The organism is Lacrimispora indolis DSM 755 (assembly GCF_000526995.1).
Taxonomy (GTDB): Bacteria; Bacillota; Clostridia; order Lachnospirales; family Lachnospiraceae; genus Lacrimispora; species Lacrimispora indolis.
The window spans coordinates 4576733-4631909 of record NZ_AZUI01000001.1 but is presented as its reverse complement, the minus strand read 5'-3'; the positions used below and the strand labels follow the sequence as shown (position 1 = coordinate 4631909).

72 protein-coding genes, 3 tRNA genes and 1 pseudogene (1 of these 76 only partly in view) are annotated in these 55177 nt (G+C 40.3%); 8 read left to right on the top strand and 68 right to left on the bottom strand.

What is annotated here, in order from left to right; translation table 11 throughout:
• From K401_RS0122520 to K401_RS34260, 9 genes and pseudogenes are all read right to left on the bottom strand, one after another.
• On the bottom strand, positions 1 to 491 hold the 5' portion of the coding sequence (locus K401_RS0122520) for a flavodoxin family protein (RefSeq protein ID WP_024295067.1). 130 nt of this gene lie to the left of the window's left edge; 491 of the gene's 621 nt are visible here — the first part of the coding sequence; the start codon lies at positions 489 to 491; its stop codon lies off the left edge, out of view.
• Positions 492 to 554: 63 nt separating this feature from the next.
• Positions 555 to 3701, bottom strand: a complete 3147-nt coding sequence (locus K401_RS0122515) for an SNF2 helicase associated domain-containing protein (protein ID WP_024295066.1) — start codon at positions 3699 to 3701, stop codon at positions 555 to 557.
• A gap of 23 nt (positions 3702 to 3724) precedes the next feature.
• Positions 3725 to 5494, bottom strand: coding sequence for an arginine--tRNA ligase (gene argS / locus K401_RS0122510; RefSeq protein WP_024295065.1), 1770 nt, complete (start codon positions 5492 to 5494; stop codon positions 3725 to 3727).
• A 280-nt stretch (positions 5495 to 5774) separates the two neighbouring features.
• Entirely contained in the window at positions 5775 to 6332 is a 558-nt protein-coding gene (gene efp, locus K401_RS0122505) for an elongation factor P (protein WP_013272990.1), read from the bottom strand.
• A gap of 112 nt (positions 6333 to 6444) precedes the next feature.
• Positions 6445 to 6873: a type II 3-dehydroquinate dehydratase gene (aroQ, locus tag K401_RS0122500; RefSeq protein ID WP_024295064.1), complete on the bottom strand. Its 429-nt coding sequence runs from the start codon at positions 6871 to 6873 to the stop codon at positions 6445 to 6447.
• 215 nt (positions 6874 to 7088) lie between these two features.
• Complete coding sequence (locus tag K401_RS0122495; RefSeq protein ID WP_024295063.1) at positions 7089 to 7598, bottom strand: YqeG family HAD IIIA-type phosphatase; 510 nt, start codon at positions 7596 to 7598, stop codon at positions 7089 to 7091.
• 7 nt (positions 7599 to 7605) lie between these two features.
• Positions 7606 to 8058: a transcriptional regulator NrdR gene (gene nrdR, locus K401_RS0122490; protein WP_024295062.1), complete on the bottom strand. Its 453-nt coding sequence runs from the start codon at positions 8056 to 8058 to the stop codon at positions 7606 to 7608.
• 133 nt (positions 8059 to 8191) lie between these two features.
• A pseudogene (locus K401_RS0122485) lies at positions 8192 to 8446 on the bottom strand (PRC-barrel domain-containing protein); the annotation flags it as partial.
• 621 nt (positions 8447 to 9067) lie between these two features.
• Positions 9068 to 9289 carry a DUF4318 domain-containing protein gene (locus K401_RS34260; RefSeq protein ID WP_024295059.1) on the bottom strand — a complete coding sequence of 74 codons (222 nt, stop codon included), beginning with the start codon at positions 9287 to 9289 and terminating at the stop codon, positions 9068 to 9070.
• A 181-nt stretch (positions 9290 to 9470) separates the two neighbouring features.
• On the opposite strand from K401_RS34260, the gene K401_RS0122470 reads away from it, so the two are divergent.
• Positions 9471 to 9821, top strand: a complete 351-nt coding sequence (locus tag K401_RS0122470) for a VOC family protein (RefSeq protein WP_024295058.1) — start codon at positions 9471 to 9473, stop codon at positions 9819 to 9821.
• A 168-nt stretch (positions 9822 to 9989) separates the two neighbouring features.
• On the opposite strand, the gene K401_RS33680 is transcribed toward K401_RS0122470, so the two are convergent.
• From K401_RS33680 to K401_RS33880, 18 genes are all read right to left on the bottom strand, one after another.
• Positions 9990 to 14360, bottom strand: a complete 4371-nt coding sequence (locus K401_RS33680) for a hypothetical protein (protein WP_024295057.1) — start codon at positions 14358 to 14360, stop codon at positions 9990 to 9992.
• A gap of 51 nt (positions 14361 to 14411) precedes the next feature.
• The gene (locus K401_RS0122460) at positions 14412 to 14756 is read right to left on the bottom strand and encodes a hypothetical protein (protein ID WP_242842330.1); all 345 of its coding nucleotides are present in this window, start codon (positions 14754 to 14756) and stop codon (positions 14412 to 14414) included.
• Between the two features lie 14 nt (positions 14757 to 14770).
• Positions 14771 to 15268: a hypothetical protein gene (locus K401_RS0122455; RefSeq protein WP_024295055.1), complete on the bottom strand. Its 498-nt coding sequence runs from the start codon at positions 15266 to 15268 to the stop codon at positions 14771 to 14773.
• A gap of 26 nt (positions 15269 to 15294) precedes the next feature.
• On the bottom strand, positions 15295 to 15786 hold the full coding sequence (locus K401_RS0122450; RefSeq protein WP_024295054.1) for a hypothetical protein: 492 nt from the start codon (positions 15784 to 15786) through the stop codon (positions 15295 to 15297).
• Between the two features lie 73 nt (positions 15787 to 15859).
• Positions 15860 to 16243 (bottom strand): hypothetical protein, encoded by a 384-nt coding sequence (locus tag K401_RS0122445; RefSeq protein ID WP_024295053.1) that lies wholly within the window; start codon positions 16241 to 16243, stop codon positions 15860 to 15862.
• A 15-nt stretch (positions 16244 to 16258) separates the two neighbouring features.
• Positions 16259 to 16720, bottom strand: a complete 462-nt coding sequence (locus K401_RS31460; protein ID WP_024295052.1) for a hypothetical protein — start codon at positions 16718 to 16720, stop codon at positions 16259 to 16261.
• Between the two features lie 97 nt (positions 16721 to 16817).
• Positions 16818 to 17351, bottom strand: a complete 534-nt coding sequence (locus K401_RS0122435) for a hypothetical protein (RefSeq protein WP_024295051.1) — start codon at positions 17349 to 17351, stop codon at positions 16818 to 16820.
• Positions 17352 to 17354: 3 nt separating this feature from the next.
• Entirely contained in the window at positions 17355 to 17654 is a 300-nt protein-coding gene (locus tag K401_RS0122430; protein ID WP_024295050.1) for a hypothetical protein, read from the bottom strand.
• The gene (locus tag K401_RS0122425; protein ID WP_024295049.1) at positions 17647 to 18063 is read right to left on the bottom strand and encodes a hypothetical protein; all 417 of its coding nucleotides are present in this window, start codon (positions 18061 to 18063) and stop codon (positions 17647 to 17649) included. Before K401_RS0122425 ends, K401_RS0122430 begins: the two co-directional genes overlap by 8 nt.
• Before the next feature lie 47 nt (positions 18064 to 18110).
• Positions 18111 to 18740 carry a hypothetical protein gene (locus tag K401_RS0122420; RefSeq protein ID WP_024295048.1) on the bottom strand — a complete coding sequence of 210 codons (630 nt, stop codon included), beginning with the start codon at positions 18738 to 18740 and terminating at the stop codon, positions 18111 to 18113.
• A 175-nt stretch (positions 18741 to 18915) separates the two neighbouring features.
• Positions 18916 to 19137: a hypothetical protein gene (locus K401_RS0122415; RefSeq protein ID WP_027352348.1), complete on the bottom strand. Its 222-nt coding sequence runs from the start codon at positions 19135 to 19137 to the stop codon at positions 18916 to 18918.
• A 47-nt stretch (positions 19138 to 19184) separates the two neighbouring features.
• Positions 19185 to 19505: a phage head-tail connector protein gene (locus K401_RS0122410; protein WP_024295047.1), complete on the bottom strand. Its 321-nt coding sequence runs from the start codon at positions 19503 to 19505 to the stop codon at positions 19185 to 19187.
• Positions 19506 to 19520: 15 nt separating this feature from the next.
• The gene (locus tag K401_RS0122405) at positions 19521 to 19787 is read right to left on the bottom strand and encodes a hypothetical protein (RefSeq protein ID WP_024295046.1); all 267 of its coding nucleotides are present in this window, start codon (positions 19785 to 19787) and stop codon (positions 19521 to 19523) included.
• 15 nt (positions 19788 to 19802) lie between these two features.
• Positions 19803 to 20876 carry a major capsid protein gene (locus K401_RS0122400; protein ID WP_024295045.1) on the bottom strand — a complete coding sequence of 358 codons (1074 nt, stop codon included), beginning with the start codon at positions 20874 to 20876 and terminating at the stop codon, positions 19803 to 19805.
• 14 nt (positions 20877 to 20890) lie between these two features.
• Entirely contained in the window at positions 20891 to 21229 is a 339-nt protein-coding gene (locus tag K401_RS0122395; RefSeq protein ID WP_024295044.1) for a hypothetical protein, read from the bottom strand.
• A 1-nt stretch (position 21230) separates the two neighbouring features.
• Positions 21231 to 21860 carry a hypothetical protein gene (locus K401_RS0122390; protein WP_024295043.1) on the bottom strand — a complete coding sequence of 210 codons (630 nt, stop codon included), beginning with the start codon at positions 21858 to 21860 and terminating at the stop codon, positions 21231 to 21233.
• Between the two features lie 95 nt (positions 21861 to 21955).
• A complete protein-coding gene (locus K401_RS0122385; RefSeq protein WP_024295042.1) occupies positions 21956 to 23407 on the bottom strand; it encodes a phage portal protein in 1452 nt (483 codons plus the stop codon).
• Positions 23404 to 23535 carry a hypothetical protein gene (locus K401_RS33880; protein WP_278246377.1) on the bottom strand — a complete coding sequence of 44 codons (132 nt, stop codon included), beginning with the start codon at positions 23533 to 23535 and terminating at the stop codon, positions 23404 to 23406. The genes K401_RS0122385 and K401_RS33880 overlap by 4 nt, the downstream gene beginning before the upstream one ends.
• Positions 23536 to 23644: 109 nt before the next feature.
• Between K401_RS33880 and K401_RS0122375 the strand changes: the two genes are divergently transcribed.
• Complete coding sequence (locus K401_RS0122375) at positions 23645 to 23986, top strand: hypothetical protein (RefSeq protein ID WP_024295041.1); 342 nt, start codon at positions 23645 to 23647, stop codon at positions 23984 to 23986.
• Positions 23987 to 24308: 322 nt separating this feature from the next.
• Here K401_RS0122375 and K401_RS0122365 read toward each other — a convergent pair whose 3' ends face one another.
• Positions 24309 to 24884, bottom strand: coding sequence for a hypothetical protein (locus K401_RS0122365; protein ID WP_024295039.1), 576 nt, complete (start codon positions 24882 to 24884; stop codon positions 24309 to 24311).
• A 151-nt stretch (positions 24885 to 25035) separates the two neighbouring features.
• Between K401_RS0122365 and K401_RS0122360 the strand changes: the two genes are divergently transcribed.
• The 3 genes from K401_RS0122360 (at position 25036) to K401_RS0122340 (ending at position 27862) form a co-directional block, all read left to right on the top strand.
• Positions 25036 to 25251 (top strand): hypothetical protein, encoded by a 216-nt coding sequence (locus K401_RS0122360; RefSeq protein ID WP_024295038.1) that lies wholly within the window; start codon positions 25036 to 25038, stop codon positions 25249 to 25251.
• Between the two features lie 412 nt (positions 25252 to 25663).
• Positions 25664 to 26926 carry a DNA polymerase Y family protein gene (locus K401_RS0122350; protein ID WP_024295037.1) on the top strand — a complete coding sequence of 421 codons (1263 nt, stop codon included), beginning with the start codon at positions 25664 to 25666 and terminating at the stop codon, positions 26924 to 26926.
• A gap of 378 nt (positions 26927 to 27304) precedes the next feature.
• Complete coding sequence (locus K401_RS0122340; RefSeq protein ID WP_024295035.1) at positions 27305 to 27862, top strand: SOS response-associated peptidase; 558 nt, start codon at positions 27305 to 27307, stop codon at positions 27860 to 27862.
• A 397-nt stretch (positions 27863 to 28259) separates the two neighbouring features.
• Here the strand turns inward: K401_RS0122340 and K401_RS0122335 are convergent, their stop codons facing one another.
• From K401_RS0122335 to K401_RS0122290, 9 genes are all read right to left on the bottom strand, one after another.
• Positions 28260 to 30347, bottom strand: coding sequence for a hypothetical protein (locus K401_RS0122335; RefSeq protein ID WP_024295034.1), 2088 nt, complete (start codon positions 30345 to 30347; stop codon positions 28260 to 28262).
• 78 nt (positions 30348 to 30425) lie between these two features.
• A complete protein-coding gene (locus K401_RS31450) occupies positions 30426 to 31286 on the bottom strand; it encodes a peptidoglycan recognition protein family protein (protein WP_024295033.1) in 861 nt (286 codons plus the stop codon).
• A 70-nt stretch (positions 31287 to 31356) separates the two neighbouring features.
• Positions 31357 to 31560, bottom strand: coding sequence for a holin (locus K401_RS0122325; RefSeq protein WP_027352349.1), 204 nt, complete (start codon positions 31558 to 31560; stop codon positions 31357 to 31359).
• A 4-nt stretch (positions 31561 to 31564) separates the two neighbouring features.
• A complete protein-coding gene (locus K401_RS0122320; protein WP_024295031.1) occupies positions 31565 to 31891 on the bottom strand; it encodes a hypothetical protein in 327 nt (108 codons plus the stop codon).
• Positions 31892 to 31910: 19 nt separating this feature from the next.
• The gene (locus tag K401_RS33020) at positions 31911 to 32039 is read right to left on the bottom strand and encodes an XkdX family protein (RefSeq protein ID WP_156945307.1); all 129 of its coding nucleotides are present in this window, start codon (positions 32037 to 32039) and stop codon (positions 31911 to 31913) included.
• Positions 32040 to 32041: 2 nt separating this feature from the next.
• Positions 32042 to 32452 carry a hypothetical protein gene (locus K401_RS0122310; RefSeq protein WP_024295030.1) on the bottom strand — a complete coding sequence of 137 codons (411 nt, stop codon included), beginning with the start codon at positions 32450 to 32452 and terminating at the stop codon, positions 32042 to 32044.
• Between the two features lie 354 nt (positions 32453 to 32806).
• On the bottom strand, positions 32807 to 33679 hold the full coding sequence (locus K401_RS0122300; RefSeq protein ID WP_024295028.1) for a hypothetical protein: 873 nt from the start codon (positions 33677 to 33679) through the stop codon (positions 32807 to 32809).
• Positions 33679 to 34794 (bottom strand): hypothetical protein, encoded by a 1116-nt coding sequence (locus K401_RS0122295; RefSeq protein WP_024295027.1) that lies wholly within the window; start codon positions 34792 to 34794, stop codon positions 33679 to 33681. Before K401_RS0122295 ends, K401_RS0122300 begins: the two co-directional genes overlap by 1 nt.
• Positions 34794 to 35114 (bottom strand): hypothetical protein, encoded by a 321-nt coding sequence (locus tag K401_RS0122290; RefSeq protein ID WP_024295026.1) that lies wholly within the window; start codon positions 35112 to 35114, stop codon positions 34794 to 34796. Before K401_RS0122290 ends, K401_RS0122295 begins: the two co-directional genes overlap by 1 nt.
• A 102-nt stretch (positions 35115 to 35216) precedes the next feature.
• On the opposite strand from K401_RS0122290, the gene K401_RS0122285 reads away from it, so the two are divergent.
• Positions 35217 to 35399 (top strand): hypothetical protein, encoded by a 183-nt coding sequence (locus K401_RS0122285; protein WP_024295025.1) that lies wholly within the window; start codon positions 35217 to 35219, stop codon positions 35397 to 35399.
• On the opposite strand, the gene K401_RS0122280 is transcribed toward K401_RS0122285, so the two are convergent.
• The 27 genes from K401_RS0122280 to K401_RS0122145 form a co-directional block, all read right to left on the bottom strand.
• The gene (locus K401_RS0122280) at positions 35391 to 35750 is read right to left on the bottom strand and encodes a hypothetical protein (protein ID WP_024295024.1); all 360 of its coding nucleotides are present in this window, start codon (positions 35748 to 35750) and stop codon (positions 35391 to 35393) included. The two genes, K401_RS0122285 and K401_RS0122280, sit on opposite strands and share 9 nt — an antisense overlap.
• Positions 35751 to 35822: 72 nt before the next feature.
• The gene (locus K401_RS0122275) at positions 35823 to 36338 is read right to left on the bottom strand and encodes a hypothetical protein (protein ID WP_024295023.1); all 516 of its coding nucleotides are present in this window, start codon (positions 36336 to 36338) and stop codon (positions 35823 to 35825) included.
• 92 nt (positions 36339 to 36430) lie between these two features.
• Positions 36431 to 38428, bottom strand: a complete 1998-nt coding sequence (locus tag K401_RS0122270) for a hypothetical protein (RefSeq protein WP_024295022.1) — start codon at positions 38426 to 38428, stop codon at positions 36431 to 36433.
• Between the two features lie 13 nt (positions 38429 to 38441).
• On the bottom strand, positions 38442 to 38840 hold the full coding sequence (locus tag K401_RS0122265) for a DUF6711 family protein (protein ID WP_024295021.1): 399 nt from the start codon (positions 38838 to 38840) through the stop codon (positions 38442 to 38444).
• Between the two features lie 115 nt (positions 38841 to 38955).
• On the bottom strand, positions 38956 to 39888 hold the full coding sequence (locus K401_RS0122260) for an FRG domain-containing protein (RefSeq protein ID WP_024295020.1): 933 nt from the start codon (positions 39886 to 39888) through the stop codon (positions 38956 to 38958).
• 125 nt (positions 39889 to 40013) lie between these two features.
• Positions 40014 to 40445 carry a sigma-70 region 4 domain-containing protein gene (locus tag K401_RS0122255; protein ID WP_242842329.1) on the bottom strand — a complete coding sequence of 144 codons (432 nt, stop codon included), beginning with the start codon at positions 40443 to 40445 and terminating at the stop codon, positions 40014 to 40016.
• A 2-nt stretch (positions 40446 to 40447) separates the two neighbouring features.
• Entirely contained in the window at positions 40448 to 41035 is a 588-nt protein-coding gene (locus K401_RS31445) for a hypothetical protein (protein WP_024295019.1), read from the bottom strand.
• Between the two features lie 14 nt (positions 41036 to 41049).
• Positions 41050 to 42717, bottom strand: a complete 1668-nt coding sequence (locus tag K401_RS0122245) for a hypothetical protein (RefSeq protein ID WP_024295018.1) — start codon at positions 42715 to 42717, stop codon at positions 41050 to 41052.
• A gap of 83 nt (positions 42718 to 42800) precedes the next feature.
• Positions 42801 to 43073 carry a hypothetical protein gene (locus K401_RS0122240; RefSeq protein WP_024295017.1) on the bottom strand — a complete coding sequence of 91 codons (273 nt, stop codon included), beginning with the start codon at positions 43071 to 43073 and terminating at the stop codon, positions 42801 to 42803.
• Positions 43066 to 43272 (bottom strand): hypothetical protein, encoded by a 207-nt coding sequence (locus K401_RS0122235; RefSeq protein WP_024295016.1) that lies wholly within the window; start codon positions 43270 to 43272, stop codon positions 43066 to 43068. The genes K401_RS0122240 and K401_RS0122235 overlap by 8 nt, the downstream gene beginning before the upstream one ends.
• Before the next feature lie 24 nt (positions 43273 to 43296).
• Entirely contained in the window at positions 43297 to 43683 is a 387-nt protein-coding gene (locus tag K401_RS0122230) for a hypothetical protein (protein ID WP_024295015.1), read from the bottom strand.
• Positions 43680 to 43934: a hypothetical protein gene (locus tag K401_RS0122225; RefSeq protein WP_166435291.1), complete on the bottom strand. Its 255-nt coding sequence runs from the start codon at positions 43932 to 43934 to the stop codon at positions 43680 to 43682. Before K401_RS0122225 ends, K401_RS0122230 begins: the two co-directional genes overlap by 4 nt.
• Before the next feature lie 232 nt (positions 43935 to 44166).
• Positions 44167 to 44304, bottom strand: a complete 138-nt coding sequence (locus tag K401_RS33015) for a hypothetical protein (RefSeq protein ID WP_156945305.1) — start codon at positions 44302 to 44304, stop codon at positions 44167 to 44169.
• Between the two features lie 63 nt (positions 44305 to 44367).
• Positions 44368 to 45402: a DUF4062 domain-containing protein gene (locus tag K401_RS0122210; RefSeq protein WP_024295012.1), complete on the bottom strand. Its 1035-nt coding sequence runs from the start codon at positions 45400 to 45402 to the stop codon at positions 44368 to 44370.
• Positions 45403 to 45477: 75 nt separating this feature from the next.
• A tRNA-Gln gene (locus tag K401_RS0122205) sits at positions 45478 to 45549 on the bottom strand.
• A 178-nt stretch (positions 45550 to 45727) separates the two neighbouring features.
• A tRNA-Arg gene (locus K401_RS0122200) sits at positions 45728 to 45800 on the bottom strand.
• 275 nt (positions 45801 to 46075) lie between these two features.
• Positions 46076 to 46148: transfer RNA gene (locus tag K401_RS0122195), tRNA-Phe, on the bottom strand.
• 432 nt (positions 46149 to 46580) lie between these two features.
• Positions 46581 to 47321 (bottom strand): hypothetical protein, encoded by a 741-nt coding sequence (locus tag K401_RS0122190; protein WP_024295011.1) that lies wholly within the window; start codon positions 47319 to 47321, stop codon positions 46581 to 46583.
• 12 nt (positions 47322 to 47333) lie between these two features.
• Entirely contained in the window at positions 47334 to 47528 is a 195-nt protein-coding gene (locus K401_RS0122185) for a hypothetical protein (protein WP_024295010.1), read from the bottom strand.
• 11 nt (positions 47529 to 47539) lie between these two features.
• Positions 47540 to 48082 (bottom strand): LemA family protein, encoded by a 543-nt coding sequence (locus K401_RS0122180; protein WP_024295009.1) that lies wholly within the window; start codon positions 48080 to 48082, stop codon positions 47540 to 47542.
• A 14-nt stretch (positions 48083 to 48096) separates the two neighbouring features.
• Positions 48097 to 48402, bottom strand: a complete 306-nt coding sequence (locus K401_RS0122175; RefSeq protein ID WP_024295008.1) for a hypothetical protein — start codon at positions 48400 to 48402, stop codon at positions 48097 to 48099.
• A gap of 5 nt (positions 48403 to 48407) precedes the next feature.
• On the bottom strand, positions 48408 to 48572 hold the full coding sequence (locus K401_RS33010) for a hypothetical protein (RefSeq protein ID WP_156945304.1): 165 nt from the start codon (positions 48570 to 48572) through the stop codon (positions 48408 to 48410).
• Positions 48573 to 48583: 11 nt separating this feature from the next.
• Positions 48584 to 49540, bottom strand: coding sequence for a DNA-directed RNA polymerase subunit alpha C-terminal domain-containing protein (locus K401_RS32565; RefSeq protein ID WP_084492966.1), 957 nt, complete (start codon positions 49538 to 49540; stop codon positions 48584 to 48586).
• Between the two features lie 25 nt (positions 49541 to 49565).
• Positions 49566 to 49868, bottom strand: coding sequence for a hypothetical protein (locus K401_RS0122160; RefSeq protein WP_024295006.1), 303 nt, complete (start codon positions 49866 to 49868; stop codon positions 49566 to 49568).
• A 104-nt stretch (positions 49869 to 49972) separates the two neighbouring features.
• Complete coding sequence (locus K401_RS33875; protein WP_278246376.1) at positions 49973 to 50098, bottom strand: hypothetical protein; 126 nt, start codon at positions 50096 to 50098, stop codon at positions 49973 to 49975.
• Between the two features lie 20 nt (positions 50099 to 50118).
• Complete coding sequence (locus K401_RS0122150; RefSeq protein WP_024295005.1) at positions 50119 to 50565, bottom strand: hypothetical protein; 447 nt, start codon at positions 50563 to 50565, stop codon at positions 50119 to 50121.
• Between the two features lie 60 nt (positions 50566 to 50625).
• Entirely contained in the window at positions 50626 to 51084 is a 459-nt protein-coding gene (locus tag K401_RS0122145) for a hypothetical protein (RefSeq protein ID WP_024295004.1), read from the bottom strand.
• A gap of 277 nt (positions 51085 to 51361) precedes the next feature.
• Between K401_RS0122145 and K401_RS0122140 the strand changes: the two genes are divergently transcribed.
• Positions 51362 to 51940 carry a tyrosine-type recombinase/integrase gene (locus K401_RS0122140; RefSeq protein ID WP_024295003.1) on the top strand — a complete coding sequence of 193 codons (579 nt, stop codon included), beginning with the start codon at positions 51362 to 51364 and terminating at the stop codon, positions 51938 to 51940.
• Positions 51941 to 51978: 38 nt separating this feature from the next.
• Here the strand turns inward: K401_RS0122140 and K401_RS0122135 are convergent, their stop codons facing one another.
• From K401_RS0122135 to K401_RS0122115, 4 genes are all read right to left on the bottom strand, one after another.
• Entirely contained in the window at positions 51979 to 52623 is a 645-nt protein-coding gene (locus K401_RS0122135; RefSeq protein WP_024295002.1) for a hypothetical protein, read from the bottom strand.
• Between the two features lie 814 nt (positions 52624 to 53437).
• Positions 53438 to 54139 (bottom strand): AP2 domain-containing protein, encoded by a 702-nt coding sequence (locus K401_RS0122125; RefSeq protein WP_051464075.1) that lies wholly within the window; start codon positions 54137 to 54139, stop codon positions 53438 to 53440.
• Between the two features lie 33 nt (positions 54140 to 54172).
• Positions 54173 to 54436: a hypothetical protein gene (locus K401_RS0122120; protein ID WP_024295001.1), complete on the bottom strand. Its 264-nt coding sequence runs from the start codon at positions 54434 to 54436 to the stop codon at positions 54173 to 54175.
• An 88-nt stretch (positions 54437 to 54524) separates the two neighbouring features.
• A complete protein-coding gene (locus K401_RS0122115; protein WP_024295000.1) occupies positions 54525 to 54767 on the bottom strand; it encodes a helix-turn-helix domain-containing protein in 243 nt (80 codons plus the stop codon).
• 166 nt (positions 54768 to 54933) lie between these two features.
• Between K401_RS0122115 and K401_RS0122110 the strand changes: the two genes are divergently transcribed.
• Positions 54934 to 55134: a hypothetical protein gene (locus tag K401_RS0122110; protein WP_024294999.1), complete on the top strand. Its 201-nt coding sequence runs from the start codon at positions 54934 to 54936 to the stop codon at positions 55132 to 55134.
• The last annotated feature ends 43 nt before the right edge of the window (positions 55135 to 55177 follow it).

Here is a 55177-nt window from a genome sequence, read left to right as displayed (position 1 = left end):
TCCAAATCCTGCTCCACCTCCTGAGGGGTAAATCCGTGTACCATGTTCCAGTAAGAGGAAGAAACTACCGGCATCTGTGCGATGGTAAAATATTTGTTTAAAACATCAAGAGATGCGGTGGTTCCTGCCCTCCTGGCGGATACAACGGCTGCCCCGGGCTTAAAGGCAAAATTCCTTCCCGCATAAAACAAACGGTCCAGGAAGGAAACCACAGTGCCGTTAGGGGAAGCATAGTGAACCGGGGAGCCTACGACCAGTCCTGCAGCTGTTTCCATTTCCTCCAGCACCTGGTTGACCATATCATAAGTAAATACGCACCTTCCTGTTTCTGAACACTTTTGACAGGCAATGCAGCCATGGACAGACTGGCTCCCTACATGGAAAATTTCTGTCTCAATGCCCTCCTCATTCAACGCCCTTTCCACCTCAAGAAGGGCGCGGTTGGTACAGCCTCTCTCATGAGGGCTTCCGTTTAACATCAGCACTTTCATCACTCATCCATCCTTTCTTTCTTATCATTTATAGAAATGCATTCATTTTTAAATGCAGTTTCTCTAAATATCCAAAAGCCCCAGCAGATCCTCTTTGGTCAGATTGCTTAGAGATACGGTTCCTTCCGTTATAATCTGTTCCGCCAGATCCTTCTTAGATTCCTGAAGCTTTAAAATATTTTCCTCAATGGTGCCTTTTGTGATCAGTTTGAATACGCTCACCTGCTTCTCCTGACCGATCCGGTGAGCCCGGTCCGTTGCCTGGTTCTGAGCCGCCACATTCCACCATGGGTCAAAGTGTATGACCACATCGGCAGCAGTCAGGTTAAGGCCTGTGCCCCCTGCTTTGAGGGAAATGAGAAACAGGGGAACCTTATCATCTTTAAAGGAATTCACCATATGGAGCCTCTCCTCCTTGGGAGTTGACCCTGTCAGCATGTAGTAAGAAAAAGCTTCTTTTTTCAGCCTTTGTTCGATGATATCCAGCATGGAAGTAAACTGGGAAAAGAGCAGGATCTTATGGCCTCCCTCCACACCGTTGCGGATTAAATCCATGCAGGTTTCCAGCTTTGCCGATTCCCCTTTGTAATTCTCATAGCATAAATGGGGATCGCAGCAGATCTGCCTGAGCCTGGTAAGCGCCGAAAGGATCTGAATGTTATCCTTTCCCGATCTGCCTTCCAGACGTTCAAGCTCCTGCTTTAAGCGGAATGCATTTGCCGCATACAGCTCCTTTTGTTCCTTGTCAAAGGCAGAATACACAGTTGTTTCCAGCTTATCCGGCAGCTCTTTTAACACATCCTTCTTAAGCCGCCTTAAAAGGAAGGGACCGATCAGGCGGTGAAGGCTTTCCAGCACCGTTTTTTCCTGATCCCTGACAATGGGCAGCTCATACTCTTTTTTAAATTTCCGGTAGTTGAACAGAAATCCAGGCATAAGGAAATCGAAAATGCTCCACAGCTCGGACAGACGGTTTTCAATGGGAGTACCGGTCAATGCAAACCGGTTCTTTGCATCAATGTTCTTTACCGCTCTGGCGCTCTGAGTGGACGCATTTTTAATGTACTGGGCCTCATCAATGATCTGAAACCGGAAGGACCTGCTTTTGTAAAGATCAACATCCCGTTTCAGAAGATCATAGGAAGTGATCAGCACATCTTGTTCATCCCCATGGTTTAACAGTTCTTCCCGTTCCCCGGCCATGCCGGTGACTGTCACCACTTTAAGGGAAGGGGCAAAGATACGGAACTCATTTTCCCAGTTATACACCAGGGAGGCCGGACAGACGATGAGGGAGGTGGTATGCTCCTTTTTTCCTGCTTCATCAAGAAGCAGGGCAATGACCTGAATAGTCTTTCCAAGTCCCATGTCATCGGCCAGGATTCCTCCAAAACCATAGCTGTCCAGGGTTTTAAGCCAGCGGTATCCCGTCTTTTGATATCCTCTCAGCACATGGCGGAGAGGCTGGGGAATTTCAAAATCGCTGTCCTCAACAGACTTCATTCCTCTGACCACGGCTTTATAAAGCTGGTCTCTGTAAAGGGTTATGCCGTTTCCTTCTTTCAAAAGACTGTCTAAATAAAGGGCTCTGTATTTTGGAAGGCGAAAAGACTTGTTCAGCGCTCCCGGATCTGCGGACAAACCCTCCACCAGTTTTGCAACCGTTAAAAGTCCATTATCGTCAAGACTAATAAACTCCCCGCTTTTTAACCGGTAATACTTTTTTTTCTGGCTGTAAACCTCCAAAAGCCTGGTCAAATCCTCTCCTGACAAACCGTCAGTATCCACACTCAGCTCCAGCCAGTTTCCCGTGCTCCGTACTCCGATGGATACCTTGGGAGGCGGCAGGATCTTTAATTTCTTAAAGGATTCGGAAAAATACACCTCTCCCAATGACATGAACTCACTGATGCCTGAACTTAACAGCCGGTATACCGCTTCCTCATCATCCCGGATGGCAGGATATTCTGATTCATATTCCTTGTATTTAAAATACCTGGTTATTAAGCGGCTGATGCGGAACTCTCCCGGTATATCCCGGCATACGGTACGGGGAAGGCGTTCATCCTCTACCGGCTGGAAAGAATAATCTCCATAAGAAAGGGTCGGCCTTAGAACCAGCTCGTCAGGCCCGTCAGAATCAAAATCAAACCGGGCTTTCAGCTCATCCGGTTTATAGTTCTCCAGATCCACTTCCCTGGAGTCAATGGTGCAATAGGCGGCGATCCTCTTTAAAACCCTCTCGTAAAAAAGAGGCATATCCTTGTTGTTGATTTCCGTTTCATAGGAGGCTTTATACCCTTCCATCATCTGCTTGAGAAACACGGAAAGAGCCTCACTGCAGGACTGGTCACAGCAATATAAGTACTTTGTATCTGCAAGATAGAAACGGTGTTCGCCTTCAAAGGCCAGTAAATCCCGGTCAATGGACACCAATACCCCTTCACGTCCCTGGCGCTTTACCACGACCGTTAAATCAGGATTTCGGTCCACCACCGCAAGCTGCCGCTTCTGTCCCTTGTAATCCTCAATTTCCAGGGTCTTCCCCATCATGATCCTAAAAAAACGGTCCCGGTTTGCCCGGCTTAAATTCAAAAACCGCAGGACAGGTTTTGTGGAAAAAGAACTTTTCTGAAACTGCTCATAATGTTCACAGTAAGAATCCACGATCTCCAGAACGAATTCCAAAAGAGGACGGCTTTCCTTTACAAAGGCAGAAGGACTGTGATGGAATGCCAGATTTTTACCGTACTCCACATATGTGCCGTTCTCCACCGCATTTGCAAAGGAAGCTAAATCCTTGACCATGTAGAGCCGGTCTCTTCCCAGCTTAAACTCCAGCTTCACTTCCCTGCGGCTGACCAGAAGGGACAGGTCAAGCTTTACCTGCTCTTCTTCCCCCTCGCCCATGATGCGGGATACCTCCCTGTTGGTATATTCCCGGATCATGGCTCTTGCCTGCTGGGAGGTGGCTACCGGCCTTCCCTGATTTTCCGATTCCTGCTCTTTATAAGCTTCTAACAGGGCCATGCAATGGGGGCACATGCCCCGGTAGGAATTTCCCTGAGCACAGGAACAAGAGTAGTCAAAAACCTGACTACCCTTGATATGCAGACTTGCCCTATATTCCTTTCCCTGGTCCTCTACCAGGGCCCTGACGCCTGATTCGCCCTTCCAAAAGGTATTTGTCGTCAAGTGTGATACTTTCATAGTTCCTCACATCCGTTCACCATTTACATTCGTTCCGGCGCCTCAATTCCCAATACGCCGATGCAAGCATTCAATACATCCTTGGCAAGCCTGATCAGACGGATCCAGGATGCCTGCCGCTCTTTATTCTCTTCAGATATGATCTTTGTATCATGATAAAAACGGTTAAAGGCATTGGCAAGCTCATAAATGTACTGGCATATCTTATGGGGTGCAAGCTCCCCAAAACTTGTTTCCATAATTTCATTGTATCTGGAAAGCTGAAGCATCAGATCTTTTTCCGCCTCCGTTGCAGCAGCAAGAATCTTCTCTTCTCCCTGGTACTTATCTTCAAGACCCTGGTACTTTGCCAGAATGGACTTGATCCTTACAATGGTATAAAGGATGTAAGGGCCGGTGTTTCCTTCAAAGGATACAAAACGGTCCATATCAAACACATAGTCCTTTGAGGCCTGATTGGATAGATCCCCATACTTTAAGGCCGCCATTCCAACGATCTTTGATGTTTCTTCTGCTTCTGCCTCAGAAACGGTACGGTTCTCCATGATCTTTTCATAAGCAGCCTGGCTGATGTCTGATATGAGGGTTTCCAGACGCATGACGCCCCCATCCCTTGTCTTAAAGGGCTTTCCGTCCTTTCCGTTCATGGTACCGAAGCAAAGATGGGACATCTTCTTATCCTGTGACACAAAGCCGGCCTTTTTCGCCACACGGAATACCTGAATAAAATGAAGTTCCTGGCGCTTATCTGTGATATAGATATACCAGTCAGGCCTTATCTCTTTTTCCCGCTCAATGATGGTTCCAAGATCAGATGTGGAATAAAGGGCCGCACCGTCGGATTTTCTTACGATACAAGGCGGAAGTTCTTTGGAATCTCCCTCTTCTCCAATATCCACTACAAGGGCTCCCTGGCTTTCATAAGCAAGTCCCTTGTCCTCCAGCTCTTTAATCAAATCTGTAATATAGGGTTCCGCATCGCTTTCCCCTTTCCATAAATCAAAGGAAACATTGAGATTTCCATAGTTTTTCTTTAAATCTGTCACAGATACTTCTATAATATGCTGCCAGATGGCGCGGTAAGGCTTAAAACCGTTTTGAAGCTTTAAAGTGGCGTCATGGGCTCTTGTGCTGAATCCCTCATCAGACTTGGCTTTTGCACTGGCCGCCGGATAGATTTCCTCCAGCTCGCTGATGGTAAAGGGCGCTTCCTTTGGATACTCTCCTTCATAGGATTCATCAAAATAGGGAAGCTCCGGCTTTCTGTCCTTAAGCTCCTCAATGATCAGCCCCATTTGGAGGCCCCAGTCGCCAAGATGAACATCTCCGATGACATGATGTCCAAGAAAACGGCCCAGCCTCTTAATGCTTTCCCCGATAATAGCAGAGCGGAGATGGCCTACGTGCAGCGGTTTTGCCACATTGGCGCCGCCGTAATCCACCACGATCGTTTTGGGATCTTCCGTTTTTTCACAACCGCACTGCTCTTCACCGGCCATGCCATTCATATATTCTGCAAGATAATCCGAATCAAGTTTTAAATTGATAAATCCCGGCATCACCGCATCCACTGCGGCAAATATACGGCTGGCCGCAAGCTTTGCCACCACTTCCGTTGCAATATCAAACGGTTTCTTTTTATAAGCCTTGGCAGCTGCCATAGCTCCGTTGCACTGGTATTCGCAAAGATCCGGGCGGTTGGATAAGGTCACCTTTGCATAAGCCTCATCGTATCCGCAGTCCGCAAACGCTGCCTTCATCTCTGCCGTAATCAAATCAAGAATCTTCTTCATCGGTCCCTGGTCTCCTTTTTCTATTCCAGATATTTCTAAGCTAAATACTAATTATATTACAACTGATCTTAAAAATCAAATTCTTTTACTGGATCGTACAAATTTACCTCAGAGGTCAAATAGAGAAACATATTTTCTCATTTCAATAAAATAAGCTCCTTTTTAAGTTATGGGGCGGACAATCCTCACTTTTTCCAAAAAGGAGCGTTCTTTTATGTATTACACATACCTGGCACAACACAGCAAAAAAGACCGGGCAGCCCGGTCCTTTTCTTTCTGATTAAACTCTGGACAGGTATTCACCTGTACGTGTATCAATCTTAATCTTATCACCCTGATCAACAAATAATGGAACGTATACCACTGCACCGGTTTCAACCGTAGCTGGCTTGGTCGCGCCCTGGGCAGTATCGCCCTTAAATCCCGGCTCTGTATCTGTAATGACCAGTTCCACAAATAACGGAGGCTCTACGGAGTACACCTTACCATTATAAGAGCATACCTTAACCGTCTCATTCTCTTTCACAAACTTTAACGCATCACCGATTACATCCGGCGCTAGTGCTACCTGCTCATAGGTATTGGTGTCCATAAAGTTATGAAGATCGCCATCGGCATACAGATACTGCATGTCTAATCTGTCGATTCTTGCCTGTGGGAACTTTTCTGTCGGGCGGAATGTGCGCTCTACAACGCCACCGTTTACCACATCTTTAATCTTAGTTCTTACGAACGCAGCACCCTTTCCAGGTTTTACATGCTGGAACTCCATAATCTGATATACAGTACCCTCGATCTCCAATGTGATACCGTTTCTAAAATCACCCGCTGATATCATAAATGATATTCCTCCTTGAATTTCTCTTCTTAACCTTTTATATTCTATACTATAACAAACACATTTTCAACCGTTTTTTACAAATATCTCCCTTTTCTTTGAATCAAAGGGCTTATTTTCCTGTTAAAAAATCCATTGCCAGAGCGTATCCTTTAAGCCCCAGCCCAACTACCTGTCCCGTACAAACGGGAGCAGTCACTGATGTATGGCGGAACTCCTCCCTTTTATGGACATTGGATATATGGACTTCAACCTTGGGAATCTCTACAGAACCCAGCGCATCTCTAACGGCATAGCTGTAATGGGTAAAGGCTCCGGGATTGATGATGATCCCTTCTGTCCCGTTGTGATATGCCTCCTGAATCTTATCGATGATTCCGCCTTCATAATTACTCTGATAGACCTCCAGTTCATGGCCTTCTCTCCGGGCTTTTTCCTCCAGCATGGATACCAGAGCATGATAATCCTCTGTTCCGTATATTCCCTTTTCCCGTATCCCTAAAAAATTCAGATTCGGCCCGTTTAAAACAAGAATTTTCATATCCTCCTACCGCCTTTTCTGCCCACACGTTTTTTGCGAAAAGATATCTCCCAAAGGCATGTCCGGCAGTTTCTTTCTAATGTCCGCAAATCAGGGGCTCGTTTGTAATATCCTGTATGTTTTGGATCAGCCGGCTTGTCCGGACCGTTTCATCCGTATTATAACCGGTTGAGGGGTCTTTTACCCGCCGGAAATATTCCCACTTTTGATGCCCATCATTTTTGTTTTTTCTTATCCCTGTGGTAAAAATACAGTACGACTGCTTCTAAAACTCGTTTTAAAACGATCTGGATTTCTTCCTTTGGATGAATCGGTTTAACCAGGATGCTGTGGATTCCTGCTCTCTTTGCACCATAAACATCGGTGAAAAGCTGGTCTCCTACAAACACCGTCCGTTTTACGTCCGTACCCATTAATTCCATGGCCCTTAAGTATCCTCTTCGCCCCGGCTTGTTTCCTTTATAAATGTAGCGGGGACTTCCCGCAGCCCTGGCAAAGGCAGCTACTCTCGGCTCCTTGTTATTGGAAAGAAGGCAGGTTTCCATCCCAAGCTCATGCAGCCGTAAAAACAGCTTCTTAGCCCTTTCATCCGCAGGTGCGTCATGAGGTACCAGAGTATTGTCAATATCAAAAATAACGCCTCTTATCCCGCTCTTATATAACTTTTCAAAAGGTATGTCATATGCAGAAGCCGCGTCTTCATCCGGATAAAATATTCTAAGCATAAATCTCCTACTTCTTTAACAGTTTTCCTATTTCTTCCATAAACGTATTCACGTCTTTAAATTCCCGGTATACGGAAGCAAAGCGCACATAAGCTACCTCATCCACTTCCTGCAGCTTTTTCATAACAAGCTCTCCGATCACCGTGCTTTCCACTTCCTTTTCCTCCCGGTTAAATACCTGGGTTTCTATCTCATCTACCATGGAATCAATCTGCTGTGATGATACCGGACGTTTATGGCAGGAATGAAGAATTCCTGATTCTATTTTTGAACGGTCGTAAACCTCTCTGGAATTATCTTTTTTAATTACCATGAGAGGCATGGTCTCCAGCTTCTCATAGGTAGTAAACCGTTTTCCGCATTTCTCACACTGTCTGCGGCGTCTGATGGAACTGTTGTCGTCTGCCGGTCTGGAATCAATGACCTTTGTATCTGCTTCATTGCAAAATGGGCATTTCACGTTTTGGGTCCTCCTGTCTCACGGACTGTAATTTCATTGGCATAATTTACTTCATGAAAGCAAATACCAATCAAACTTCTTTATAGTATATATATCATAACGTACAATCCTCAGATCCGCAAGCCCATCCTCCTTATATCCCGCATTTTTCCGTTGCTTTATCCAAATCCACATTTACAAGGATGATATCCGGACCAACCTGCCTGATGTCACAGAAGGGGATCACATATTCCCTTTCCCTGACCAAAAATCCGCAAAAGCAACCTGGCCCAGGCACAATAATGGCTAAAAGGCAACCTGTTTCCATGTCAAAATCCACATCACCAACATAGCCCAGACGTCTGCAGTCACAGATGTTAATTACTTCTTTTTGTTTCAGATCATTAACACTAAATTGATATCAGTGAATACACTGTACATTATTATTGGAATTAAATAGCAATTTAAACGCTATGCAATTTCCCCTTGTTTACATGGGTAAAATCACTGGAAATTTAAGCCGTCTTGACATAAACCCAGGCTATTACGCTATAGATGCCGCTAGCACAATATCAGGTGCGCCAGAAGGGACATCATACACGGGATTTATACAGTTGCCTGTCGCAGCATACAGAACACAGATTATTTTGGGTTTTGCCGATAACGGGATAAAAGTCAGGCAATACGTTGGAAATCCGGCAGCTTGGTTTTCATGGAAATGATCATTTAGGCCTTTTTCCACATACAATACACATTCAAGTCTTGACTGGATATGGTAGACCCTGACAAGTTCGTAACCACTATTGTTTGACGGTAAATATGCTTTATTATAATGCTTTGTGTACTCGCCCCGGGTAATGCGAACATGGTGGATACTAATAAGTATCCTGTTTTATCTGGTATTACAAATTGCGCACTTGCGCCCGTAGCCAGTGACGATATGGTAAATGGTACGGTACTGTCCGTAAATTTATTTTCTAAATTGCTATTTATTTGTGAGAATAATTCCGATGAACGAATAGTAATACTACTAATTCTCCTTGCAATGAATATAGTACCCGCCACGAATCATAGAAACTTCAGCAATATAAGGTATATCATTAAGGTGAAAAGTTATAGGCTTTTGTGTATTTATAAAAACTAGTTTCTCTCCAGTTGATTTTGCATACTTTTCTATGCATGAACAGATTACTTTTGTAGATGGATATGTTAACGACTCTTCTAAATCAATATGAAAACCTTTTTTAAACATAAAAGCTCCTTTCAGTGAATTATTCTCACATATTGATTATACAAAACTATAGGAATAAGTCAAATAATGCAATTAAGATTTAACTGATTTATCGTACATTGAAAACTTAATATTGATAGTTAGTAGGTATGGTGATATTCTACTCATAAGTATTTATTTCAAAAACATTGGGGGAGTCGAAATGAAAGTGGGAGAAGTATGTTTATTGACAAATGATGTTATCCGATTATCAAATTTTTATAAAATATTATTTGATATCGATAATGGCAGTGACGATAATAATCACCAATTTATCATATCGGAGGATACAACACTGACTGTTTATAATGACGGGATAGAGCGAGATGCGAACCTACATAACATCTGTATTGCTTTTACAGTTGATGATGTAGATGTAGAGTTTAAGAGATTAAAAGCACTTGGTATCCAAATTATTGAACCACCAACCGTAAGACCGTGGGGGGCAAGGAATATGAGCTTTTTAGACCCCGATAATAATTTGATAATTTTTAGGTGTTTTCCCCAAAAATAGAACGATAAGCAAAAAATTAAATACGAGAAAACTACTAACTATCAGTATTAAGCTGGTAGTTTTTTTGTACTCAGAATGAAGCGGTTTAATACAGAACTGATATTTATGAATGTCTAAATAAAAAAGGCCATAGTCTATCCACATATGACAGTCTATGGCCTTTAGATCTTAAACTGGTAATGGCGATTTACCAGTCATGTTATATTTTTTATTCCAACTATCTTCTGTACTTTTCCATACATCTTGTTGACCAATTTTAGCTTTAATATCTGCATTCTCCAATGCTTTTGCCACAATAGGTGCCATAGTATTTGCCATCTTCTCATAATCAATGATTCCGGATAATGCTGCATTCAACTCTGCAGATATACCGGCCTTAAAATCATAAGAAGGGGTATCGTAGGAAACAGAGGCTTTTGTATCTACCATGTCAAAGAATTCCCTGCTGACTTGTACGTTGGTATCTATTGATGGCAGAGATATATCATAATCTGTCAGTTTGTCAGCAAAAGAACCTACTTTTGAATATATGACACCAAATTTATCTATAATACCATTCATTAGTCCTACAGTAAAGTAGTCACCAATCTGAAACGCCTTTTTTGACGGTGAGTGCTCATCAAATCCTTTTTTAAACCCATCTATTACACCTTGGGCAAAAGTAGCAATGCCAGTTCCTAACCAGTCCGTCAAATTCGTAATGCCTTCCCATAGACCTTTAATGACGTTTTCACCCACAGTAATCATTTTCTTCGGTAATTCTCCAAAAAACTCTATTACCTTGTCAATGATAGTTGGGACCTCTGTCTTAAAGTATGATATGGTATTGGTAGACCATGTAGATATTTTCTCTTTTATTTTTATTATCGTATCATATATCTTACCCGGCATTTCAGAGAACCATTTCACAGTGCCGGCAATTACTTCTGATACTTTCTGGTTAAATACATTGTAAGTTTCAGTCCCCCATGTTGCAACTTTGGTTATAAATGTAGAAATTCCAGAATAGATTTTCCCTGGCATCTCTGAAAACCATTTCACCACAGAAGCTATAATTTCAGGTATTTTCTTTGATAAATAGGTGAATAAATCCACTCCCCATCTTGTCACAGTTCCTAAAGCATATCCTAACGCATATCCAAGCTTCTCCGGCAATTCGTTAAACCAATCAGCGATATCTTCAATGACACTGCCCACTTTTTCTGGCAGGCCAGTCAAATATTCGATAAAACCATCCCACTTACTTGAAGCAGTAGTTTTTACAAGTTCCCATACAGAGGAAAGCTTTTCTGGAATAGATTCAAAAAACGGAATTACAGTATCATTCCACCACGCCGGAACTGTCTGCGTCCAAAACTCTTTTATTTCATCCCAATGAGTGACCGTGTAAACGACTCCAGCTACTACTGCTGCCACAGCCGCAACTACAAGAGCACCAGCCGCAGCTACACTTATCCCAAGTGCTGACGCAAGGGCAACAACTCCGCTTACTATGGCTGTTCCTAACCCACTTATTGCTCCAACTATTAATCCAGGTATTGTTGTTGTAAAAAATGTCTTTATGGGAACCCAAATTAACCCCATTAATACAGACGGCAAAGAAGCCCCTGTTTCAGCCATAGTTGTAGTTATCGTGGTTATAATGGCACTGCTTGGAAATGCCTTGGCCAGTAATTTCCCAATACCGGAAAAAGTCAATCCTTTACTGATAGAAGTCATTATCTTTGCAGACAGTAACTTTCCAAGCCCCGTAAATTGTAAAAGTCCAAAAGTCGTAAGAATTGTTGTTTCAACTGGTGCTGCACTAAAAGATCCTTTCCAGAGATCAATTCCAGCTCCTATAGCTTTCCATATGGCTTCTCCTACTTTGCCACCGATTTCAAGAAAATCAATGGATTCAAGGAATGTACCTATCTTAATCCCTATTAGAGACCAATCTGTATTATCCAGTGCTGCTATTAATGCGTCTAATAGACCTTTGGCCCAGACATTTAAAGTGGACCCGGCAGAGGCAAAATCAAACGTAGTAAAGAAATTGTTAATCCCACTGGCAATTGAATTGCCCAGGTTCGTCCAGTCAAAGGCTATTCCAAAAGCAAGTGCCGCGTACAAGGCAGTATTTAAAGCCCCGGCAATCGTCTTACCTACAGCTCCAAACAGTTCTGGTGTAATAAGGCCGTTAAAGAACTCTGCAAGCCCTGTACCGAAGCCACTGGCAATAGAATAAACAGCCGGCCAGTTTATGTTTTCTAATGCTCCGGTCAAACCATCGCTAATATATTTGCCTATGCCAAAATAATCACCAGACTTGAACGCATTTACAATCCTGTCTGCCATAGCCTGTGCATTGTTTTCCACATTAGCAAAAGCAACATCCCATGCTTTCTGGTATTCAGAAAACGCGTCCAGGAAAGCGTCATCTAAAAGATTGCCCCCTGCTCCGCCGGAACCTCCAGAACCACCACTTCCAGCATTACCTGAGCTTACAACATTCAAATCATCAAACCCCTGAAGGTTATCGGCCATCTTCTTTGTGTTCTTTGCGGCATCACCTGTGCTGTCTGCAATGCCGTCAGCTGCGTCCTCCATGCCACTTAAATCTGTAGCCGCCGAACCAATAGAAGAACTAAAATCTCCAACCTTGATTCCTAGAAGACCTCCTATCCATGAAAATAACCGCTGTACAGCTATTACCAAGGCATTAATATAAGGAAGTACTTTCGCAACAATAGGCAGGAACAAGTTGCCTATCGTCCTTGCAAGGTTTGCAAAATTAGATTGCAGAAGTCGTAACTGATTCGAGGGCGCATCAAGTGTATTTGCCAAGTCTCCCCAGGCGTAACGGGTGGAATCCAGTAATATAATTCCTCTCAATAATGCCTTATCCTGCTGATTTAAAGCAGTTATTTTTGCATTAATACCGAGATCAGATAATTTCTCTTGTAGATTTACATTACGAATATTAACACCGTATTTATCTAGAGTCCGACTCATACCGACCATGCCGGAAGCCATATCTTCCCATACATCTTCAAACTTCATATTTCGTACAGATGCAAGGTCAGCTCCTATCATAGATAGAGCGTTTGATAGCTGCAGGGCCGTTTCAGAGGCAACACCCATAGAGGAAGCCATCTGTCCAAAAGTAGCTTGATAATTCATAAGCCTTTCTGGATCAATACCAAGACTAACTGCGCCGGTAGATTTCAAATTCCCATTCTCATCTGCCATGAAGCCGGACATTTTCCCAGTTAACTCCTGTGCACGTTTACTAAATGAAGCGGCATAAGCTTCTGCTGATTCATAGCCGAACTTCTCCCAACTTTTTACTCCAGCGTCGGCAACTTGTCCCCACGCGGCATCGAAATAGTTTAGGGTTTCTATGTAATCCATAGATGATTCTGTGGCTTTCCATAGGCTTTTCATTCCTCGAATTATCATGAACCATTTCGCATAAAACAGGCCAATCTGAGAAACGAGTCCTTTTGTGCTTTTCCCTGCCCTTCCTGCACTTCGAGAATAAGTATTTAGACCGTTTACCATTGCGCGACTTGCACTTGATACCTTAGAACCATTGGAAGCCAAGTTGGCCAGTGCATTGGTCATTAGGATAAGGTTTTGGCTAACCACTGGTGCACGGGATAATGTTGCCATCAACTGTGACAAGGCTGTGCCTAATTGCTGAATATTTGGTATAGCCGCTGTAGCTGTCTTTCCTCCTAGTTTTGTTATTGAAGAAACGAGATTTGCCAGCCCACTTGTATCAAAACTGAGCGCACCTATCCCGTTCATGCCACTTACAAACCTTAAAAGCTGATCTTTAATTGGCTTAAGGTTTGCTGCGGCCTGTGTGGCCTTTGTGCCGCCAAGACGGCTAATATTGTTTACAAGATTATTCAGTCCCTCGATATTAAACGAAACACTACCAACGGAATTCATACTGGATACAAAACTGTGCAGAGAAGTTGAAATCTGTGGAAGGTTCTGTACTGCCTGTGTGGCATTTACACCACCTAATCTGCTTATTGAGGATACCAGTTTATAGAGAGAATCCGGATTAAAGTTCAGACTACCAACATTGTTCATTCCAGAAACAAAATCGGCCATACTGGTTTTTAAAAACTCCAGATTCTGCGTTGCTTCCGTGACCGAAGCACGTCCCAGCTTTGAAATGGAATTTGCAACATTAGTCAGAGTTTCCGTATCAAATTTAAGATTTCCAATACCATTTATACTATTTGAAAAGCTTTCCATAGCGTGAGCCGTATTGCTTACTCCTTGAACATCAACCGCCGCCAGTTTATTAAGGCCACTGGTCACTCTGGAAAAATCCGCAGTTTTAGTCCGCTCATTAAAGCCTTGGATAGATGAAGCAATCTGATTTATTCCAGAGGCCACCTGACTCGCTCCGGACATTTCTATCCCGGATAAAGCAGATTGCAGGCTCAACATCTTTTGTATGAATTTGTCTATTTTAGCGTCAGCACTGGTCGTACTGGCATCTATTTGGACTTTCAGATCGTCAATTACATCAGCCATGGTTTCACCGCCCTTTACACATACAAAAAAAGGCGAGTGAATTTTCGTCCATCACTCGCCCTTCTTTTTACGTTTCATATCATTTTCCATTGTTCCAGCAGCAAAAATGAAGCCTTGTAAGGCTTTTTCACTTTCTGACCGCTTTTCCTCTTCTGTCTTTGGTGTTACACGTATCGGTTCTTCAAAATACTTACCTTTCCGCTTTCTTTTAATAAATGGCATTGCATTACATACAGTAGCGTCCAAAGCTGAAGCAACATACTGGCCCATGAGCCACATTTCGTCACTACGTTGTTGCCGCTTTCTTCGAAAGGCCTCTACAAATGGCAGAAGCTTCCGAGGATTTAACCGCCAGAATAAATCATACGGAACTCCCATATTTAATGCTTCTGGCAAATACTGTTCCCAGATTATTTTGTGGAAGTTGATTTCCTTTTGTGATCCTGTGGAATCTTCCCGGATTTGGACTTCTGTTCTTCCGCCGCTTCGCTCATCTGAGCAATTACCTTGTCCATTCCGGTGAGTTTGAAAAAACCATCTTCTTCCATGCAGTCTCTCAGGAAATCATACATTCCCCAGAATGAAGCACACTCATCATCTGGATTCTCCTTGACAAACTGCTTAAATAGGGCTTTGGCTGCCTGTTCGTTTTCCACCGGATTGTTTTCCAGCAAGCCGGCATAAAGAGCCGTAACAGCGATTTTGGGAATGTCTGAAACCATATCAGATGTTCCATTCAAAATGGCCGTTGCAACGGATATCTTTTCATTCTCATCAGTTGGACCATTCTTCATAATGTAACTGCCAGAAATGACTTTAAATATACTGTCCACACAATCTTTATACTCTGCAGCTTCAAAGGAAAATTCCACTTTATAGTCCTTACCGCCAATCGTTAAAATCCTCATATTTTAATACCTCCCATACTTATTTATTAAGGTTCTTCCGAAGGTTCAGTTGGTACAATAGGATCATCCCACCCGATTTCTCCGGTTGGCGTAACAGATACACTGGTATCCCAAGCATTGTCAACGTCGGAAGCCGCCCAACCTAATCTTGCTGGCACGCAAGTAAAGTAAAAAGCCTTTGTCAGTCTCGGGTGATAAAACTCCAGCCACATACGCTTATTTGATTCTTGAGCCGTATCGTACTCATCACAAAGATCTTCCCACATATCCAGGAACACCTGCGACATACCAAACGTGATTGCAAGAGCTCCGCCCGGATCTTTCAGTCCATCAATATACCGTTTCCAGATGGTATCGTTTAAAGATGTTACATCATAGCTGCCCACTTCCGGATTAAAGTCAGGGATACTTTTGGGATTCGGCAGATCAGTAAAGGCTGTGGGCTTTGTTCCAGCTGTTGTTTCGATCCCATATCCGACATGGATACCAGCAGTTGATAAATCTACAGCTTTTGCCATAGGTCATATCCTCCTTTTTGCATAAAAAAGAACCTCGCCATTAGACGAAGCTCAAAGATAATTGCTCATATTTTTATATCAAATCGCCCTCGCAATAGGTCCTATGGAACCTTGCAATCCAACGATAGGCTTCTGATGTGCTTGATCGGTCTACTTCCAAAGGACCATACTTCAAAATGAATCCTAGTTCCATCATAATGTCAGCGGCAAGGAAGATCAATTGCTTTGCCTTACTGGAAGAACCGGAATCATAAATGGTAATTTCAAAATCAGCAGATATGGCACACTGCTTATTCTGTAGGGAGCTGCTTGTTGTCGGCTGTCCCAGGCTTTTGAAATAAAGATAGGGAAAAGCGGACGGCTTCTCATTTTTTGTTGTGCCACTCTCTTTGATGTATTTTTTTATTTTCTCATCACTCACCAACCGGGTATAAACCAGAGAAGAAATATCAAGCATTACTGGAACACCTCCTTATGCGTGATGAAGACTTCTTAAATCACCATCATAAAACAAATCACTCGGCTCTCTAATTCCATAAAATGAATATCGCCTATGCACTCGCTTATAAGGGACTCCATATATCTCACACCATTCCGCAAGACATTTATCTACGCCGTTTATTATGATCCTTACATTGCTGGTTTTATTTCTTGCCTGTTCTTTCATTGTAATAAACATACAATTATCTGGGCTATAACTTTCATTTAGGTTTCTTCTCTCAATACTCAACTGAGGATTCCATCCATTTTCATATGCCCATTTTGCAAAGGCCTTAAAATTGTCTATCCATTCATCACAAACCCCAATTCCTCTGGCACCATATGTATAATATCTTTCCGACTTTTTGTCATAGCACCTTTGCTTCATATTTTTCCACACATTGTATAATTTCTCATAATCCACAGAAGTAAGCCCTAATACATTTTTACCCAAACACCACATCTCCTTATATAAAAATAAGACACGACATTTCACCGTGTCTTAACAAAAAAAGGACATCAAGGGTACACCCTGATGTTTCTTCATTTTCTTAGCCAAAGATTTCTTTAGCTACTACCTTTATTTTTTCTCTTATCTCAACTGACGCTGAATACATTGGCATCGTAGCTTTGACACCATATGAATGATGCCATTCGTTATCCTCTCCAAAGTACCACCAACCAGATTCATTAAAAGCCCACTTCTGTCCTGGAAATGTACCTACGCCCATACCAAATTCTGGTGCTTTGGGATTTTCAGTATGATTGTAGTGTATGCCACTCCCAAATTCAACGAGGAGCAAGGTGTTTATGGTTCCGTAGTCATTGGACTTCGTTTGTCCGGTGGCTACAAGAATAGCTTTGCAACCGTCTGTCCTAGGCTCCATTTCCACCCGAAGAGTAATTGTTTTACCTAAGGGGGATTCGCTGATACTTTGTAGGGCCACAGTCTGGCCGGCTTCTGCCAGACGCTGACATAGTAGTTCGGCTTTCCTGTGCAAGTCTGCTTTATACTGTTCCAACTGATTGATAATATCCTGGATTCCTTTTGATGAGAAGTTTCCTCGGATTACTTTCTTGCTCATGATTTATTCCAATAGAGGAGACAATGGCCCGACTTTTTCATATGTTGCTTCGAAGATATCAGGCTTGCACGGGTATAATTCACCCTTTACACCTTGAATGATGTAATCGCCTACGCTAACGTGATGGTCGCCCTCCAAAGTCTTAATAAAGCACTCGTCCTTATCATCAAAATAAATTACGCCATCATCATAAGCAGATATGCCCCAATCTGGAACACCTTTACAGTTTGCTCCGACTTTCATAAAATCTTTGCAAAATTCAAATGCTTCAATCTCAACAGGTTTCTTTCTGTATTTAGCCATTCGCTGCACCTCCGTCTGGCAACTGTTTAATAGCAAAAAGCACGGAATTAATACTCCGTGCTACTTTAACAACCTTATAATCTGCTCCTTTACCGCCCTCTGGCTTCCGGTCAACAAATACTTGTGACAGTTCATCAATCGGCAACGTAAGGTCACAGGAACAAATCACTTTATCATAATCCGTATTCACTCCGAAAGGCTCCGTTTGGGCTTCGGACCGGGCCGGGGACACATTCGCCCGGAACTTTACCGGGTCTGCATATCCAACCGCATAATCACCTGTCAGAAGCGGTTCGTCTGTCACCGGGTCATAGATGATGTTACCGTCCAGATCAGTTTCATAGACCGGAATATGATTACTGTAGAGCTGATACCAAAGTGCCTTTTTATTGCGTTTTAACCCTCGCATGTTTCCTCCAAAAGAAAAACAGCTAATTTTATTAGTTGCCTTACTTTTTATAAAATATCAGTTTGTTTGATTCTCTCATATGCATCGTTCAAGTGATTCACAGCATATGCATCTGCATATTTTTCACTAGGTATTGCATGATATTCTGTAAAATACCTTATAAGCAATTGCTTATCTTTATAAGTAAATCGTGATTTTCCGTCTAGCTTTTGCATTATATCTTGTTTTAACTCAAATACTTGACGACGTTCTTTCTCCTCTGGTACATTATAGAAATAAGGGACCTTACCTTTTTCGTTAAAATCATGCCAATGCCCAAACTCATGTAATATCAAAAATGTAGCAAAAAGCACCTTTTCATTTTTCGTTGTTACTTTGACAGTTTTATTTATCATCTGAATGGTCCCATCGTAATCATAACTCAAAGAGTTCTCGATGTGATGTAAATCATATAACTGATCAACATTTAACAACGGAATATATATTATGGCCGAATCACTTATATATTTCTTCTTTTCTTCCTCTATTAATGCTTCATACTCATGCCTTTTTTCATGACTTATCGATAAAAGATAGAGCAATTCACTTTTTTTATTTCTATCCGATAAATCATAATACTTTATTGGAGCATTTTCATTATTGAGTAACTTACTTATACTTTTTAATGTAGGTAACATTATATTCACTCCCCTTTCATCTCCATTATACGACAAAAAGGAAGTTATTGGAATTAATGATTTAACAAATTCTCCCAGACATTATAAGCATACCTGCCCACCACCATTATTCTGATATGCACCCTGCGTCCGGCCGGGAGGTTAGCCAGACACGCACCGTCTTAAAAATCAGATCTTATTTTTCAAACTCTTCCGGGTGTTCTTCCCTGTACTTTGCACACTCTTCCTCAAAGGAAGTTCCAGGGAACGTTTTCCAGCCTCTAGCCGCACAATAGGGGCAGTCATCAGGGTGCGACTTACCAGTAGCCGGACCATACTCTGCCATATGTTTCTTATGATAAATATCTTCAGCTGGACTTTCAGCTTTAATAACTGCATTTTTATAATCATAAATCATGATAAAATCCTCCTGTTTTCAAATAGTTAAAGTGGCATATTCGACACTTACAAAGTTTTTGCCATAGGCACCACATCAAAGTAAAGGTCATCTTCACTCTGATATCCACGGGAAATCCCGTTTTCAGAATGAGAACTCTGGCCTTCACTTCCCTGTTTAGACCAATAATAAACGGCGGCATCAAATACCACATCTCGGTACCTTGAAACCGCCGTTTCTTTTTCTGCGTCAGTATACCCATACGGATAACGCTTAGAGCATACTTTACGGATTGCTCGGTTAATGAGAATGAGCAGAACCGGATTATCCTGTTCGCTCACTTCGTCACCAAGATATGTACGCACATCAGCCAGAATATCTATTTCCACTCATCTCACCGCCCTTTATTCAGCCTTTGCAGGTCTTCCACGCTTCGGCTTATCGTTTTCACCAACAGTTTCCATAGCCTTTTGAATAGCCTTGTCTGCTGTTTCGGCATCTATCTTTCCAGAAAGATTACCGCCCTCATCATATGTGTTTATACTCTCATCAGAATTTGTCTCCAATGCCCCATCTGGGACATTGTCTGTCATTTCCGGTATCTCCATTGGGACATCTTCACCGGCTTTATAATATATGCCATTATGATTTACCATATATGGGAATCTCATATCACCTTATCCCCCTTACGCAACTTCTAACACAAAGGTTGAATCCATTCCCTCGTAAGAAGGAAGAACAATCTGCGATACAGATGTTGAAACCGCAACTGGAGGGCCGGGATCCGTTTTGACTGCAATGGCGACACCTCTATCAAGGATTGTGACATCCACTTTGCTGTCTCCAATCAAGGTTCTTTCTTCCGGGGTAGTTCCATACCATGTATTGCCAAGCATAGAATCTTCCGATGGCAAAAGTGTGACCTTATTATCCGGATAGAAATTCTCCTGGGTCACCCCGTCCTCTTTAATGTACATTTTATCGTAAAGCAATGGGATCAGTTTCGTCTTCTTCGTGAAGAAATCAGCCAACATTTCATCATCTAAGAAAATATTGGCAGTAGCATTCTGGGCCAGTATCGCTGACTTAATCTGCTCACTTTCAAGCAAATAGTCAAATGTAGCAGAAGTCATCAAAGCATACTTTGGTGTAACTCCAATTGACTTCAAAGCCTTTTTTGCCTGCCTGAAATCATTTAGTGGTTTTGATGTGGCAGGATTATCCCATGTAGCGTCACCGGAAAGTTTCAAATAATGATTTGCCTTATAGGAACCATCTGGATCGTAATTGTACTCATATGTAGTATTATCAGCCTCCAGATAAATCTTTGGAGAACCATCATCTGTTGCCAGAAGCTGCATTCTCATTCGTTCTGCAACAATATCCGCACCATCAACCAAGTTATTTGTATCATCATAGATACTCTGCAGAACAGATTCCACATAAGGGTCATCGCTTTCCCTAATACGCATAATTTCAATCATGTCCTCTTCTTTAACAATCATGGACTCACGGAAAAACGCCATCTGCGTCTTTTCGATCTTGAATCCCTCTCGGCTTCTAATGGTGGGCTTTGCATCAAAGCTGGAAGCCTTTAACGTAACTCCAAGCCCTTTGTGAATCTTGATCCACTTAAGGTCGATCCCCATTTTCTTTTTATTGGGGAAAAACTGCATCCCAAGATATGGGATTTTATTGCTTTCTCCCTCTGTACGATTCAAGGCAACTGCTCTTGAATTAAAAATTTCAGATAACTGCATAATAGTCTCCTCTCTTATTCAAATACAACCATAGGAAGAGCGGCTTTTGCCTCTGCCGAAATGGTTACGCCGGAATGAGCCTGTGCTCTTGTTGTGTTAACATATGCTTTCTTTAAAATAGTTCCAATAGGTCTATCCTCATACACGTCCCACAACAGGATCCCCTTAACCGCTTCTGTGTTATCAGAAACGCCATCTACGCCGATTGGGGTACCAGCCTTAACAACTTTTCTTCCATTTTCCGTAGCTGTAACAGCAGTAAAATCCAGCGTTACAGGAACACCCTCAAATTCAGCACGATTGAGAATTTCCACTTTTGCTCCAAATGTTACTGATTCAAATTGCATTGGCATATTAATTACCTCCTAAATAGTGACTAATCACTGAATTGTTATTTGTTGCAGAGCCTTTCTTGGCCAGACTTACAGCCATTTCCTCGGCTTTTGACTTCTGTCCCTCCCCACCGCCACCAGCTCCATTTGGATTTGGTGTATGTTCAAGGATCTGCTTTTCAAAATTTGCCTGCAGCTCTTCTTTTTGGCTATTTAATTTCCCAGTATGTATGTTGATAAAATTTGTAGCCATATTCTTGGAGACTTCTTCATCTTCATGTACGAAACCATCAATGAAGCCGGACCAATCATCTTCTGTCAATCCAGCCTCCTTAAGAATGCTTTCTACACTTAATCGGCTTATTTTTTTCGCAAATTCTGCTTCTTTAAGCTGTGCAGCATTTAAAGCTTTCTGGACCGCCTCCTCAGCTTTCTTTGCCTTTTCTTCGGCTGAAAGATTCTTCTCTTTTTCAAGTTCCAATTCTTCTTCAATAGCCTTTAGCCGCTCCAATTCTTCCTTATTGGCTTCCGCCTTTTTCTCTGCTTTCTGAACTTCACCACCAAACGAATTAAGGTATTTTGTTACCTGGTCATCTGTCGGCTGTTCAATTCCCAAATCAATTAAATACTTTTTGGCCTGTTCTCTGGTCATAATAATATCCTCCTTTAATCCACGCTTTTGATAACGCAGGTCGCACCTGCTGGATTCTGCTATTTGACGGATAGCTCCAAAATAAAAAAGAAAAGCTATTCGGCTTCCCCTGTTTTAACTGCTGAATTATTTGATTGGCTCTTTAGCAATTCATTTGCTCTTGCTTTTTCAACCTCGACATCTAACTGCTCTTGAGTTTTAAATACTGTGTCCATATAAGGCTGACTCATCAACCATACTTTTTCCGGATCTCCAAACAATCCACATGTTGTAAGTGCTATTAATGGGTGTATTTTATTTCTCAAAAGGTATTCCAATGACTGTGCTTTTACAAGCATATTATCAGTGGAATTACGGGTTATTTTCACATCAAAATCCCGAACAGTTAACGGAACATCATTAGTGGCCTGTTTGATGAGATTAAGCACGATTTGGCAATGTTTCTTTTCTGCTTCAATAATGAATGGTTCATCAAGTTTTGCCCGTTGCTCTGCAAAATCCCAACCATTCCGAAGATAGACTGCTTGCCCAGTATCACCGCCGGTATTCTGCTGACGATCCGGCATTCCCTCAACCACAAGCACTTGCCGGTATACATCATCTTTGGCGACCTGTGTCTGCTCCTGATCCAGTTGTTCCGTCATGAGCTTTACATCTGAATTATTAGTCTGACTGGCATCCTTAACCGTTATCGCACCTAATTGACACATCTTTATAAATTCATCTGACGTAATCTCACAGTTTTTAAAAAGCATAAATGCCTGGATAAACTGCTCAATGCCATTCATTCGATCAGACTGCATTTTGTTTATCTGATCCAAAGCTGTAATGACAACCTCAATATCAGACAATCGGTCTGGATTGTTAGGATATTCGGTTATCGGAATTCCGCCGAATCCGTTAATATTAGTCACTGTAACCTGTCCATTCTTAATTATGAAGTATTTATCCTCTGAAAAACAAAGATAATACTGTTGCTCATTTTCGTCTTTCAACTGCTGAATCGAAAGCATATCCCGGCCATCTTCCTGTGAATATACTACAATCGTATTTAGCGGCGTAGGAATGTGAATTCGGAAAGGAACTGGATCGTTCTTACCGGCCTTTAAGGTTGCCTTATAAGCAGTCCCTACGGAACTTTGCCATGTGCCAAGTTCAATGTCTCTTGCCTGTTTATGAGCGTCTCTCATATAATCATTAAGAGCGTCAACAGCCTTATTGATGTTCTCATCTTTTCTTCGGCTTACATATTGGATCGGTTCTCCATATGTCTGACCCGCCTTAAAACGGACAATCTCTAAGGCATGATTTTCAACCGTTTTATTATTGATTTCTGGACGGACCGCCTTTTCTCTGTATAAAATTGGCTGATCACCCATGTAATAATCATGGAGATACCGAATGAACGGCCTATTGTAATTCAGAACACTGACTGCTCTGCCAACCACTTTCAAGATATTTTCGGAAGTAATGGTGGAAACACCGGTATACGCTACCTTGCGTCCAAATGCACCCTTGCAAATATCTATATAATTGAGCTTATTCATCCGCTTCTCACCTTCTTTGGCTTAAAAGTCATTCCACTAGCACACTTCCATTTCGGGTGTTGTGAATTTCTATCTCTCCAAATAGATTCTTTTTTATTCTGTTCTGATTTTTCAGTTTTCTTTTCCATAATTCCACCCACGAAAAATGCGCCCAGCCGAAGCCAAGCGCATGTTGATATACTTTTCACTGATACCATATTATCATATTATGAATGGGAAATGTGGGAATCTTAAAATATGTTCGTAAATAGCAATTTAAACAACAAAACATATTTAGCGGCAGACTTTTCAGCACAGCAGGCTATATTGAACACAGATTATTGTTATGCAATTAAATCTGGTAATATTGCGTTTGTGCAATTAAGATTTACAACAAATGCAACAATTGATGCTTCACTTAGAGTGATTCAGTTTCCAAATGCGCTCAAACCACCAAGAAGGCTTTATGGATTATGTATAAATACATGGGGAACCGAAGTTGTACAGTTTGAGCTTGATCCAGAGGGTAGAATATTCAAAGCAGGTGCAATGAAAACGTCTACAGATTACATGCTATCCACGAGTTATATTTGTCAATAAACACAATGATCATTTAATTCCATAGATCGTTACTCCGTTGGAACAGTTAGTGATAACACCAATATTAACCGTTGTGTCATTTGTGGCTCTTATGGAAAATTGTCGTACTGTACTGCCGTCATAAAAAGATGCGTACAGTAAAGCATCTCCTTTAAACACGCTGTAAGGAGCAAAAACTGAACATACTGCATTGTTTGTACCCTGCATACCGCAGGCATAGATGTACTTGTAAGCTGACATATTCGGTACGGTTGTAGCTCCTGTTGCTGTAATAACTGCAATCTGAGTCACGACACCTCTGTTATTTAAATTGCTATTTTGCCTAAAAATCATATTTAAAATACTTATTAACAAAACCAGCCATCGGGCTTTCATCATCACATTGGATATAGTCTAAATCATAATCATAGAAATATAAATATGCTATACTCTTTTTTTTATCAGATATTCCAATCATACCAAATGACTTGGGATATTCTGCTTTATAACTGTCACTTCCGTTTACAACTTTAAGCTCGTAGTTATTTATTGAGAATTGATACTCGGGAATATAATATTTTTCTTTATCAAAATCTGAAACCACTTTATGGTCTAAAAACTTATACTTCTCTGTTAATTTTTCTTTTTCCTTTTTATATATTTCCTCATCATACTTGACGACAAGCATTAATGTTTCTGTCTCAAACAATATTATTGAAGCACGATTGTATTCGTATGTTATAGCTTGAGATGTGGGTAAATCTTCAATGGCCGGCATAAAATTTTTCGCATATGTATCAATCTGATTCCCACTATTAAGATATTTGCTTTCATCTGTTTTATTTGCCTTTTTAAAGACAGTAAAGCTTAATAATAAAAAAATAATAAATATAATTATAAATAAATACTTTCTTTTCATATTTAATCATCACTCCTAAGATATATTTATTATAGCACATTCAAACTCAACTTCAACAAATATCCATTATAAGCATTTTACGAACATATGTTTGATTTATTTTTCTAAATATGTTATACTATTTTTGAAAAGAGACCAAGGAGAAATTGCTATGGAAAAACAATTTAAAAAAGATGAATGTTTCGTTTTTATTGAATCCGGATTAAATGCTTTAGAAAAAATAGGCTGGTATGGCGAAACCAAATTTATATGTCCTGTATGTGGTTATGATAATGCCAATGCTAAAAGAATTAAAACGCCTAATAAAGTTCGTAATAAGTCTACTTGGTTATATTGTGAAGAATGCGGAATGCTCGCTCATGGATAAAATATTAGAGGTAAAGACATAAATGTCCCTACCTCTTTTTTTGTAGAGTGACCATTTACATTATTTAGTTCTTAAGCGTTTCTGATGACAAAGCGGGTCTTATAACTATCATATTTCCATAAATCGCTGCTTCTAAAACTTGCCCTTGTTTGAAAATTGTGTGCGAAATACACGTATCATTTAGATAAATTGATTTGCCGCCGAAGTGAATTATATTGATTGCTTTAAGATTATCGTCCATGTGGCTATCCTTTCTGCCACTCTACATGCCTATTATATCATGCCCCGGGAAGCATGCAAAGTAGTTTTTAATGCAGACCCGGAACATCTCCCTACATTTTCCCTGAAATTTCCACTATTATTCGAACATACATTCGACTATACTGTAATAAATATATGTAGGGGTGATAAAATGAACAGAGTTATATTTCATATCGATGTGAATTCGGCATTTCTAAGCTGGGAGGCTGTATATAGATTGTATCATCTTGGTGGCAAGTTAGACTTGAGAGATATACCCTCGGCTGTTGGTGGTGACGTAACAAAACGCCATGGTATTATACTTGCTAAAAGCATTCCTGCTAAAAAATATAATATAAAGACTGGTGAGCCAGTAACAGATGCTTTGCGCAAATGTCCTGATCTTGTTCTGGTCCCGCCTAACTATAATCTTTACCAACGATCCTCTGATGCGTTTCTTAATATGCTCAAAGAATATAGCCCTACTGTAGAACAGTACTCTATCGACGAAGCTTTTATGGACATGACTGGTACTGAGTCTTTATTTGGAGAACCTGAGGAAGTTGCCAATCAAATTAAGGACCGCGTTTTCGGAGAACTTGGATTTACGGTAAATATCGGTGTATCCAGTAACAAGATCCTGGCAAAAATGGCTTCGGATTTCTCCAAACCGAACAAGACACATACCTTATGGGCACATGAAATAAAGGATAAAATGTGGCCATTGCCTGTATCTGATTTATTTTTTGTTGGCCGCGCAACTACAAAAAAGTTATATGGTATTGGAATTAAAACTATAGGAGAATTAGCCCAGACCGATCTAACAATAATCAAAGCTCATTTCGGCAAGCATGGTGAAATTATATGGGCATTTGCAAATGGTATTGATTTAACATCTGTAGAGCCAACCCCGCCTCCAAACAAAGGATATGGCAATAGCACAACTATATCATTTGATGTGATAGACCGGGAAACGGCTCATCTGGTGTTGCTGTCTCTCGCGGAAACATTAAGCGCCAGACTACGAGCGGATAATGTTAAAATTAGCGTAATATCCGTAGGAATAAGAGATTATAACCTGGAGTACTACGGGCACCAAATGACCATTGATACTCCAACAAACATCACACGTGAGATTTACGAAGTAGCCTGTCAGATTTTTGATGATGCGTGGAATAAGATCCCTATCCGTCATTTGGGCATACACACAAATCACGTGTCAACTGAAAGCAGCCGACAATTAAATATATTTGATAAAGTAGACTATGAAAAACTGGAGCTGCTGGATAAAGCAGTAGATGAAATTAGAAATCGCTTTGGAATGGATTCTATAAAGCGCGCAAGCTTTGTGAAAAGTAAATCCATAGATCATATGAGTGGTGGAATTAGCAGGGAGAAAAGGACTGTGGACTATAATAAACAGAATGTGTTGTAGGTGATATTATGGGGACATTTGGAATCGGATCAAATAACAATCAAATTGATAGCGGAGAAATTAGAGGTAAAATGTATCACATCGCTTGTAAGGCGTGGTTTACATCCACTTGTAGTCTCAGACCGCTAAGCATTAAGTTTGAGGGTGATGACGGTATAATACAAACAATATCTAATATAACAATAAAATGCACCGAAGATAAAAATTATAATGGGATTCCTTCAAAGGAGTTTCTCTGTGAGGCCATTATCGGCGGCATATGTCATGAATTTAAACTAGTGTATTTCATGGACTCTTGTAAATGGGTTATGGTAATATAATATTGCAACAAGTGTAATACTACCATAAATTAAATAACATGAAAGGCGTTCAAATGATATGTGTGGAAGATATTATATTGAGATAGACAACGTTGAATTACAATCCATTATTGCTGCCGTAGAAAATAAAAATGCAATAAAAACCGGAGAAATATATCCAACAAACACTGCTCCTGTTTTATCTCCAAATGGAACCATGGCGGCAATGCGTTGGGGGTTTCCAAAGTTCGATGGCAAAGGTGAAATTATTAATGCAAGAAGTGAAACCGCCGCAGAAAAGAATACGTTCCGTCGCCCAATGATGGAAGGTCGCTGCCTGGTACCGGCAAGTTGGTACTATGAATGGGAAAAACAAGGTTCTAAAAAAATAAAATATTCACTGGCAGCACCTGATAATTCTCCCGTGTGGATGGCCGGACTTTCAAAGATTGATTCTAAAACCGGGGAATCTCTTTTCGTTATTCTGACACGTCCGGCTTGGTCAGGTATTTCCTTTATTCATGATAGAATGCCGGTGATTCTTCCGAAAGCATGTCATGATGAGTGGTTTAATGGTCACGATCCTGTAAGTACAATGAGCAAAGCTATAAATGAGGTTAAGTACAAATCAGTATGACACAAAAAGGCGAACTACCGTAATAAACCGGAAGTCCGCCTATCGTTTTACTCAGCTAATTCTGGATATCTCAAAGCTCAATCCGGATCTGGAGTAGTCAGCTCTATCGTCTATGTAATTCAATGCATTCTCCAAAATATTGATTCTTCGTAATGCGTGGGTCGGGGGTTCGAGTCCCCCCGGGAGCTTATGTAAAACCTCGTGTTTGCGGGGTTTTTTCTTATTTTAAGAGATTAAATTAGTTTTAAGAAAATTTAATTTCATCCAAATGACTAACATTTGACTAACGTTTTTATATAAGCTGAGATGAGCTTCTTAAAAAATCGCAAAAAAGCACTATCTTTATGATAATGCTTTTCATAGATCCTAAATTATGCTTTCGCCTATGTGTTTAAACCTAATTTAATTCATAATATTTTCGATATTTATTTAATATGGGAGTCTCATCAATACAAGCCAAAAGAATTTCACTTTCATCTCCTTTTTCAAAATCCAATAACCCCATTTTCACTTCTTCCGAATACTTTTTCCAAACATATTTTATTGCCGTTGATAAAAACAGTTCTCCAACAAATCCTTTATTCGTTGCCTTTTCCAATACTTTTAGCAAAAGGAAAATAAAAACATATATAATCCCAAAATAAGGTAATTCACTTGTTATCTGTAATCCTTTGGCTTTTGAAAGGCCCAAACTTAAAAATCCAAAAACTATAGTTAAACATATCCAGTATGATCTGGCAACATAAATTAATATTCTTTTTAGTCCCAATTTATTTTTATACCTTTTAACTGCCGATCGTATAATATTTTTCCTATTACTCTCATTAATGAGAACTTGAATATCCTTTTCTGTCTCTAATTTTTCAACTGATTTTTGGAGACTCATCGTTTCAAGCTTAATCATTTCTTCAACTGACGTAGCCAGCATTTCAACTGATATTTCTTCCATATCTCCAGCTGTGTTTTTTATCAATAATTCTTCCAGCTTTTCTTTTCTAGCAATAGAAATATCAATTACATCAATGTTATGCTTCTGTTTTAATTCTTTGGCAGAGGTTCTTAATTTTTCAAAAAAGGCAGTATTGGCCTGCTGTGCAGCATAAGCATTCCTAGCTAAAGTCAACAACGGAATAGTTGTTGAATTCTGTGCTTTTGGCAACCATAATCGACACATAAGCATATTGTCTGAAATAATCGGTAATGCATTAGGATTCCACATAGCAACCCCTTTATCATCTGCTCCAAACCTGTGGATATATTCTTTAATATCCCAAACCAGAGCTGTATTGGTTGTGATAAAAACAGGCAATTTTTTACGTCCTCCATATTTGACTGAATAATCACCCTTTCGCAATATATTAATATAATTTATTGAATCAATATCATTTTCTATTGCTCTTTCTTTCCATCGTAAATGCTTGCACTTAACAAACTGTATTAATGCCTCCGAGTCTAAATTATTCTTATAATTCTTCTTTTCTTCCCAATCGACAGAAGGTTGTACTCTAAATCCCAATTTTCTTTCTATGGTTGCTCTTGCAGATTGGCTTTGCAATCTTAAATCGTAATCAGTACATTTGTTTAACTCTACATACATTCTTAACTCATAATCTGCAATAACCTCACCCCTTTTTAAGGTTTCAGCTGCATTATATAAGGCAGATTCAATTTCTCCAACTGTATGCTCAAAAACACAAATATTTCCACCATATTCTTTTTCAATTAAATCTGATAATTCTTTCGTAGACTCAATTTCCAGCGTCCATGAATATCCCATTAACCGTAAAATTAATTTAGTATCAAAGTAAAAATTCGTTCCTTTAAACTTTTGGTTACGGTCCTGATTATAGTCATTTGTTTCATACAATCCAATATAAATCATCATTCCATTTACTATATCAATAAGATATTCTGTTCTTGCATCATTACATTCAAGTAAATGGGATACATATTTTCCAACATACCAATCATTGGACACAAATTTTTCTTTTTCAACTTCTTTAACTGCTTTTTCTGCAAATATTGCAACAGCATTTCCACGAACCAATAAAAAATTCGTTAAATATTCTCTAGCCTGTTGATAGTTCCAATTTAATTTATAATCCTCAGCATAAGACATTAGTCCATTAACTAATAAGCGTTCTTTATCTTGCAATTGAGTTTTCTTTACTTCAAAACCACTTAAATCAAAAGAAAAATCTTTAAGTAAATATCCTGCACCTTTTGAAAGTCTTTCAATCTTTTTGTCTTTTTCTAAGATTCGACAACACATTTTTAGCATGTGCTGTGGCATTTTTAAGCCAAATTGCTCCGAAATTTTATCAGATAATTCGTCATGCCTCAACGAAGAGGCCGGTGTTATGATTAAGCATATCAAAACATAATTGCAAAATACTGTTAATGGATTATCTGTTTCTTTTATATAGGCTAAAGCAATTAATGCATTTTCATTCTTCACATCTATGTACCCCCCATTGATTGCCATTATACCACACTTTCCTTTCTATTTCATCCATATTTTACAATTATCTTCACCTAACTTCATTTCAAATATACTTACAATTTAAAGGTTGGTAAATAATTGGTTAGCTAACCCCGGATACTGCAATGCACCATCAGCATCAGGAGTTAACATTACAGGTTCAGTAACCATTTTACCATCCGCATCTACCGCATAAATCTTTCCGGAATTTTCTACAAGTTGTGAAGCACACATAACGCCGTCTGGTCCCAGGTAGTACCATGCGCCCTTGTGCTGATACCAGACGTTTGAGACCATCATACCGGCACCATCAAACCAGTACCATTTACCATCAGGATCCTGGTGCCAATCATTACGGACATACTCGCCGGTATCACCGTTGTAGAATCTCCATCCGCCGTCCTCCTGGAGCCAGCCGAATTTCTTTTCCGGTGTAGCCGTCAGAGCCGTCTTAAATGCCTCCCAAGTATGCTGTGTGTGATTATAAACATAAGGATTGGGACAAATCTTCCCGGTCACATCATAGTGCCGTATTACATGATCTGCAGAGATGTTGTACTTCGCCATCAGTTCCTTGGTCAGTTCAATGGCTGCCTGCACCGTAGCCTCCTCAAAATACCAATCCCAGCTTGTATCCGCCTGACTCCCCTTATTCCTAACACAGAGCTCGATCCCCAGGCTGTTTGCATTCCGGCATTCCGGGTGAGTATAGGTTTTTGCTCCGCAATGCCATGCTATGTTCTGATCCTCAACAGACTGCCAAACTCCCCCATCAAACCCGACATAATAATGAGCGCTGGCTCCAATGTATTGGGACGCGTAGTATTTACAGTTTGCTTCTGCACCTCCCAGGGCCCCAACATAATGGATCACGATGTACTTGATACGATCCAGAGTGCCGATATTATGGTTATACGGTGTAAGTAGTTTTTTAATCTCCATGATAATCCTCCAATCAAAAAGAAAAGGCCCGGGAGATCCCAGGCCCGAAAAGTTGTGACGTTACAACTTGTTATTCTTTTAGCTCCGGCAGTCCAGCTACCGATGTAAGTACGGAAAGGATCCCGGCCAGTGCTGTTGCTGATCCCACCATAATCCAATCTACACCGGACATTACCGCCGTTGTCCCGATTGTTGCAATAGCTGTCTGCGCCATCGTCTTTACCGCTCTTACTCCTGCTGCCTTTGCCCACTTTACCATATAATCTTTGTTCATGATATTATCCTCCTATTTTTAAATTTTGAATTATCATAACAATAATGCCGGTAGCAAGCGCCCCGGCAATGATATCAATAAATCTGTTTGCAAACGTCCGTTTCATGTTATTCCATGTTTCTCCTGGAGCTGCCTCCAATTTAGCCAACCTTTCCCCCTGGCTCCCCTGCTCCTTAAGCATTGCCTGCATATTAAGAGCTAATTCCTTTACCGATAGAACCAGGTCCTGTATAGATTTGCTCTGTTCTTCCTGATCTTCCATTCGGTGTTTCAAAGACTTTATTTCATGCTCATGGGCTTCCAATCTAACCGCAACCTCCGTTTCAGTCATGGCAGCACCTCCGTTTCATTTATTTAGATGCAAGGATCTCCTGTTTCTGTTCTTCGGTAATCCATTTCTTAATGACTGCATTCGCCAACATTGCAGTTGTCAGCGGGCCCTTGCCGCTATCAAATAATCTCATTAATGTATCAAACATGCTTATCCCTCCAAACTTGATAATACTAATGTGTCAACAGTTGCTCTTAATGATTTGATCTCTGCAGCCTGTTCCTTTACGGTTTCGGTCAGATCCGGTGTGCGAAAAGTGGCGGTTATGACATCTGCTGTGATGGAGGTCACACCATCTTCTGCCGTGCCGATAACCTGATCGGACTGTTTTGCCAGCTTGCCCGCATAAACTAAGTCAGACCGGGTCCAGTCCGGCTCTCCGGATAATCCGATCTGTACTATGCTTCCATTTTCTTTCAAGGCAGCTTCGATGGACTCGAAAGAAGCGGACCCTTTCAAAAAGGCAATGGTTCCACCACTTTCTCCAAGATTAACCCCGGCTGCGATCAGATCGAATTCCTGAGTACCAAACTTAATTCTTTCGATTCTTATATTACTCATAATTTCCTTTCCGCTCAGATGAGCATAAAAATAAGCCCCTTATGGGACTGTGATTTACAAGTTTCTTTTCTTCACTAAATAGCAATTTAAACAATATTTCCGCAAAGGTAGTAAACAGAGGTGAGTATGCTGGAAATCTGAATGAAATTCCAACCATCATCAATGTTCTTTCTGTATACAGGGCAGCAAGTAGTTGCACTAATCTTCCTGCTGCGTTCCACGGCATTGTAGAAACAATGTTTATTGACTCATCATCTTTCGCGATCCAAAAATTTACCTCATTAGAGGTGGCCCCTAGATTTTGGATAAGAACGAGGGTCAATACATGGGGATCTTGGGTCGAAAAATGAGCATTTAGGCCCTTTTATATGTCACCGATATAATTGGTGTGGCATTTATTGATGCACCAGAAAAATTACGTAACCTGACCAAACTGGATGTGATAGCCACAATACCGACAGAGGGATTCCCTCCAGACCAAAGCGAATACTGAAATGGAGTATATCCGTTTATGGGCGTAGGGGTGTACGAAATATCAACATAACCATTAGCCGGTACCGCTGTTTCCGGAAGCGTTTGTGATTGTGCTATGATTAGGTTCGGTAAATTGCTATTTAGTGCATTAAGGGCTGCGGTTAAATTGGCACCTGCAGTCAGCTCTGTACTCATGCCAATGCGCTCCGTAAGAGTATGTACATATGCAGCGGTATTGATCTTATTCTGATCATTGGCATCCATATTAGTCAGCATGTTCTTAAGTAAGGCGTTTTGATCTAAGTTCATTGTTGTTGCAATAGCCTTAGATATTTTCCCCAGCACCTGCGCAATTGCTTCCCCGGCTATAATATTGGCCAGTTCTGTGGCCTGCGTAAAGGCCGTATTCACATCAATTGCGCCGCCCGTCCCTACCGTAATACCTTGGCTACCCTTCACCATACCAGCAGTGGATTGCGAGGCAGTTTTAGCACTCAATGTACCATCAGCGCTAACCTCCGTTGTTACTCCGTCCGGCTTTACCGTTCCTACGCTGTCAGCCGTAGCTTTACTGGTTCCCTGGGCTGATACCTGCCAGTATGCCGTATTCGATGGCAGAGTTCCCAACGGCGGTTCTGTATGAGCTACATAGCTGCTACCGTCATAATTGACTAAATTCAACAATTCATATTTTGTATCAGGATTATATTCCCCCATAGGGCGGATCCCGATTGTTCCATATATTTCAGCCATTATGCTGTCACCTCCCCATAAAACTTTCCATTATTGTACCAAAACCTCATACCCTTGGCTTCCGTATCACTCATGAGCTGCATAGTGACAGGATCCACATAAAAATGTGGAACCGATATCTTAGCCGCCGCGTCCACCTGTTCTTTCAGATTCTTTGTTTGTTGATAATACCATTTTGCATTATCTTCCGGATCTTCCGGCACCACGCCGCCTATTGCATATCGTTTGGCCTGTAACGCACTATCAGAGGTTTCAGTGGCGCTCTGAGCTGCCGCTATTTGGCTGGCCCCTGCAGCTGCCGCTTTCTGTGTTGCCACCTGCTCACTGGCTGCTGCTGCGTTGGCTTTCTCCGTAGCCGTTTGTGCCGCTGCGGTTGCCGTATTCGTGGCAGCTGTAGCAGCTGTGGCTTTTTGCGTTGCAATCGTGGCCTGCTCCGTAGCCGTGCCGGCACTCTCTGCAGCGGATTGAGCATTCTGGATTACATTTTCCTCTGCGGTTTTCGTCTGCTCGTAATAATATTTAGCATTATCTATTTCACTCCCTGGAAAACTCTGATCTCCAAGCGTGTACCGCTTAGCAAATAATTGATACTGAAGGGCGGCATCACGGGCGGCCTGAGCGTCAAGCATATACTGCCGGAATTCTGTCTGAATAGCAGCATCTAATTTTGCCATGGTTACGGAACCATCAACAATAGTCGCCCGCATGACTCGGTCAGTGATCGTCATGGAGATAGTGGCCGTACTTGCTACCGAATAAACAAATCTGGTAAGATCAATGATCTTCTGCGTACCGTCTGCCAGGGTAAGCACTAACTCATTATCATCGTTGATATCAAAGTTTGTTACTACCTTTTCAATATCCAGATCATAAGTCTTAACCGTACCATTTTGATAGGTTATTGTTAATATTCCGGTGTCAGCGTCCACCGTAATGTCTTTTACCAAAGCATTAACCAGGGATTTATCTGCCTTGCTTGCGTCCAGCTGTACGGTCCTGTTATCCAGTTCCTTTACTCCATTTTCCGTGTGAAGTAAATTAGTCCGATTTAGTGCTGTTTTCTGCGATGGCAAGTTCTGCCAATCTGTAACGGTGTAAAATGGTTGCAATGCCATTAACCTTCACCCTCTTTCTTTTCCTCCTCATTGACCCTAGCATCAATGTCGGATAACTTTTCCCATTTACTATGGACAGGCCTTTTAGAGGGAGTATCACTAACACTGGTCTTTTGTTCAGGCGGATTCTCCCAATCATCCGAGGAATAATGATTTTCTTTCTTTTCAGGTTCCTTAATTTCACCCGGCGTTCCCAGCTCCAACATTTGCGCAATGGCCGCTATCTGCTTGGCATTCTGGATCCCGGTCACTGTGACAGCATTCAGCATGTATTGAATTTGCAGCACCTGCTCCTCTGTAAAAGTAATTACTTTATTCATAGACTCTCCTTTCTTAAAGTGAATTGCCATATTCTCCCAAATCTTCTATACTGTGATTACAGGTCATGCCCGGCCAAGTACAGAAGAAAGGAGAAAAATAACATGGCTTTGGATCCTAGAATCAAAAAAGTTGCTGTAGACTACACCAAAGAATTGATGGTAGCCAAATTGTCAAACTCAGTTATCACGATGGAAGAAAAGACCGGAAAGAACGTGGCCTTATTTATGCGTGAAATTTACAATGAGTTTGTAGAATTACTTGAAGATACATACGAATCAGAATGATCTCGTAATCTTCCATAATTCAATCAAGGCCAATGCTGCTTCTGGGATAATCTCTACTTCTTTCTCAGAAGCAGCATTACTTGAAACTCTTTCAATGAAATCTAATAGCGCCTTTTCTAATCTTTTCTGTTCTTCTGACATCTCCTTCACCTCCACTTTTTCCACGTAGGATACTGTTAACTCATCACACGCTCCCGGAATTCCAGTTGCTTTTTCAGCATTAAAAAGTCTCACCAACGGCCAGCCTTCCGGACCCGGGAGCGTAACAACAATAGGTTTTTCTTTATAATCTCTTCCGTTGATCTTTAAAACGCCAACATCGATGTCGATTTCCAAACTATGTATTTCCATTGCTTCTTACTCCTTTCGGCACACAAAAAGAGCGGGGAATAATCCTCGCTCTCTGTAATAGTTTTTATTAAATTATTCGTGGCTTGTACATTCAGGAAGGTACTGCGTTGCAAGCCAGTCCTTAAACTCTGCACTGTCAGCCGTCACAAGGCCATCTGCACCAGTCTTAAGGCCATCATAGTACTCATAATCGGCCTTCAGTTCTCCATAGCCTGTAAAGGCATATAGAACGCCGTCAATCTTAGTTACTCCCACCGGAATTGTTTTATCGTCAAACTCGAATGACCAGATTCCTTCTGAAGACTGGGACCATTTTCCGGAATAAGTGTCACGGTTCTGTATACCTTGCCAACCACGCACCATTCCAAGGTCAAACATTCTTTTGATGTTACTTATTTTAATGTCTTCTGACATTTTAAATTGTGCGCAAGTATCATCGCTTAACCATGTCCACCCTTTACCAAGTTCTTCGTTTAGTGGTGATGGGCGTTCAGGTTCTCTATATTCTTTCCCCATGGCAAAAGCATTAAAAGAAAATAAGGTGATAAATAATACAGCTAATATAGATACTATTTTTATTCTTTTCATTGACATTACCTCCTTATCTGTATTATATCCACTATTTTCTTTTAAATCAACCCTCCTTCCTATTTCTTATGAAATATGAATATTTAAGGCCATCATGGTAATCTGTTATAAATATCTTTCAGCATATCCACGAGACTCCAACCAGCAACCCAGGGATCGTCTAAATATATATCATTGCAATTAATTTGTTGAGTATTCATTCCACCCCATCCAATTCTTGTTGTAACGGTCCCTCCCCTTTTAAATTCAAGGGCTGGACCGTTACCAAGCGGCCATGCACTCGTATAGAGCCATATTTCATCATTCTGACTAAAAAAGGCCCCATATTGATTTCCGGATACTCTAAACGCTCCCAAATCTGTATAATTAGAATTAATACTTATAGGTCCCAGATCAATATTTCCCGCATTAATAGCAGCATTCCCTCCTGAATCCACCCAGAAAGTACCGTTGCCTATATTGATGGAGCCGCCACTTATGGAAGAACCAATCACCTGAGCTCCTTGTACTCTTCCACTAAATGTGGCATTTCCATTTCCATCAAGTTGAAAGTTTGTACTGTTTACAATGAGCCTATTGCTGGATATCGTTACCTTATCACTCTCTACTGAAAGCTGTGAAGAAACATCACCCTTGCTTACCTTCAGGGCAATCTGATTTGCCGTCTGCGTAAATCGGGAATTGGTATCATTGGCAAGATTCGTTACCGATGTAGCAATCTGATCAGCGCGAATACTCAATGATGCTTCGGCTTGTTTTGCCCTGGTAACTTCCGCAAGGATCTGGTCAGCTGTCACCTTAAATTGCGCTTCGGTATATTCCTTCAGATCTGTTACCCTAACAGATACTTCTTCAACTGATTTCTTGATGACAGCTGTCTTACCTTCCAATTGAATAATCTGATCACTTAGGCCGGTTCTCTGCTCCTGTTCAATATTGCCGCTAGCCTCGTAAGTATCCATCATACCCTGAATACCTTTCGTTGTCCGCTTAAGACAATAGGTTTCAATCACATCATCAGTAGTATAGCAGATAATGCCGTCCCCAACTTCCACCCAAGGAAGGGCCGGGCCAACGATTTGACACGGCCTATAAATCCTTCCGGAAACCTGATCATAAACCGTGGAAGCAATCGCAAGAAGCTGTTCAGCTGACTTCCCATATGCCAGGAAATTCCCCTGGATTACATAGCAGTTACTTCCCGGTCCATAGGAAGCCCCAACGTCACCTTCCTCCTGTCTGATCTGCACCTTGTCAATAGGATTGACCAAATAGTCTTCATAATGTGTTTCCGATTGCTTGTAGTAGGATAAAGTTTCCGCATTAGTCATCTCAGCGGGAAATAATTCATCATCAGGAAATAAGGTTTCAGATGGAAACAAACCGGAAGTTCCAAGGAATTTATATGTAAGCCTGCCAGTCTTATCAATATTTCCAAAGCACCCATTTATTTCGCATATAGCCATTAAAACCTTACGGCCATTCAATTGCTCTGGATCAATAGTTTTAGTCAACTGCATATCGTCCATAGGTAAAGTAGCCGTGATTTGTGTAACTCCCACATGAGCGCATAACGAATCCCGGAACTGCTTCAAAGTCATAGGAAAGGTAAGTCCCCGATACCAATCCGCTACATCAATATCAAATTTCAGCATTCTGTCATAAGCAACAATCTTTTTCATTCGTCTATCAGCCTGACGCTCAAAACTATCTACCCTATAAATACCCAACGCCATTTCATAACCACCGATTTCAACAGTGGCCATAAATTCTTTTCCAGTCAGGTCCATCAAAACATCAGCCACCGTTATCTCAAACTGTGATGAATTACATTCTCCAAATGCCAAGTCTTGACTTGCGCATAGATTTTCCTCTATTGCCAGTGATTCAGAATAAATCTGACTGTTATCTATCACATAGACCGGTTCCTGATCAACTGGAAATAAGTCATCTGATGGGAAGAGTGTATCTTCTGGAAAAAGTAGCCTTATCTCCTCATCATAAAAACGAAGTTTCAAATGCTTTACAGTTTCTGACCGGGCATTATCTGCCCGAAACAGTTCTTTTATTTCTTCTGGGATATTCAGCATAGATCTAGCCTCCTTAATACTCGGTTATTGTTATCTTAATAGGCTTGTATAGTATATCCTTTCTTTTCTCATCAATATTTACAATTTCATACGGAATATCGGAAATATAAAACGCCCCCGACTTATACGAGGACGTATTGGGATTCCAATATTCTATTTCACATTTTACCCTGTTACCATGGGGGACAAAGGCGTTTAGTCTGTCAACATCTCTCAATCGCAGATGCGTGGTGGAGAATTCCATGGACGTAGCTGTATGTGGCAATACGTTACGATGTAACTCCCCACTTCCATCTCTGTAGGGGTCCAGGTCCATTATCTGATCTGGTATACATTTATAGGATTCCAGCGCAATCAATTCAGTTGGAAACACTGTTCCATTTATTTTTAATAGCCAGCCTTCAAATGCCAAATCCCCACCTCCAGACATAACAAAAAGCGCCATCTCTAGGATAACGCTTTCTTTTCATTCTATACCACAATATCATTTTAACATATATGAAATGGGAAATGTGGGAAATTTTCTTTTAGTCATAAGTATACCGCACAATCGAATTTTTCCCATCATTAAATAAATCATCTCTTTGTAACAAAATTCTATATGCATTGTCATAAAATGGAGAGGGGAAAAGATTATTGAATTTTACAAGTTCTCCATCCCCCAACCAAGAATAGACTATATCATTTCGAACCTTCAATATGCCTACGACATTTCTAGAGATATCATAATCACAAGAATTATCATGTAATCTTTTTTTTAGTATAATTGCATGTTGTGCATGTGGTCTTAAAAAAGTTGAAGGTAATGCAATTCTTAAGTCAATTGTTATTATATCATTTCCGTTTTCAACACCATTAATTGCTTCATTACTATCTGCCGCAATTAACATAACATATTGATACCTTAACGGATCATCGCCTTTTAATATTCTCGTTATCATTTCAGAACTATAATTATTTTTAATTCTATTAATATATGTTGCGTAGGTAATTTTCCCTATACTTTGACAGTAATATTTATTTAAACCAAACCATAATGCAATCCAATGATTATCTACCGCATCAATGCAGCGAGTATTAATCCCATAATGCTGCAACATACCTTCAATAATATCATATGAATTTTTGTTATCCTTGTTTAAATGTATTTCTTTTGAAAATTTTTTATCATTTAAAGAAGCATTGATAATTTTTTTTAGTTTAGAAATTTTCATTCCACTTTTATTTGTTTTTTCGTGAAATAAACTGGGCAACAACGATTCATATAAATTACATTGTCCTCTGTAATAAACTTTTCCATATTCCTGATTTAAAAGTTTGGCATAACCAATAATTTTATTTAATCCATGACAGTCAAAAACTTCGTAAATTGGTGCGCTATGACCACTACTAAATTTAAAATCATCAACGTATATTGTTCCTCTTATATTGTTTTTTCCTAATACCTTTGGTTTTTTCATATTAATTCTCCATTAATGTTTTTTCTAAATAGTAAACAGATTAGTTCATTCAAGTTATATAAAAATATTATATCAATTCATACCTAATTGCAACGATATTCAATAAAATTCTATTTCTATTGTAACTAATTCAAAAACTTTTCAATCTTCTTTTGAATGGTTGTCCTATCATAATTCAATTTCTTTGCAATCTCGTCATAAGGCCAGTGTTCAACATATCTATAATACAGGATCTGCTTAATTTCCACCTGCTCCGGACCCAACTTTTCAAGAAAACATTCTATCTCCAATTTCATATCTTCAAAAAGCTGCTCGTTACCTTTCAAATCTATTAGGAGCTGCCGAACCGCCTTTTCCCTTTCTTCATTCGATTTCACGTTTGCCCCTGAAACTACAAAATGACATTCCGTAAATGGGAACTGCTTTAAAGATCCTTTCACAATCCCATATTCAGAAGTCAATGGATTATTTTCATAGTATTTTATCCTGCGCCTAAGACGCTTAATTTCGGATTCCAGATATGTATAAGTCGCTAAATATTCTCTCGTTAATTTCATAATCAAATCCTCCCCATATAAGTCTGCTGATTGGCTCCCAGGCCTGCACTTGGCGTATTCAATGCAACTTCTAAGTCCCAACCCAATTTGTAAACTCTATCTCTAACCGTTGCTGGTTTTAAACCATGCTCCCTACACACTTGAGCAAAAGATTTTCCGTTAGCAGGGCTTTCAAATGCCTTTTCAGGGGACCACCCACAAGTAATACGGTTATGAAATGTATCATACGTCAGCCCTAATTCATTACACCACACCATTAAATCTTTTGTCCGTCCTCGATAAGTGACAAATATTGAATCCCTTTTATTAAAAGCCTGCTGTTGCTTTGTGATCCATATACAGTTATCCGGCTCGTAATTGCCATTCACATCTTTTCGCTCTATGGTCAATCCGTTCCTGTATCCATTTGCTTTTGCCCAATCTGCAAATGCATCAAAGCCTTTAAGCCATTCTTCACATATCTTGATTCCTCTTCCACCGTAGTCTTTATAGCGCTTGCAATTAGGATTTAAACAGCGTTTTTTCATGCTATGATAAGAATTCCATAGACTTAAGTTTTCTTTCTTTGGATTCCTCAATGTTTTTGCCATATAGTAAAACCTCCTTAACACGGTCTCTGGAAAACTGTGACTTTAGCGCCACCCATATTTTGTGTGAACAATGCAAACTGCGCCCAGCCATCGGGTACATCATCATGAACGTTCTTACCTTTCACTGAATAACTAAGCAGAAAACTCATCATAACCCCATAATCACTTTTGGCTTTGTAAAGAGAAGAATCTTTGAATAAAACATGTTTCTTTACCCAGTCCGCATTTACGATAATCTTTGTTTCCTTATTGCTATCAGTGAATTTAGTGGTGATGTTACAACGGCCATTCTTTTGCTCCACCAGTTTATTCACTTCGTACCCTACCCGGCTACCGCCATTATTGCTTTCGAACTGGCACTGCTGCAGCTTATTATCCACTATTATTTGGGAGCACCTTTCGTATTGAATTCCATAGTCAGAATTATCATCACAAACACAATCCAGGCAGTAATAATCACTTCCGTACTGAGCCACGCAAGGAAGAAACATAAAGTCTGTTCCTTTGTCCTTCGTATCACATATTCCAAGTAAGGCATCAGGTTCTCCCTGCGGAAGTGTAAAGTATCGTCTTAATTCATCTTCATGATATAGCAGACCCTCACGTTCAATAGGCTGGCTTTTATAAAGACACTTATAAGAAATTTCGTCCATAGCCAGTGCCTGATCATTAAAGAAAGCTACTGAAAAGCCATTGTATTCATAGTCAAAGTTTGATTCCTCAGTCACTGGATCAATATCTGGAACCTCAATAAATCTCACTCTGTCGCTTTTTTGATATAGGTTTTTTATTCGTCCAATCACATCATGGACAGACCACCTCGTCGCTATGTGAATCTCTTTACAGCCGTCCATTTTTCTCTGTTTACCGTCCACACTGTATAGGGACCAAAGTTTATCTAACCGAACCTTATTCAGAGCTTCTTCAATGCCGCCAATAAGATCATCACAATACAGGTACCGGTTACACCTAACTTTACCGGCATTCTTTGAGCCAATGGACGTACACTGTATGTTGGGGAAAGGTTTGTATTTATTAAAATTTATTGTCTCAGTCTTGGCATTCGTACTTTCAAGTCTCACGTCTGGGAATATTTCGCTCCAGGTGTATTCATCTGAATTTGTAGTGATGTCATAAATACCGTCATAGAACATTCTGGTAATATCGCCACTATGGGAATAGAACAAACTGAAATCATCTGGGTGCTTGCCAATTACCCATGAGGCAAAGAACTTCTCCAAGGTCGTTTTCTGCGTCCCAGGTGGCATTGATATGCTTAAGATATCCAGCCTATCATCTTCCAGATCCTGCATGGCCTGAATCAATCCATGCTTATTCAGCTGCTTGCGTTTCGGTAAATAAAAGCGATCCTTCGCTTCCCGATTCTTCTCCAGATAAATCAGATACGATTCGAATAAATACGGAGCCTCAAAATGCAATGTTTTCCAGTACAGATCATCCCAACAGGTATCCATTGTCTGGACAAATCTAGTGACGGCCCATTTCTTGATAAACCCGGAATAGGTCATGATGAAATCCCGTTCCTCAACGGGCAAATCCGGATTATCCTGCATTGTATATTGGAGTTCTGATAACAGAATGTTTAGAATGTCGTAAGAAGGCGGTGATTCAATCTGCCGCTTTAATTTTTTGATTATTTCCCGGTGTTCCTGGAAATCCATAGAAAAAAGCCTCCTTCCTCTGTTATTAACAAAGGTCCGAAGGCTCACAAGGCACTGGTTTAAATCAGACTTTAAAAATCACTTTATACATTTACAATAAAATCACTTTGGCACTTGCTGTTCTTGCATTTATACGGCATCATATGTATTTTTGTTTCTGGCAAAATCTTTACTGCCTTTTTTCCACAATAAGGACAAACTGCCCAACGGCTTCCATCTGGTAAGATTCTTATATCCGCTTGCCCGTCAAATCCATCTTCCGGAGGATTCATGGATTTTTTAAAACCACTTATAAAACCTGCCATTATGCTTTCCCCCATTTCTAATCCCTCTTTAGCTGTATAGCCTCTATCCATTTTTTGTTTTCACCTCATATCCTCCGATTAAATCATCCAGTCCAAATATGCCATCATCACAAAGATGATACAAATAAACTGGACCAACAGGCACATCAACACCATTAGTTTGCATGCTTCCTCTTATAACACCTGTCTCTTGAAATTCTTTACCGCACCGGCGGCAACGATATATTACAACTGGATTACTCTTTTCCATAATTTCCCCAACCTCCTACAGGTTTTAATGAATCATATCTAATAGCTGCTGGCAAAACGCAATATGCCGTTTATTCAATTCTTTTGCGGCTTCAGGTCCAACCCCTACACCATTAAAGGCTCTAATTTCCTCTTTACTTTCAATACGATTCCTTGAAACTTCAATCTCTACCCGTAAAAAATGCTCAATCTCATCTGCATGTAGGTTGGTTGTATCACTTGTAATCGTTGCTTCTCCTGTGATAAACAGCATTGAGCAACTTTCAGTCTTAACACCCTTTACCGTCATATCAAGCAGATCAATTAAATGCTCTCTTCTTAATTTTTCACAGCTCTTTAGGCTCTTATAATCAAGGCTGATAGCAACCGTTTCATTATCATCAATAACTGCCAAAACATCTCTTAATCTCATTTCGTCCTCCTTTTCATAGGCATGCCATGAAGCCGCCGCCAATTATTCTGCTGGACCTGCTCCAAGGTACATAAACCACATATGACAGCGGCCAATTCTCCCGGTGGTAATAACACAGCCATTGAGAAATCCAAGGAAACAGGCTTCTTAAATTCGTCTATGGCCTTTTGCAGTTCTTCATCTTGGTCCATTTTAAAATCAAGCACTGGAATATCACTTACAGGGATCTCCGTGCCATCAGTACCACGCATATATACCGTTTCCGGGCTTTCATTCCATTTCGGCGGCATAGTCATACCCTACCTTCCAAATTTTCCACAATATTGATACACCGGCCCTCATTCTGGCACCGGATAATATTCATGACTTTGGAAGAAGAATCCCCGATCAAGGTACAATCCTCTTTATCGACCTCCGGCTCAAAATCCGGGCAGTAAGAGCAAAAGTTACGTAAGCAAAGCTGGAATCCGTCCATAATCCACCTCACAGCAATAAACCTATCAGGAATATTCCATACCATAACGTACTTATCTTTTCCTTATCTCCAGTTACAAACTTCCAAGCTGCGTATAAAAATACTACGAATTTAATCACCATAAATACTATTTCAACGTTACTCATGTTCCCACCTCATTTTCCCATAAAAAAACTACCAACCGAATATTGATAGTTGGTAGCGAAATCTTATTTTTCTTTTTTAATTGCGACTAATTGAGTCATTATCCTCTCTCCATATGGGGTTAATTTCCAGTATGTTAAGTTATCTTTAACACTTCTATTCTTGATACTTTTCTGTATCAATCCAAGTGCTTGAAATTGTACTTTGATTATTTGAAAATGACCAACTTTTAATTGAATTTTATCAAATGACCGTATTTTCATTTCTGACTTTAAAATTATTATTTCATCATGACATTTTTCTTTCATGTAGGTTGTAATAACCTCTGTCATATCTACCTCGTCACATTCATTAACCAAATAAGGAGCTACAACTTTAAATAATTCATTCCATGTAAACACAAAATCCATTGAGCTTGAATATCTATTGTTTTGTTTATCAAAATACCTATACACGAAATTCAATACAATTGTATCTTCACCTTGTGAGAAATTTTCCGCTCCATCAGGTGCTTGAATATTACTTAACTCCAGTTGTTCTTTTAATTCTTTGTTTTCTTTTTGAAGTCTAAGTAATTCTTTCATCGTATTTTCATCTGTTATATTATCAGCTTTGACCCACCCTGTAGCAGGAAATGTTTTAATAAGAGTAATCATACTCCTTGAAACTACGCTTCCTAGATCGTAAGGGTTAGTCCAATATTTAGTCATCTTTTTTTGGGCCAAATCCCTAAATAGATTTAATCTTTCCTTACCTTCTTGCGTATCCTCAGTTTTAGCTGATGATATATCTCCTGGATTTTTATGCAGAAAAGCTATTATAGGCTTATTCGCCGCCAAAGCATATCGATATTCCATTTCAGTATAACCCATACCATCTTCATTAACAGAACCATATCTACCTGCTAAAATCAAAATATAATAGTCACAGTCATCAATAACTTTTTTTATTAAAGTCCATTGGTCATCATTCGAAGCTGGAAAAAGTTCCATTCCAGCCGGTATGCAGTCTAATTCAAGTAATGCTTGCATAACTTCTTTACGCTCATCTTGTAAATCTTTATATGTTGAACTAACAAAAACCTGATATCGTTTATCCATAATAACCCCCCTCATCATTTGTAATAGAAAAATTATACCACACCAACCATCAATATTCAATTTCCAATGTGCAAATCAGGCTACCCGGATTCGAACCGGGAAATGCAGGAATCAAAATCCTGTGCCTTACCGTTTGGCAATAGCCCATCGTGGGGTAGAACCATATCCACGCAAACCACTTGCATGAAGCACGTTCACTTACTGGCTACTAAGAACAGAAATAAGGATTTTCCAAATGCCATTCACCCATATTCATGAGTTCCCATGTGTTTTCTCACATGAGGAATTTGGCTTATTACGTTCACACTAAACTTTCAGCCACCAATGGACCCTTTGGGATTCGAACCCAGGACATTCCGGTTAGAAGCCGGAGGCTCTGACCTCTGAGCTAAGGGTCCTAAGCACGGCCCGCTTAGATTATCATACCGTCTACTCACCCTCTTATGGAGATTTCGCAAGCGTACTTGTGCACGAATACGCTCCGGGCGCTTTCAGCAGGCATTGTCATTCTCTGTAAGGCGTTGCGCTCACTCTCACATCAGCCGATAGCTATTCGGCAACGCTTGCTTCCTTAGTTATGATGCAACTCTTAGACACAACCACAATCCTATTAGACCCTGCACCTGCTCCATTAGGTTGTCGCTTTCGGCTGTGAATGAAAAAAAGAAGCAAATGGGAAGTATAGGTTCCGACCCTATCTCTCCTGCTCTTCAGGCAGGCGCTTTCACCAGATTAGCTTATTCCCCTCTTAAACAATTTTATAAATTGCGGTGGCAGGAATCGAACCTGCGATTATCCCTACGCCTTACCTGCCATACTTTCAATGTTAGCCTCACACATACTCATATAACGGGATTGTGGATTTGAACCACCACCGCAATCACGCAAAAGTTTGCAACCTCTTACTTGAAATTCTCTGACTGGCTAAGCCAGATCATTCCCAACAGGTATATGCGGATTCGAACCGCATGTCTTGCTTCCTGACGTATGTCTGTCAACCTGCATGTCTTCACATACGCTTCTGCCTGTTTTAACCATCATAAAACTAATACCTGCTATCCATACATCTCCCATCGACAGGACTTTATGCAGAAAATCCCACTAAGTGGAGACAAGGATAAAAACCTCACGGCAGATTCGCTCCGCCTTAACAGCAAACAGCTATGAGGAGAAAATTTTTACTCTAACCATCCGTTATCCAGGTAATAGAATCCGAACATCACGACACCAGTTAAAGCAATCCAGAATATCCAAAACAGCCATAATCCAATTCCAGAAGTCTTTTGATTCAACGCTTCTTCAATATTCATATTTTTAAAGAATTCCGTATTGTCTGCTATGGTGCCATCTTTCAGAAATGTATATATGGATCCGGTGTGTTCTTTCGGGCAACCATAATATTTATATCTGATCTTGTTTGATTCTTTAATTGTTTCCATGTACTCACTATGTGGAATAACTACTTTTCCATAGGGAAATTCAATTTCCAAAAACCGTATATTGTTCGAATGTATATTTTCTGATCCGACCTTATCCCATGTCCAATATGTTTCAGTTGTTGTCCATGAAGTTTTTCCATTCGAATGATGAACTGTTCTGGTATGTCTTGTATATCTTTCTTTCACTTTTTCTACATATAAGTACTCTCCGCCAATTTCAGGGTATGTCACCGGATCAACTGCTTGCAGGTTCCCATAAACAAAAGCATTCCCAAGGCTTGTGTCCATGCCATAACGGAACATTTCTGTGTCCGTAATATGTACCGCCTTATTATATTCAGCGTTCTTATCCATCTGGTAAGCTTCTATTTTCCCAGCTATCACAAATCCAATCAGGAACATAACAGCAACAATGGTAACGCTGGCTATGACTTCTCGTAATGTGATTTCAAAATCTCCAAAATCCCATGACCTTTTCATATCAAGTCCTCTTTAATCTTCGTCAATTTCAAGGTAAGCAGATTCTTCCAATTCCTCTGCTAATTCTCCAAGGGCTATGCTGACTTTCATAACCATTTCCTTTGCTTCCCTGATTACCGGGTTCTTAAGCGCTTCAACGGTTAACCGTCCGCTTGCACCATCAAGTGTTGAAATCATCTCATCTATGGACATCTTTAATTCTTCCATGAATCGTCCTCCTATTCTTTAAACAAATTCTGAGGAGCATCTGACGGGGCATTGTAATCCAATCGCTGGTAATCCTGACGTTCATATCCGCACCAATCAAGATAAACTCTGGCTGGGAATCCTTTAACATAACGATTATATGCACCCACCTGCCGGTTATAATTCTCCCGGTACTGTGCCATCAGATTTTCGGTTGTGGCTAATTCAGTCATGAGCTGCTTATAATTCTCATTACTCTTTAATTCCGGATAAGCTTCAGATACCGCCGTTATTGCCGTTGTCACATTCTCAATATCTCCAGTACTGCCCCGCCCCTCTACAATCGCTGTCAGGGTATCTGCCTCGTGCTTATCATACTGCTTTACGCAATCCGCAAGGTTATAAACCAAATCTACCCGGCGCTTTTCTTGCACCTTAATATCTGACTGAGCCGTCTGAATGGATTCTTCCAGGTAGATTGCCTTATTCTGGCTTCCCTGGATTCCAAACACTCCCATTAAAATCACTGCAAATACTGCAGCAGCTCCAATTACAAACACTTTCCAATTCTTCATTTCCAATATCCTCCCTAACAATTATTGCGGCAGTGGTATGTTCCCCCTACCATCAAGTTAATTTCTTTTTCAGTGTATCCACACTTGTCCAGCCCGCGGACCCCCTTATATTTTTCCTTTGGTGGCATACTTTGGTATTCTTTACAAATTATCTGTACACTTTTGAGGATTCTATCTGCAAACTGTAGCAATACATCGTTTACAATCACAATCACGTCTTTTAGGGATTCAAAGACCTTTACAATTGACCTCTTGAACTCAATTACCAGTATTCCTGTATGTACTATTTCCTGTTTCTGTTGCTCTGAGAAACAAATCATATCAGTTACCTCCATATTAGCGGCAAAGCCAGAATATACATGATTGCCATAACACCAAATCCGACTGTTGCTGCCTTATCTCTCTTCCAGATCAGTCCCCTGGAAAACCAAAGAATAAAAATCACCATAAATACATTCCAAACCGTAACAATCCACTTCAATGCTTCCAATTCTCTCACCCCTATTTCACATCTGCCAAATCAAACACAATACCCCGGCAATACGGCTGCCCGTCCTCATACATCATGAATGTTTCGTGTGGAATATCCGTTTTATATGTCCAGGTAATGACATTCCCATATTCATCTATTGCGGACTTATCGCACCAGAAAGCTTCAATGCAGTTTGCACGCTCTGAATCATCTTGTGATACGCCATTCCGGTCAAAGAATACCTTTCCACCGTCAAAGCAGCCACCCTCATCATAAATGGCCCCATCAAAAATCATTAGATCATCTGAAGCTCCGCTAACAATAACCAAACCAGCTTCTTTCGCTGCCTGCCTAACACTACTAAACGGTTCAGGTTCGGATCTGTATTCATACCCATCAATGAGCTTTGCCAATTCTTTCTTGTCCATGGAGTCCCCTTTCTCAGCACTTATAATTTTTTGCTTTTCCAAAACTTCTTCAAAGCACCGCTGACTGAAGTTTTTTACATTCGCAAAATCAACTGCTGACATCTGACGAAGCTGGCTCACTGTTTCCACACCTGCACGTTTCAGACAGTTATATGTCCTGACAGTAAGGTCCAGATTGTCAATGCTGTCCCGGTCCGATTCTGCACCAACAATACGGTCTGCAAGTCCCTCCGCTACGCTGTATAAACCTTCATTGGCTGGAATGGCTCTCAAATACTGTGCAATGGAATCTACCAGAGCATTGTACCAGTCACCTTTCTGCATAAATTCAGTTCGCATGATTTCTGCTGCAATCTGGAGTAATTTATTATCAATCTTAACCTCTGCATTGTTCAGCAATATAGCTGCTGATGGCACCAACGGAGCATAAAGAGTTAAATTTGGGTAGCACCCAGCTTCTATCCTCAAATCAACCCCAGATAAGAGATTGCTTATATCTGTTCCATTCAATAACACTGAATTATTTACTTTATCGTTTTTGATTTCTACTTTTGACATTTCATAACCTCCCCAATTCAATAATTCATTTTATTTTGCCACTCATCTTTGCATTTAAAATTGCTTTCAAATATGCTTCTGGATTATCTTTAGCAACTGAAAATCCCTTTTTCAACCGCTCTATTTCCTCAATAGAGTTTTTGTACTTCGGAAGATTTCGAACCCTGTCTCTAAACATATCAATCTCTTCCTTCGAAATAATCCCTTTATCCACCAAAAGGCCAAGTAGCGCCTGAATATCAATAGCAGTACAAAGAATACGCTCTTGAAGCATTAATTCCTGTAACGCTTCCTCTGGCTTATAATACGAATCATTACTTACACTCATTATATTTACCTCATATTCCAGTTACGGGCTACTTTACGCCCAGGTGCCGCCACCTGATTGACCGCATTTAATCTGGCTTCCCATGCACGCCGGAACCCGTAGATTTACTTTTTAGGCTTATCTTTTCTTTTTGCTTCCTCTTCACGTCTCCTTTTTGCCTGATTCAAAGTAAATTGCGTTGCGGCACGCATTGCTGTCTGTGACGCTATTATTGCTGCTATATTAATCATGACTTCCTACAACCCCTTTTTTATTTTTTAAGAAAAATTGAAATCCATCTTCTGGACCGGACCCGATTAACAAGTGTCACGTTATCGCCATCTTTCTCGATTTCAACATCACAGTTATACCGGAGAATCGTCCGCCGGAACTTTCTGGCCAGTTCTTCATCTGGCAGATTATAAATCATATACAGATTCCCGGCCTTATCAATTATAGGTTTCTCGCCCTCATGAATATCACTTTCCTGACAAGGAATAACAGCTCCTCTTGTATGTCTGCCAAAGTAGAAAAATAACCAGCCGGCTAATGGGCATTTTCCATTGAGGTAGTACGGATCATATTTGGGAACCCACCAAGGATCTTTTAAAGAGAACTGGATATACCATTCATAGCATTCCTGAGTTTTGAAATTTACAAAAGCAAACAGGAAAGTTCCTCTATGCCTTTTGGCAAACAATAATTTTCGATTGAACATTTATGTATCCTCCCGGGAAAAGGCCTTTTTATATTTTTTAAAAATTTGAGAATCACTTTTCTAAGAAACGATTTCAACAGGACAGCCTACAAGCAGTTCAATATCAGCTTTTGAAAGCTTAATAGGTTTCCCAATGCTCATATCAATTTCTTTACGATCTCCTGAAATTCCTTTGGCTATCGCCTTGCCCTTAAATGCCATGGTTTCTTCATCAACATAAATCCTGAAAATGCTATATCCATGAGCCCGGCAGAAGCGCAATGAATCAGATAGTATCCTGCTCATTTCCTCATCTTCTTCACCAAATAATTCCTGGTATGTATAAGCATTATCTGGTGAATGAAAATAAGCCGGAGTAGATATCCACTTAGGAAATTCAGAGAAATAGAATAATCTATTGTTGACCATTGCTTTCAATCCAATATCTGTTCTATATCCTCGTGCAGAAGCCATTCTAAGCAATCTTTCACTTTCTTCATTTGTCGTAGTGGTTATAAATTTTCCTGTAAGGTCTACCATGATGAATACCTCTTTACTTTCTTGATCAGATTCTTGACTTTGATAAAAAGCCTTTTTTGATTTTTTCGTTACTTCGGGACCCAACTACGCCTAAAAATCAATTCCTATAGACCCCCCCTGCCGGGTGTCTTATTTGCTTGCGTTTTCAAAGTTCGTAAAATAATCAAATTACGAACTATTACGTATTTACAATGGTTTCATCATATGGTATTATGGTATCAATAGATTATACGAACTTTTAATAGGTGTTTTACGAACTTTTAAGGAGGAGTACAGAATGAATAAAAAAACAGTTGCACTAACCAGAGAAACATATCAGCTTATCATTGACACTATCCGGTCCGGCTTTACGGCCAAGGACGGAACCATCTGTAAGCCAAACAACCGGATCGCTACTGCCTTAGTGCTGGAAGCCAACCTGGGCTTACGTATAGGCGATGTGCTGCGGCTCCATGCCTGTGACATAATCAAAGACGGCGAACGCTATCGCCTTGACATCACAGAGGGGAAAACTAAAAAGCAAAGGAATTTTACTGTACCGGTCGAACTGTATAATTACATCTTGCAATATGCGCTTGATAACGGCATTTCAAGCCGTGCAAAGCTGTTTGACATAAGCGAAAGAGCCATACAAAAGCATTTAAAACTGGCTTGTGAATCTCTAGGCCTTGAAAATATCGGTTCTCACAGCTTCCGCAAGTATTATGCTACCGACATTTATAACAGCAATGGCTACAACATTGAAATCGTTCGGCAACTCCTGCAACATTCAAGTACCGCCGTTACTCAAAGATATATCGGTATACAACCGAAACAAGTCGAAGAAGCAATACAGAAACATTTATTCTTGATTTAACATCTGCCCTGGCATTCGCCGGGGCTTTTCTTTTGCCTTTAATCCGGTAGTTCGTCAGCCGATCCCGGCAGCAGGTCCACTGTTTTTGCTCTGTCCTCAATCTCCGACCGGGTGTATTCCGGTTTCCCGGCCTTATCATCGTAGGCTATGATCTGGACATTATCCCGGTATCCATAATTGGCTTTTAGGGCGAACATACAGCCGATATTGCCGGTTTGGATTACCTCATCGTACAAAGTTGACTCGCATTCCGATTTCCATTTTTGTGCCGAAACGGAATGGCCGGAAGCGACCCGCCCATCAAATTCACCTTTTAACCAGCTGTTTATCGTGTCCTTGTTAATACCCGCCATCATACTAAAGCGGAGCAGTGTGGGCTTAATCCTACATGTACAACAGATAACTGTATAGATGTCCCATAATATATTTAGTTCTTTGATATCATACTCTTTAGTGACTGTATTAAATCCAACTTTATATTTACGTCCTATATCCTTTAATAACTCAGATAATCCTTGAGAAGAACATAGATTAATATTACTATGCCTCTTTATAAACTCATTAGATATATCCATAATTGTAGCTGTAATATTATTAATATAATCTCTATCGTCTGTATCTTTATCATCTGTATCAAGCTCTATATCAAAGCCATCTACTGTATACTCATCTGACTTAGGCATAATATTTATAACTCCTTTCTGGCTCTTATACGGGTATCATATATACATCATACAGATACATATAAAAGCTTTATATATTTAACATCTGGGTACTTATCATTGATATCCCAGTAGGTTTATTTAATTTTTTACAACCTGGTCTACCAGGGCAAATGTTATCCGGTCATCAGGATCGGGGAGGATTTGAAAGAGTAGGCCTAAGCATTCGTTCCGTTGCTCCTGATCTGTGCATTTACCGGTCTCACAAAACCGGCAACTTTTCCGATCACATTTATCACTCATTCCTTTCATCTGCCTCACCCCTCAATTTTAGATTCATTCTGAATTTGTTCTAGTTGTACTATAACCTATAGATCAAATGCTGTTTTAGCGTTCATATTGCCATCTTACGCCGTTTCCAATCTCTTCCGCGGACATTTTCTCGTCTACCTCCTTAAAATCGATTTACGGCCAAATAAAAAAGCCGCCACCTGTTGCAAGTACGTTATGCAACGGGTCACGGCTCCTAGAGCTACCAGGGTGAAGGAGTAATATATAAAATCTATATATCCCTATCCTCCGAAAATGTATATATTAACGTGGCTATATACGGCCTTCTTTCAATTATCTTTACGATAACAGAATATCCAATATCTGTCAATAACTTTTATTTATTAATCATTATAGAGTTTTTGGAGAAGTCCGGCCTTGCATATGATGCAATGATCATGTTTTTGCGCAATGTATTTATATATCTATATCTAAATCTGTGGAAACATTTTGTGTACAAATTGGAATCAAAATGTATACGAAAAGAGCCAACAACCGCCGGTCCTTAACATTTCTTTCTCTGCAATCTTTCCCACTGATCAGGATATGCTTTTGCGTACCACTCCAAGAAAGGACCGTAAATCTCTTTCTCTGCTTGCTTTCGTGCGTCCATTGCATCAGTTAAAACATCGTAACCTCCGAGATAATAATTCTTGCGCTTAAACATTATTTGGGCTATCCACTTTTTTCGCACTTTGTTGTAATACACGCCCGTAGCTCCGGATTTATTTGACGCACTAATCGTGGATGTCAATTTACACGGGGCTGTACCGTTGACATAAAGCTCCCTAATCTTGTCCACACAAACATGGCCACATGATGTCGTACTCCCACTTGCTAGACTGCCATATGGCACATCGACCGCCTTTCCACAACTGCACTCACAATGCCAAGTCATACTCATACCCTTGCCACGCTTTCCGTCCAGGAGGGGATACTTCGCGGTAAGCTCTCCAAAGGTCCTGCCCGTGATGTCGATATACTTCGGATTTCTGTTTTTATCGATTTGCTCTTTCGCCGCTTCGCTTCGCAAGCACCCACAGCTTTTAGTAGTTCCTGCCAAAAGATTCACGGCAGCAACTTCACAGCTTTTCCCACAGTCACAGGCACAATGCCAAATCACGGATGTACCGAGTCTCTTGTCTGTGGGATACTTAGCTACAAGCCTGCCGAATCGCTGGCCGGTTAAGTCTCTCACTTGCCTCATATCCTCCGCCTTTCTGGATTCAGACATAAATTATTATAACTGATATTCCTTTCGGTCATTATCCGTGATCTCTTCGGCTTCATCCATGAACCACTTATACCAAGAATCTTTGTACTCTTCCTCCGTTGCATACTCATCAAGATCTGAGAAATCGCTATCGTTCTCGATCTGCCGAAGATATGTTTGATAGGCTACGGAGTTTCCAAAGGCCTGCCATAACGGTTCCCCGAATTTTTCTTCATACGCTTTTTCAATCCCTTCGATTGCTAACTCCCATGCCCTTTCTCTTGTCATCATAATCTTCCTCTTTTCTCCCTTGTCTTGCAAGGTATTTTATTTGTTGCCCCTATATTATCACTTCCAAAAGTTATTTTCAAGACATTTTTTAAAAGTTATGTTTCTTTTTTATTTCCTCTTCTTCTTCAGTTGCTTTAAACTCTATCAAATCCTTTGGTTGCATATCCAATATTAGACATATCCGGTTAAGGCTTTCTAAGGATATAGTAGTATCCTCTTTCTTAATTTTCTTTAGTGTGTCTTGACTTAAAAGCTTTGTCGTCTTTGCCTTATACAAATTAAACCCTTTGCGCTCCAAGGCATCAGCAACATCTATTTTATATCGTAACATAACGCACCTCCTCCAGTTAATTAAGTATAAAATATCTTTGACAAAAAGTCAAATCATATTTATCACTTAAGAAAGTTATAAAATCGCTTGACAGTCACTTTCTAAAGTGATATAGTATAAACATAGCAAGCAACACAAATAAGTCAATCGAAAGGCGGTAACTATCATGGAATTATTCGAGTTTATTATGACATATCCAAACACCAAGGAAGTTTACAAAGACTATAGATATTTTAAAAGCACCAAAGAGTGTAAAAAATACCTTGAAAGTTACGGAATGGAAGTAGTAAGAATACAGATTGCCAATTCTGTTTATGATGATGATATTTTGAAATCAGCAAAAGAAGAATTAGAAAATAGAGAATAAATCCCCTGAAGAGTCTTTGAAAATTAAGACGAAACCGCCGGCT

Excerpts from the sequence above, each read along its gene's own strand:
- K401_RS0122450 (WP_024295054.1), bottom strand. The coding sequence starts at position 15,786 with ATGGCAAAAGCTGTAGATTTATCAACTGCTGGTATCCATGTCGGATAT.
- K401_RS33875 (WP_278246376.1), bottom strand. The coding sequence starts at position 50,098 with ATGATTAATATAGCAGCAATAATAGCGTCACAGACAGCAATGCGTGCC.
- K401_RS0122285 (WP_024295025.1), top strand. The coding sequence starts at position 35,217 with ATGGCTTTGGATCCTAGAATCAAAAAAGTTGCTGTAGACTACACCAAA.
- K401_RS0122225 (WP_166435291.1), bottom strand. The coding sequence starts at position 43,934 with ATGCGTGGTACTGATGGCACGGAGATCCCTGTAAGTGATATTCCAGTG.
- aroQ (WP_024295064.1), bottom strand. The coding sequence starts at position 6,873 with ATGAAAATTCTTGTTTTAAACGGGCCGAATCTGAATTTTTTAGGGATA.
- K401_RS0122125 (WP_051464075.1), bottom strand. The coding sequence starts at position 54,139 with ATGAGGCAAGTGAGAGACTTAACCGGCCAGCGATTCGGCAGGCTTGTA.
- K401_RS0122140 (WP_024295003.1), top strand. The coding sequence starts at position 51,362 with ATGAATAAAAAAACAGTTGCACTAACCAGAGAAACATATCAGCTTATC.
- K401_RS0122110 (WP_024294999.1), top strand. The coding sequence starts at position 54,934 with ATGGAATTATTCGAGTTTATTATGACATATCCAAACACCAAGGAAGTT.
- argS (WP_024295065.1), bottom strand. The coding sequence starts at position 5,494 with ATGAAGAAGATTCTTGATTTGATTACGGCAGAGATGAAGGCAGCGTTT.
- K401_RS31445 (WP_024295019.1), bottom strand. The coding sequence starts at position 41,035 with ATGGCAAAAACATTGAGGAATCCAAAGAAAGAAAACTTAAGTCTATGG.
- K401_RS0122420 (WP_024295048.1), bottom strand. The coding sequence starts at position 18,740 with ATGTTACCTACATTAAAAAGTATAAGTAAGTTACTCAATAATGAAAAT.
- K401_RS0122375 (WP_024295041.1), top strand. The coding sequence starts at position 23,645 with ATGTTCGTAAATAGCAATTTAAACAACAAAACATATTTAGCGGCAGAC.
- K401_RS0122470 (WP_024295058.1), top strand. The coding sequence starts at position 9,471 with ATGAAAGTGGGAGAAGTATGTTTATTGACAAATGATGTTATCCGATTA.
- K401_RS0122135 (WP_024295002.1), bottom strand. The coding sequence starts at position 52,623 with ATGCCTAAGTCAGATGAGTATACAGTAGATGGCTTTGATATAGAGCTT.
- K401_RS0122245 (WP_024295018.1), bottom strand. The coding sequence starts at position 42,717 with ATGGATTTCCAGGAACACCGGGAAATAATCAAAAAATTAAAGCGGCAG.
- K401_RS0122150 (WP_024295005.1), bottom strand. The coding sequence starts at position 50,565 with ATGTTCAATCGAAAATTATTGTTTGCCAAAAGGCATAGAGGAACTTTC.
- K401_RS0122310 (WP_024295030.1), bottom strand. The coding sequence starts at position 32,452 with ATGAGTAATATAAGAATCGAAAGAATTAAGTTTGGTACTCAGGAATTC.
- K401_RS0122210 (WP_024295012.1), bottom strand. The coding sequence starts at position 45,402 with ATGGATAAACGATATCAGGTTTTTGTTAGTTCAACATATAAAGATTTA.
- K401_RS0122185 (WP_024295010.1), bottom strand. The coding sequence starts at position 47,528 with ATGGAAGAATTAAAGATGTCCATAGATGAGATGATTTCAACACTTGAT.
- K401_RS0122350 (WP_024295037.1), top strand. The coding sequence starts at position 25,664 with ATGAACAGAGTTATATTTCATATCGATGTGAATTCGGCATTTCTAAGC.
- K401_RS0122395 (WP_024295044.1), bottom strand. The coding sequence starts at position 21,229 with ATGCCAATGCAATTTGAATCAGTAACATTTGGAGCAAAAGTGGAAATT.
- K401_RS0122175 (WP_024295008.1), bottom strand. The coding sequence starts at position 48,402 with ATGATTTGTTTCTCAGAGCAACAGAAACAGGAAATAGTACATACAGGA.
- K401_RS0122300 (WP_024295028.1), bottom strand. The coding sequence starts at position 33,679 with ATGGCTGAAATATATGGAACAATCGGGATCCGCCCTATGGGGGAATAT.
- K401_RS0122430 (WP_024295050.1), bottom strand. The coding sequence starts at position 17,654 with ATGGCTAAATACAGAAAGAAACCTGTTGAGATTGAAGCATTTGAATTT.
- K401_RS0122435 (WP_024295051.1), bottom strand. The coding sequence starts at position 17,351 with ATGAGCAAGAAAGTAATCCGAGGAAACTTCTCATCAAAAGGAATCCAG.
- K401_RS0122230 (WP_024295015.1), bottom strand. The coding sequence starts at position 43,683 with ATGAGATTAAGAGATGTTTTGGCAGTTATTGATGATAATGAAACGGTT.
- K401_RS31450 (WP_024295033.1), bottom strand. The coding sequence starts at position 31,286 with ATGGAGATTAAAAAACTACTTACACCGTATAACCATAATATCGGCACT.
- K401_RS0122290 (WP_024295026.1), bottom strand. The coding sequence starts at position 35,114 with ATGAATAAAGTAATTACTTTTACAGAGGAGCAGGTGCTGCAAATTCAA.
- K401_RS0122190 (WP_024295011.1), bottom strand. The coding sequence starts at position 47,321 with ATGAAAAGGTCATGGGATTTTGGAGATTTTGAAATCACATTACGAGAA.
- K401_RS0122495 (WP_024295063.1), bottom strand. The coding sequence starts at position 7,598 with ATGCTTAGAATATTTTATCCGGATGAAGACGCGGCTTCTGCATATGAC.
- K401_RS0122295 (WP_024295027.1), bottom strand. The coding sequence starts at position 34,794 with ATGGCATTGCAACCATTTTACACCGTTACAGATTGGCAGAACTTGCCA.
- K401_RS0122235 (WP_024295016.1), bottom strand. The coding sequence starts at position 43,272 with ATGGAAAAGAGTAATCCAGTTGTAATATATCGTTGCCGCCGGTGCGGT.
- K401_RS0122240 (WP_024295017.1), bottom strand. The coding sequence starts at position 43,073 with ATGGATAGAGGCTATACAGCTAAAGAGGGATTAGAAATGGGGGAAAGC.
- K401_RS0122335 (WP_024295034.1), bottom strand. The coding sequence starts at position 30,347 with ATGGCAATCAATGGGGGGTACATAGATGTGAAGAATGAAAATGCATTA.
- K401_RS0122160 (WP_024295006.1), bottom strand. The coding sequence starts at position 49,868 with ATGAGTGTAAGTAATGATTCGTATTATAAGCCAGAGGAAGCGTTACAG.
- K401_RS0122270 (WP_024295022.1), bottom strand. The coding sequence starts at position 38,428 with ATGCTGAATATCCCAGAAGAAATAAAAGAACTGTTTCGGGCAGATAAT.
- K401_RS0122260 (WP_024295020.1), bottom strand. The coding sequence starts at position 39,888 with ATGAAAAAACCAAAGGTATTAGGAAAAAACAATATAAGAGGAACAATA.
- K401_RS0122365 (WP_024295039.1), bottom strand. The coding sequence starts at position 24,884 with ATGAAAAGAAAGTATTTATTTATAATTATATTTATTATTTTTTTATTA.
- K401_RS0122325 (WP_027352349.1), bottom strand. The coding sequence starts at position 31,560 with ATGAACAAAGATTATATGGTAAAGTGGGCAAAGGCAGCAGGAGTAAGA.
- K401_RS33880 (WP_278246377.1), bottom strand. The coding sequence starts at position 23,535 with ATGGAAAAGAAAACTGAAAAATCAGAACAGAATAAAAAAGAATCTATT.
- K401_RS0122385 (WP_024295042.1), bottom strand. The coding sequence starts at position 23,407 with ATGAATAAGCTCAATTATATAGATATTTGCAAGGGTGCATTTGGACGC.
- K401_RS0122120 (WP_024295001.1), bottom strand. The coding sequence starts at position 54,436 with ATGATGACAAGAGAAAGGGCATGGGAGTTAGCAATCGAAGGGATTGAA.
- K401_RS0122280 (WP_024295024.1), bottom strand. The coding sequence starts at position 35,750 with ATGGAAATACATAGTTTGGAAATCGACATCGATGTTGGCGTTTTAAAG.
- efp (WP_013272990.1), bottom strand. The coding sequence starts at position 6,332 with ATGATATCAGCGGGTGATTTTAGAAACGGTATCACATTGGAGATCGAG.
- K401_RS34260 (WP_024295059.1), bottom strand. The coding sequence starts at position 9,289 with ATGTTTAAAAAAGGTTTTCATATTGATTTAGAAGAGTCGTTAACATAT.
- K401_RS0122255 (WP_242842329.1), bottom strand. The coding sequence starts at position 40,445 with ATGAAATTAACGAGAGAATATTTAGCGACTTATACATATCTGGAATCC.
- K401_RS0122145 (WP_024295004.1), bottom strand. The coding sequence starts at position 51,084 with ATGGTAGACCTTACAGGAAAATTTATAACCACTACGACAAATGAAGAA.
- K401_RS0122455 (WP_024295055.1), bottom strand. The coding sequence starts at position 15,268 with ATGAGGATTTTAACGATTGGCGGTAAGGACTATAAAGTGGAATTTTCC.
- K401_RS0122415 (WP_027352348.1), bottom strand. The coding sequence starts at position 19,137 with ATGATTTATGATTATAAAAATGCAGTTATTAAAGCTGAAAGTCCAGCT.
- K401_RS0122405 (WP_024295046.1), bottom strand. The coding sequence starts at position 19,787 with ATGAGATTCCCATATATGGTAAATCATAATGGCATATATTATAAAGCC.
- K401_RS0122400 (WP_024295045.1), bottom strand. The coding sequence starts at position 20,876 with ATGCAGTTATCTGAAATTTTTAATTCAAGAGCAGTTGCCTTGAATCGT.
- K401_RS0122445 (WP_024295053.1), bottom strand. The coding sequence starts at position 16,243 with ATGCTTGATATTTCTTCTCTGGTTTATACCCGGTTGGTGAGTGATGAG.
- K401_RS33680 (WP_024295057.1), bottom strand. The coding sequence starts at position 14,360 with ATGGCTGATGTAATTGACGATCTGAAAGTCCAAATAGATGCCAGTACG.
- K401_RS0122340 (WP_024295035.1), top strand. The coding sequence starts at position 27,305 with ATGTGTGGAAGATATTATATTGAGATAGACAACGTTGAATTACAATCC.
- K401_RS0122425 (WP_024295049.1), bottom strand. The coding sequence starts at position 18,063 with ATGCGAGGGTTAAAACGCAATAAAAAGGCACTTTGGTATCAGCTCTAC.
- K401_RS33015 (WP_156945305.1), bottom strand. The coding sequence starts at position 44,304 with ATGAGTAACGTTGAAATAGTATTTATGGTGATTAAATTCGTAGTATTT.
- K401_RS0122320 (WP_024295031.1), bottom strand. The coding sequence starts at position 31,891 with ATGACTGAAACGGAGGTTGCGGTTAGATTGGAAGCCCATGAGCATGAA.
- K401_RS0122115 (WP_024295000.1), bottom strand. The coding sequence starts at position 54,767 with ATGTTACGATATAAAATAGATGTTGCTGATGCCTTGGAGCGCAAAGGG.
- K401_RS0122390 (WP_024295043.1), bottom strand. The coding sequence starts at position 21,860 with ATGACCAGAGAACAGGCCAAAAAGTATTTAATTGATTTGGGAATTGAA.
- K401_RS0122180 (WP_024295009.1), bottom strand. The coding sequence starts at position 48,082 with ATGAAGAATTGGAAAGTGTTTGTAATTGGAGCTGCTGCAGTATTTGCA.
- K401_RS0122360 (WP_024295038.1), top strand. The coding sequence starts at position 25,036 with ATGGAAAAACAATTTAAAAAAGATGAATGTTTCGTTTTTATTGAATCC.
- K401_RS0122515 (WP_024295066.1), bottom strand. The coding sequence starts at position 3,701 with ATGAAAGTATCACACTTGACGACAAATACCTTTTGGAAGGGCGAATCA.
- K401_RS33020 (WP_156945307.1), bottom strand. The coding sequence starts at position 32,039 with ATGTTTGATACATTAATGAGATTATTTGATAGCGGCAAGGGCCCGCTG.
- K401_RS0122275 (WP_024295023.1), bottom strand. The coding sequence starts at position 36,338 with ATGAAAAGAATAAAAATAGTATCTATATTAGCTGTATTATTTATCACC.
- K401_RS32565 (WP_084492966.1), bottom strand. The coding sequence starts at position 49,540 with ATGTCAAAAGTAGAAATCAAAAACGATAAAGTAAATAATTCAGTGTTA.